Annotated in this window: 42 protein-coding genes and 4 pseudogenes (1 of these 46 cut by a window edge); 29 read left to right on the forward strand and 17 right to left on the reverse strand. The window is 60.5% G+C overall.

What is annotated here, in order from left to right; all coding sequences use genetic code 11:
• Positions 1-132: 132 nt before the first annotated feature.
• The 7 genes and pseudogenes from IWW33_RS25400 to IWW33_RS25425 form a co-directional block, all read right to left on the reverse strand.
• Complete coding sequence (locus tag IWW33_RS25400; RefSeq protein ID WP_174141382.1) at positions 133-729, reverse strand: hypothetical protein; 597 nt, start codon at positions 727-729, stop codon at positions 133-135.
• Between the two features lie 124 nt (positions 730-853).
• On the reverse strand, positions 854-1,018 hold the full coding sequence (locus IWW33_RS25405; RefSeq protein ID WP_231386198.1) for a hypothetical protein: 165 nt from the start codon (positions 1,016-1,018) through the stop codon (positions 854-856).
• A 297-nt stretch (positions 1,019-1,315) separates the two neighbouring features.
• Positions 1,316-1,984, reverse strand: a complete 669-nt coding sequence (locus IWW33_RS25410) for an Imm26 family immunity protein (RefSeq protein ID WP_231386199.1) — start codon at positions 1,982-1,984, stop codon at positions 1,316-1,318.
• Positions 1,985-2,394: 410 nt separating this feature from the next.
• Positions 2,395-4,968, reverse strand: a pseudogene (locus IWW33_RS25415) (RHS repeat-associated core domain-containing protein); the annotation flags it as partial.
• 163 nt (positions 4,969-5,131) lie between these two features.
• Positions 5,132-5,623 (reverse strand): SMI1/KNR4 family protein, encoded by a 492-nt coding sequence (locus tag IWW33_RS25420; RefSeq protein ID WP_174142653.1) that lies wholly within the window; start codon positions 5,621-5,623, stop codon positions 5,132-5,134.
• 14 nt (positions 5,624-5,637) lie between these two features.
• Positions 5,638-5,952, reverse strand: coding sequence for an HNH endonuclease (locus IWW33_RS26815; protein WP_231386547.1), 315 nt, complete (start codon positions 5,950-5,952; stop codon positions 5,638-5,640).
• 84 nt (positions 5,953-6,036) lie between these two features.
• Positions 6,037-8,643: pseudogene (locus tag IWW33_RS25425) on the reverse strand (RHS repeat-associated core domain-containing protein); the annotation flags it as partial.
• 86 nt (positions 8,644-8,729) lie between these two features.
• Between IWW33_RS25425 and tnpB the strand changes: the two are divergent.
• Both tnpB and IWW33_RS25435 read left to right on the forward strand, forming a co-directional pair.
• On the forward strand, positions 8,730-9,089 hold the full coding sequence (gene tnpB / locus IWW33_RS25430) for an IS66 family insertion sequence element accessory protein TnpB (RefSeq protein ID WP_231386200.1): 360 nt from the start codon (positions 8,730-8,732) through the stop codon (positions 9,087-9,089).
• Between the two features lie 18 nt (positions 9,090-9,107).
• Positions 9,108-10,688 (forward strand): IS66 family transposase, encoded by a 1,581-nt coding sequence (locus IWW33_RS25435; RefSeq protein WP_174142641.1) that lies wholly within the window; start codon positions 9,108-9,110, stop codon positions 10,686-10,688.
• A 412-nt stretch (positions 10,689-11,100) separates the two neighbouring features.
• Here the strand turns inward: IWW33_RS25435 and IWW33_RS26820 are convergent.
• The 6 genes and pseudogenes from IWW33_RS26820 to IWW33_RS25465 form a co-directional block, all read right to left on the reverse strand.
• Positions 11,101-11,322: pseudogene (locus tag IWW33_RS26820) on the reverse strand (DUF6531 domain-containing protein); the annotation flags it as partial.
• Positions 11,323-11,546: 224 nt separating this feature from the next.
• Positions 11,547-12,131, reverse strand: coding sequence for a DUF1629 domain-containing protein (locus IWW33_RS25445; RefSeq protein ID WP_174142642.1), 585 nt, complete (start codon positions 12,129-12,131; stop codon positions 11,547-11,549).
• Positions 12,132-12,141: 10 nt separating this feature from the next.
• A complete protein-coding gene (locus tag IWW33_RS25450; protein ID WP_196914425.1) occupies positions 12,142-16,398 on the reverse strand; it encodes an RHS repeat-associated core domain-containing protein in 4,257 nt (1,418 codons plus the stop codon).
• Between the two features lie 6 nt (positions 16,399-16,404).
• Positions 16,405-16,872, reverse strand: a complete 468-nt coding sequence (locus IWW33_RS25455; protein WP_039602378.1) for a DUF1795 domain-containing protein — start codon at positions 16,870-16,872, stop codon at positions 16,405-16,407.
• 36 nt (positions 16,873-16,908) lie between these two features.
• Complete coding sequence (locus tag IWW33_RS25460; RefSeq protein WP_039602379.1) at positions 16,909-17,493, reverse strand: DcrB-related protein; 585 nt, start codon at positions 17,491-17,493, stop codon at positions 16,909-16,911.
• 10 nt (positions 17,494-17,503) lie between these two features.
• Positions 17,504-19,357, reverse strand: coding sequence for a type VI secretion system Vgr family protein (locus IWW33_RS25465; RefSeq protein ID WP_039602380.1), 1,854 nt, complete (start codon positions 19,355-19,357; stop codon positions 17,504-17,506).
• A 211-nt stretch (positions 19,358-19,568) separates the two neighbouring features.
• On the opposite strand from IWW33_RS25465, the gene IWW33_RS25470 reads away from it, so the two are divergent.
• Together IWW33_RS25470 and IWW33_RS25475 are read left to right on the forward strand one after the other, a co-directional pair.
• Positions 19,569-20,585, forward strand: coding sequence for a hypothetical protein (locus IWW33_RS25470; protein WP_012314376.1), 1,017 nt, complete (start codon positions 19,569-19,571; stop codon positions 20,583-20,585).
• 950 nt (positions 20,586-21,535) lie between these two features.
• Positions 21,536-21,907: a hypothetical protein gene (locus IWW33_RS25475; RefSeq protein ID WP_174141533.1), complete on the forward strand. Its 372-nt coding sequence runs from the start codon at positions 21,536-21,538 to the stop codon at positions 21,905-21,907.
• A gap of 63 nt (positions 21,908-21,970) precedes the next feature.
• Here IWW33_RS25475 and IWW33_RS25480 read toward each other — a convergent pair whose 3' ends face one another.
• From IWW33_RS25480 to IWW33_RS25490, 3 genes and pseudogenes are all read right to left on the reverse strand, one after another.
• A complete protein-coding gene (locus IWW33_RS25480; protein WP_231386201.1) occupies positions 21,971-22,279 on the reverse strand; it encodes a contractile injection system protein, VgrG/Pvc8 family in 309 nt (102 codons plus the stop codon).
• Positions 22,280-22,303: 24 nt separating this feature from the next.
• On the reverse strand, positions 22,304-22,999 hold the full coding sequence (locus tag IWW33_RS25485; protein WP_174141532.1) for a hypothetical protein: 696 nt from the start codon (positions 22,997-22,999) through the stop codon (positions 22,304-22,306).
• Between the two features lie 72 nt (positions 23,000-23,071).
• Positions 23,072-23,692, reverse strand: a pseudogene (locus tag IWW33_RS25490) (ADP-ribosylglycohydrolase family protein); the annotation flags it as partial.
• Positions 23,693-23,822: 130 nt separating this feature from the next.
• Between IWW33_RS25490 and IWW33_RS25495 the strand changes: the two are divergent.
• The 20 genes from IWW33_RS25495 (at position 23,823) to IWW33_RS25590 (ending at position 52,373) form a co-directional block, all read left to right on the forward strand.
• Positions 23,823-24,374, forward strand: coding sequence for a hypothetical protein (locus IWW33_RS25495; RefSeq protein ID WP_174141531.1), 552 nt, complete (start codon positions 23,823-23,825; stop codon positions 24,372-24,374).
• Positions 24,375-25,424: 1,050 nt separating this feature from the next.
• Positions 25,425-26,174: a hypothetical protein gene (locus IWW33_RS25500; RefSeq protein WP_012314371.1), complete on the forward strand. Its 750-nt coding sequence runs from the start codon at positions 25,425-25,427 to the stop codon at positions 26,172-26,174.
• A 62-nt stretch (positions 26,175-26,236) separates the two neighbouring features.
• Complete coding sequence (gene tssB / locus IWW33_RS25505) at positions 26,237-26,770, forward strand: type VI secretion system contractile sheath small subunit (RefSeq protein ID WP_012314370.1); 534 nt, start codon at positions 26,237-26,239, stop codon at positions 26,768-26,770.
• Between the two features lie 14 nt (positions 26,771-26,784).
• Entirely contained in the window at positions 26,785-28,287 is a 1,503-nt protein-coding gene (gene tssC, locus IWW33_RS25510; protein WP_012314369.1) for a type VI secretion system contractile sheath large subunit, read from the forward strand.
• A gap of 26 nt (positions 28,288-28,313) precedes the next feature.
• The gene (gene tssE / locus IWW33_RS25515; protein ID WP_174141530.1) at positions 28,314-28,796 is read left to right on the forward strand and encodes a type VI secretion system baseplate subunit TssE; all 483 of its coding nucleotides are present in this window, start codon (positions 28,314-28,316) and stop codon (positions 28,794-28,796) included.
• A complete protein-coding gene (tssF, locus tag IWW33_RS25520; protein WP_046787630.1) occupies positions 28,796-30,616 on the forward strand; it encodes a type VI secretion system baseplate subunit TssF in 1,821 nt (606 codons plus the stop codon). Before tssE ends, tssF begins: the two co-directional genes overlap by 1 nt.
• Positions 30,580-31,650, forward strand: a complete 1,071-nt coding sequence (gene tssG / locus IWW33_RS25525; RefSeq protein ID WP_174141529.1) for a type VI secretion system baseplate subunit TssG — start codon at positions 30,580-30,582, stop codon at positions 31,648-31,650. The genes tssF and tssG overlap by 37 nt, the downstream gene beginning before the upstream one ends.
• Positions 31,647-34,244: a type VI secretion system ATPase TssH gene (gene tssH, locus IWW33_RS25530; protein ID WP_174141528.1), complete on the forward strand. Its 2,598-nt coding sequence runs from the start codon at positions 31,647-31,649 to the stop codon at positions 34,242-34,244. Before tssG ends, tssH begins: the two co-directional genes overlap by 4 nt.
• Before the next feature lie 25 nt (positions 34,245-34,269).
• Complete coding sequence (gene tssJ / locus IWW33_RS25535; protein ID WP_039603565.1) at positions 34,270-34,992, forward strand: type VI secretion system lipoprotein TssJ; 723 nt, start codon at positions 34,270-34,272, stop codon at positions 34,990-34,992.
• A complete protein-coding gene (gene tssK, locus IWW33_RS25540) occupies positions 34,989-36,332 on the forward strand; it encodes a type VI secretion system baseplate subunit TssK (protein ID WP_174141527.1) in 1,344 nt (447 codons plus the stop codon). Before tssJ ends, tssK begins: the two co-directional genes overlap by 4 nt.
• Positions 36,329-37,045 (forward strand): type IVB secretion system protein IcmH/DotU, encoded by a 717-nt coding sequence (gene icmH, locus IWW33_RS25545; protein WP_012314362.1) that lies wholly within the window; start codon positions 36,329-36,331, stop codon positions 37,043-37,045. Before tssK ends, icmH begins: the two co-directional genes overlap by 4 nt.
• 30 nt (positions 37,046-37,075) lie before the next feature.
• Positions 37,076-40,882 (forward strand): type VI secretion protein IcmF/TssM N-terminal domain-containing protein, encoded by a 3,807-nt coding sequence (locus IWW33_RS25550; RefSeq protein ID WP_174141526.1) that lies wholly within the window; start codon positions 37,076-37,078, stop codon positions 40,880-40,882.
• Positions 40,879-41,787 carry a type VI secretion system-associated protein TagF gene (tagF, locus tag IWW33_RS25555; RefSeq protein ID WP_174141525.1) on the forward strand — a complete coding sequence of 303 codons (909 nt, stop codon included), beginning with the start codon at positions 40,879-40,881 and terminating at the stop codon, positions 41,785-41,787. The genes IWW33_RS25550 and tagF overlap by 4 nt, the downstream gene beginning before the upstream one ends.
• Positions 41,784-44,279, forward strand: coding sequence for a type VI secretion system membrane subunit TssM (gene tssM, locus IWW33_RS25560; RefSeq protein ID WP_174141524.1), 2,496 nt, complete (start codon positions 41,784-41,786; stop codon positions 44,277-44,279). Before tagF ends, tssM begins: the two co-directional genes overlap by 4 nt.
• A 143-nt stretch (positions 44,280-44,422) precedes the next feature.
• Complete coding sequence (locus tag IWW33_RS25565) at positions 44,423-44,941, forward strand: type VI secretion system tube protein Hcp (protein ID WP_012314358.1); 519 nt, start codon at positions 44,423-44,425, stop codon at positions 44,939-44,941.
• Between the two features lie 94 nt (positions 44,942-45,035).
• Positions 45,036-46,130 (forward strand): type VI secretion system protein TssA, encoded by a 1,095-nt coding sequence (gene tssA / locus IWW33_RS25570; RefSeq protein ID WP_039602990.1) that lies wholly within the window; start codon positions 45,036-45,038, stop codon positions 46,128-46,130.
• Between the two features lie 62 nt (positions 46,131-46,192).
• Positions 46,193-48,709 (forward strand): excinuclease ABC subunit UvrA, encoded by a 2,517-nt coding sequence (uvrA, locus tag IWW33_RS25575; protein ID WP_196914426.1) that lies wholly within the window; start codon positions 46,193-46,195, stop codon positions 48,707-48,709.
• Between the two features lie 123 nt (positions 48,710-48,832).
• Positions 48,833-50,482: an MFS transporter gene (locus IWW33_RS25580; RefSeq protein WP_046787639.1), complete on the forward strand. Its 1,650-nt coding sequence runs from the start codon at positions 48,833-48,835 to the stop codon at positions 50,480-50,482.
• The gene (locus IWW33_RS25585) at positions 50,479-51,612 is read left to right on the forward strand and encodes an HlyD family secretion protein (RefSeq protein ID WP_174141522.1); all 1,134 of its coding nucleotides are present in this window, start codon (positions 50,479-50,481) and stop codon (positions 51,610-51,612) included. The genes IWW33_RS25580 and IWW33_RS25585 overlap by 4 nt, the downstream gene beginning before the upstream one ends.
• Before the next feature lie 128 nt (positions 51,613-51,740).
• On the forward strand, positions 51,741-52,373 hold the full coding sequence (locus IWW33_RS25590) for a hypothetical protein (RefSeq protein WP_174141521.1): 633 nt from the start codon (positions 51,741-51,743) through the stop codon (positions 52,371-52,373).
• 35 nt (positions 52,374-52,408) lie between these two features.
• On the opposite strand, the gene IWW33_RS25595 is transcribed toward IWW33_RS25590, so the two are convergent.
• Entirely contained in the window at positions 52,409-53,284 is an 876-nt protein-coding gene (locus IWW33_RS25595) for an AEC family transporter (RefSeq protein ID WP_046787642.1), read from the reverse strand.
• A 532-nt stretch (positions 53,285-53,816) separates the two neighbouring features.
• On the opposite strand from IWW33_RS25595, the gene IWW33_RS25600 reads away from it, so the two are divergent.
• From IWW33_RS25600 to IWW33_RS25620, 5 genes are all read left to right on the forward strand, one after another.
• Positions 53,817-55,109 (forward strand): MFS transporter, encoded by a 1,293-nt coding sequence (locus IWW33_RS25600; protein ID WP_174141520.1) that lies wholly within the window; start codon positions 53,817-53,819, stop codon positions 55,107-55,109.
• A gap of 112 nt (positions 55,110-55,221) precedes the next feature.
• Positions 55,222-55,533, forward strand: coding sequence for a hypothetical protein (locus IWW33_RS25605; RefSeq protein ID WP_174141519.1), 312 nt, complete (start codon positions 55,222-55,224; stop codon positions 55,531-55,533).
• Positions 55,534-55,581: 48 nt separating this feature from the next.
• Positions 55,582-56,133: a YbhB/YbcL family Raf kinase inhibitor-like protein gene (locus tag IWW33_RS25610; protein WP_174141518.1), complete on the forward strand. Its 552-nt coding sequence runs from the start codon at positions 55,582-55,584 to the stop codon at positions 56,131-56,133.
• Positions 56,134-56,177: 44 nt separating this feature from the next.
• Positions 56,178-56,849 (forward strand): class I SAM-dependent methyltransferase, encoded by a 672-nt coding sequence (locus IWW33_RS25615; RefSeq protein ID WP_174141517.1) that lies wholly within the window; start codon positions 56,178-56,180, stop codon positions 56,847-56,849.
• A gap of 200 nt (positions 56,850-57,049) precedes the next feature.
• Positions 57,050-57,671, forward strand: the 5' portion of a protein-coding gene (locus IWW33_RS25620) for a bifunctional allantoicase/(S)-ureidoglycine aminohydrolase (protein WP_012314347.1). Its footprint extends 215 nt past the window's final position; only the first 622 of its 837 coding nucleotides appear in the window; its start codon is at positions 57,050-57,052; its stop codon lies off the right edge, out of view.

Below are 57,671 nucleotides of genomic sequence, written 5' to 3' on the forward strand. Positions count from 1 at the left end.
TACGCGCTCACTACATGCTAAAGGTTCCACGCTCGCGATGATTTTCATTTCCAATTAATCTATATAGCTCCTCATGTAACGGTAGTGGGTGCTTCTGCCCGTGCGGTCTTAGAAGTGCTTGACCTTGCGAAATCAACCCCACGGAGCATATACAAATCCCTCATCAATTTTCTCAAAATAGAGCCCTATGAAACTATTTTTTAAGTATGCCTCTCTAAACACAGAAGAACAGACCATTTGTTTCAATTCTTCACAGTAGAATAAATCATACTCTACATCTGATCTCGGGGAAAACCTATCTATTCGAGCATATAATGGCAACATATGTTGGCGCTCGCTTTCTGGGCGCAAAAGTCCGTCACCCACCAATTCAAAAGTAGATCGATCAACATCTAGCAATGAACATCTACTAAGGACGCAGAAAAATCTATAATCCTTTTTAGGCTTCGCAGAGCCGCGAAGCGAAATCATCACAGGAATGCTCAGAAACTTACAATGAAAATTTTCGCACATTCGAATGAATTCCGATGACGCGAGATACTGCTCAAATATCACATCGACGTGAAGATTATTCAAGTCGGCTTTCATTTCATAGGAGCTTGAAAAATCCAATACGTCAGGATTCGCAATTACTTGATTGAACTCCGGCAATTCCGGGATCCACTTCTCATCAAAGAAAAGCGGAACATCGTCGCCTTCCGCAGCACTGAGCAGATAAAATTCTTTCATAAGAACTCACAGCAACCTAAAAGAGATGGATCGGTCTTAAACAGCCCGTTTTGAAGCCCGGAGCTCGCCCAGCTTTGAATATTTTTAACACCCAAAACCAGGGGCCGTCGAGGGTTTACCAGCGTTAATGGCAGGTCAGGCCCAGGGCATTACTGTGGCTTGCCATTACGCCGTCTGCGTAGCTGAAGCTGCGCACGGTGTCGCCGTTGCGGTTGATCACCGTGCTGAGCTGTCCGTGTTCGTCGTAGCGGTATTGAGCCAGGGTTTCCACGGCCTGCTTGTTGACCACCCGTTAGACCGGTCAGACGGCCCTCAAGAAAAATGGAAGCGAATGAAACAAAGTCGGCACCCGCCTCCGGTTCAACAATTTTAAAGATCGTCACTCAAGTATTTAATCAGCAGCTGAGCATCACTCTAAATCGACACCGAGACTCAAAGACTTACAGGAAGTGAAGAAAATAAAAACTTATACCATCGCAACTCATTTACCAGACCATCATCATCAAGCTACAGACAGGGCCAATACTGCATTCGAGTTTAAATTTCGCCCATGAAATAATTCAAAACGCCACGCCAACAATATAATTCAACTCACCTCAAAAAGCTCCTTAACATCTTCGTCGCCCATCTGCTCATAAGGAGGCAGGCCTAAAGAATCATTCTCTGATATTTTTTTCTCATCCTCATTTACATCAATACTTTTCAAGTCGAATGGTGGAGTACCAAACACAAACCTCAACCCATCTACTTTATCATCATTTTCTCCTTTCGCATTGCCGATCACAGACCATTCCCCCTCTCCCATTTCCAACAAGGAGAAAGTATCTAATATAACCGGGAATTTTTTTATTTTTTTTATGACAGATAACCCCTCACTGGGCGACGCAGCAGTCTCACAATAAATTTCAGAGACATAACCCAGCTCTATCTTTCTTATCAGCCTCGCAAACCCATACTCATTCTCATCAATCTTAAAAGCAAGGATATCGCCCGAAGTATATTTGATGGTTTTATTTTTGCGCACTAAAGCATCCTCACATTTATCTGAGCCAGTTTCCATATCATCAAACAAGCCGGGGCCATTAACCTTGAGAGATAACTCAATCATATAACGTACTTCACCAAGCGCAGGACGTCTACCCAAGGATTCGAGATAAAGCTCCTGAAGCTCCTCCATCAGCTTCCCAATTCGGTCTAAAGGAATATCTCCGACAACTAATTCGTTATTTCCGGGCACATTCCACCATCCCATCATTAACCTCCTCAACAGGCAACGGCGCTCGACGTTGACTTCTTACCACCGAGACTAGATGTCTTTTCATTGTAGCTATTTTCGAAATATTGCTGTCGACTCGCTGATCTTGTTTTGCTTTGATGATCATAAGAGTTGATTTTGTTGCCTCTATTGCTATCCGATATTGCCTCACCTACAACACCAGTTTTAGTTCCATGATGCTCAATATAGGCTTGCTCATAGCCACGCGCCTGCCCGTAGGTTACATTACGATCAAGAACCTTCATCTTTCCGCCATTCAATCTGCCGCTGACAGCATGTTCACCACGGCGTCTCGTTACGTTATCAGTAATCCCAATATAGTAGGGATCTTTAACGCCTTTATCATACAAAGCGTAAACAAAATAACCAGGTGCAGTTTCCGCTACCCACCCTAATGGATCGACCCACGCTACAGCGTTGGGAGCATAGAAGTAAAGATTGGATCCACCATCAATTCCAATGGGATCTTGAGTGGTAAATCTACCTACTTCCGGATCGTAATATCGGAAAGTGTTGTAATTTAGACCATTTTCGCTATCAAAGTACTGGCCCTGGAAGCGCAGATTCTGCTCCACCTCATTAATCGTCACCTGCTCGATCGCGCCCCAAGAACGATACGTCGCCTGCCAAACAATCCCGCCCTGACTATCAGTCAGCTCCAGCGGCGTACCAATCTGATCGGTATGGAAGTAATAGATCTTCTGCTCTTCCCCTTCCGCCTGGTCAACCCGCGCTAACGGTGCATAGCTACCTGGCTCATAGAGATACAGAATGCTCTGCCCCGGCGTCTCCTCACGCAACATCCTTAGCCCTTGCCAGAGGAAGTGCTTCTGTTCCGAGGTGTCGCCGATTTCAGCGGTTTTGGCAATCCGCCGCCCCAGGCTGTCATAGCGATAAGTGCCCGTACTTTCCAGCTTGCCGTTGACCAGAGTTTCGGCACGCACCAGTCGGTTCTCGCAGTCATAGCTAAAGCTCTGAAGCTTGCTATGCCCCGAGCGCTTCTCAATCAGGTTGCCCCACGGGTCGTAGCGGTACTCCTGATCCCGCCAGCGCTTGATACGGTTGTCCTTGACCTTCTCCAACTGCCGCGCATTGAAGTCCAGGCGGTTGGCGGCCGGGTCGTAGCGGAACTCTTCGCTGCCGACCAACGACCCGGTATCGCGGCTGTGCAACTGGCCGTTGGCCTCGTATTCGTACTTGATCTCGCCGCGCAGCTTGTCCAGCGTTCGCACCAATTCGCCCGCCGGGTCGTACTGGTAGCGACGGTGAATCGGGTTGTAAGCGTGCTCCACCAGCAGTGAGGTGTTGATGCCGGGGTTCTGCACTTGCGACAGCTTTTCCGCCGGCAGGGTCGAAGCAAACTGCCATGCCTTGCGCCCCATGGCGTCGTAGCCAAAGCAACTGGTGAGCTTGCCCTGCGTGCGATACACCTCGCGGTGCAGGTCATCGCGCTCCATGTCGCTGATGATCTGGCCGTCCAGGTTCAGCTGGTGCAGGTGCCCGCTGCCGTAGTACAGGTGGTTGACCTTGCGCCCGTCTGGCAAGGTCAGCGTGGTCAGGTTGCTCAGTGGGTCGTATTCGTAGCCGAGTACGCCTTGTGGGGTGATTTCCTGGGTCAGTCGCCCCAGCAGGTCATAGGCGTATTCGAGTTTTTCTTCGGTGATGCCGAGTTGTTTGCCGATGCCGCTGGGTTGCCGCTGAATGCTCAACAACCGGTCGACTTCGTCGTATGCATAATCCTGACGGGCATCACGGTTGATAGACGCAAACTGCCAAGCCTTGCGCCCCATGGCGTCGTAGCCAAAGCAACTGGTGAGCTTGCCCTGCGTGCGGTACACCTCGCGGTGCAGGTCATCGCGCTCCATGTCGCTGATGATCTGGCCGTCCAGGTTCAGCTGGTGCAGGTGCCCGCTGCCGTAGTACAGGTGGTTGACCTTGCGCCCGTCTGGCAAGGTCAGCGTGGTCAGGTTGCTCAGTGGGTCGTATTCGTAGCCGAGTACGCCTTGCGGTGTGATTTCCTGAGTCAGTCGCCCCAGCAGGTCATAGCTGTACTCCAGCTTTTCTTCGGCGATGCCCAGCTGCTTACCGATGCTGGTTGGGTGTCGCTCAATGCTCAACAACCGGTCGACTTCGTCGTAGGCATAATCCTGACGGGCATCACGGTTGAGCTTGGCCATCAGCCGGCCAATGGGGTCGCGCTCGAACAGCGTTTCGCGTTGCGGCTGCTCACCGTTCTCGCCGTAGCCAATTTCGTCCAGCCGGGTCAGATGGCCGCCGTCGTTGTAGGTGAAGCGTCGCGTCAGGTTGTCCACCCGCACTTCTTCCACCAGCCGATCCGAGGCATCGTAAGCAAAGCTGTACGTCGCGTTGTTCTCGTTGACCAGCGCGGTAAGGCGTATGGCCTTGTCGTACTCGTAGCGAATCCGCTGCCCTTTGGCATCCTGCCGGCTGCTCGGCAGTCCGCGTGCCGTGCGCAGCAGGCGCGTGGTCTGGCCTTTGCCATCGGTGTGCGTCAGCACCTGGCCGTAAGGGTTGTAGGTGAAGGTTTCCGCCGTGCCGTCCGGATGGTTGACCTTGACCACCTCCCCGTCCGGTTTGCGTTCCAGCGTGGTGGTTTGGTGCAGCGCATCCGTCACGGCCACCAGGTGCTGGCGGTCGTCGTAGCGGTAATAGGTGTTTTTACCCGAACAGTCCTGATACCGCTCGACCTGGGCAAGGGTGTTCCACCACAGGTACTTGGACTTGTACGTCGCATCGATGATGGTATGCGGCAAACCATCTTCGCCGTTGAGGTACTCGGTCATCTGGCCCAGCGGGTCGGTTTCTTCGAGCAGGCGGGCGTATTCGTCGTACTTGAAGTGCAACTGGTTGCCGTCCGGCAGGGTCAGGCCGACCATGTTGCCGTAGTCGTCCAGCGCGATCGAGTAGCGCTCGCCGCCGTAGTCGGGCTGGCGATTACGCAGCGGTGATCGCCCACCCGGGTATAATTGTGGGTACTATGTGGTTACTCAGAAAGGGGCGAAGCACCCCTCCCTAAATTTAACTTTTTTTTAAAGATCAGGAAGCTTGAGAGTCCGTTAGACAGCATTCAAAGTAATTAACCCTTCGGCCGACTGAGATCACTCACTACAAATCAACTTCCGACTCGTCTTTGAGGCCCGATACAAACAACTCGAAAGAGCTTGTTAGCCAGCGATAGGCTCTCACGTGATTCTCGGCGACTGACAAATTAGGATCAAAACCGTCCACGGCAAAAAAACATACACAACCTTCTACTAAATCGAGACAAAAAAAGTTTCCACCATCATCGATGGCGAAGGGCAAAATGGTGACAGGTATAACTTGTCGACCGGTCATCGCCAAATAGCAGCCCCCGATATATTTAGTCTCCAACTCATCTGCAACTCCAGAAGGAGCAATAGCTTTAAACCTCTTGACCCGAACAGGATCATAATCGTCGCCACTGTCCCACCAGTCTCTATCCGATACCCCACCATTATTAGCTAAAAAAAATTGTTTAAAAGAACTTGGCAATCGAGCAGAAAGCTGAGCTTCCAGGCGATCCAAATCATTATGATCAACTTCTCGCTCAGACCTTGAAAGTTTCACTTGCAGCATATTATCCTCTCAAATTAACACGTCGCAGCATTTGCTTTTGGCGCTCTACCTTTTAGCCATCCTTTGTCCTGAGAAATCGCAATGGCCTCTGATTTGCCATATTCTCCCGAACGCAATCCGAAGTGTTTTTCGAATTGAGATACTGACCCGCCGTGAGGGAATGTCGCTTCGTGCGCTGAAGTTTTTACCAGCTGCATCGTCGTCTTTCCGGTATTGGGATCAAAGTCATCTACATGGTGCCATGTATAATCATCGACAGCAGGGTTTGAACTCTTGATTCCTGCCTCTTTGAACGCTTGTGTAAAATCACGCCCCCTTGAACCTTGCATGGTTATGGTCACGATATTTTTCTGATTCCCGCTTACAGGGAACAAGTCAGGAGACCCAGTAAAGTCGACCCCTTTGTATGCCCATCCCCACGGATCAATCCAAACACAGGGATTTGGAGCGTACTGATAAAGGTTAACTCCACCTAACAGTGCGATTGGATCTTGAGTAACGAATCGACCATTCTCAGCATCATAGTATCTGAAGGTATTGTAGTGCAGCCCTGTCTCGTTATCGAAGTACTGCCCTTGAAACCGCAGGTACTGATCAACCTCATGGACGGCAAGCTGCTCAATCGCCCCCCACGACCGATACGTCGCCTGCCAGACAATCTCGCCCTGACTATCAGTCAGCTCCAGCGGCGTACCAATCTGATCGTTATGGAAGTAATAGATCTTCTGTTCTTCCCCTTCCGCCTGATCCACCCGTGCCAACGGCGCATAGCTACCCGGCTCATAGAGATACAGAATGCTCTGCCCCGGCGTCTCCTCACGCAGCATTCTCAGCCCTTGCCAGAGGAAGTGCTTCTGCTCCGTCGCGCCTTCGATTTCAGCGGTTTTGGCAATCCGCCGCCCCAAGCTGTCATAGCGATAAGTGCCCGTACTTTCCGGCTTGCCGTTGACCAGCGTTTCGGCACGCACCAGCCGGTTCTCACAGTCATAGGCAAAACTCTGAAGCTTGCTATGTCCCGAGCGCTTCTCGATCAGGTTGCCCCACGGGTCGTAGCGGTACTCCTGATCACGCCAACGCTTGATACGGTTGTCCTTGACCTTCTCCAACTGCCGCGCATTGAAGTCCAGGCGATTGGCGGCCGGGTCGTAGCGGAACTCTTCGCTGCCAACCAGTGACCCGGTATCGCGGCTGTGCAACTGGCCGTTGGCTTCGTATTCGTACTTGATCTCGCCGCGCAGCTTGTCCAGCGTGCGTACCAATTCGCCCGCCGGGTCGTACTGGTAGCGACGGTGAATCGGGTTGTAAGCGTGCTCCACCAGCAGTGAGGTGTTGATGCCGGGGTTCTGCACTTGCGACAGCTTCTCTGCAGGCAGCGTCGAAGCAAACTGCCACGCCTTGCGCCCCATGGCGTCGTAGCCAAAGCAACTGGTGAGCTTGCCCTGCGTGCGATACACCTCGCGATGCAGATCATCGCGTTCCATGTCGCTGATGACCTGGCCGTCCAGGTTCAGCTGGTGCAGGTGCCCGCTGCCGTAGTACAGGTGGTTGACCTTGCGCCCGTCTGGCAAGGTCAGCGTGGTCAGGTTGCTCAGTGGGTCGTATTCGTAGCCGAGTACGCCTTGTGGGGTGATTTCCTGGGTCAGTCGCCCCAGCAGGTCATAGGCGTATTCGAGTTTTTCTTCGGTGATGCCGAGTTGTTTGCCGATACCGCTGGGTTGCCGCTGAATGCTCAGCAACCGGTCAACATCGTCATAGGCATAGTCTTGTCGCGCATCACGGTTGAGCTTGGCAATCAGCCGGCCAATGGGGTCGCGCTCGAACAGCGTTTCGCGTTGTGGCTGTTCACCGTTCTCACCGTAGCCAATTTCGTCCAGCCTGGTCAGATGGCCGCCGTCGTTGTAGGTGAAGCGCCGCGTCAGGTTGTCCACCCGCACTTCTTCCACCAGCCGGTCCGACGCATCGTAAGCAAAGCTGTACGTCGCGTTGTTCTCGTTAACCAGCGCGGTAAGGCGTATGGCCTTGTCGTACTCGTAGCGAATCCGCTGCCCTTTGGCATCCTGGCGGCTGCTCGGCAGTCCGCGTGCCGTGCGCAGCAGGCGCGTGGTCTGGCCTTTGCCATCGGTGTGGGTCAGCACCTGGCCGTACGGGTTGTAGGTAAAGGTCTCTGAGGTGCCGTCCGGATGGGTGACCTTGATCACCTCTCCGTCCGGTTTGCGCTCCAGCATGGTGGTTTGGTGCAGCGCATCCGTCACGGCCACCAGGTGCTGGCGGTCGTCGTAGCGGTAATAGGTGTTTTTACCCGAACAGTCCTGATACCGCTCGACCTGGGCAAGGGTGTTCCACCACAGGTACTTGGACTTGTACGTCGCATCGATGATGGTATGCGGCAAACCATCTTCGCCATTGAGGTATTCGGTCAGGTGGCCAAGGGCATCGGTTTCGGCGAGCAGGTTGCCCTTGTCGTCGTAGCGCGCCTGCCAGGTGCTGCCGTCCGGGTAAGTGACCTTGGTTACCAGGGTGGTCAGGTGATGGTATTCGTAGGCGATGGTGCGGCCCAGCGGGTCGGTCTCTTCAAGCAGGCGGGCGTATTCGTCGTACTTGAAGTGCAACTGGTTGCCGTCCGGCAGGGTCAGGCCGACCATGTTGCCGTAGTCGTCCAGCGCGATGGCGTAGCGCTCGCCGCCGTAGTCGCGGCTGGCGAACACGCGGTGGTCGGCGTTGTACTGCACCTCCAGCTCGCGGCCGAGTACGTCCGTGGCCCAGCTGATGCGCAGGGCGAAGTCGTAGCGGAAATGGAAGTGTTCGCCGTCGCTGGTCCAGTGCTCGACCACGCGGGGCTGGCCGTCGAGGGTTTCCCAGCGGTAATGGCAGGTCAGGCCCAGGGCATTACTGTGGCTTGCCATTACGCCGTCGGCGTAGCTGAAGCTGCGCACGGTGTCGCCGTTGCGGTTGATCACCGTGCTGAGCTGGCCGTGTTCGTCGTAGCGGTATTGAGCCAGGGTTTCGACCGCTTCGTTGTTCGTATCCGCTCCATGAAGCCCACATTCCAAGCGACTACCTGATGCCCGATGCTGCGCTCCCGATTTCTTTCTGGAGCCCGCCCGCCATGATGCGACCCGACAGCAAAGTCGAAAAGGTTTACCTCTATCCCAAGCCCGTAGACTTCCGAAAGTCCATCGACGGCCTCACCGCGCTGGTCGAGTTGGATATCAAGGTCGCCGTGTTCGACCCCGTACTGTTCGTTTTCCTCAATAAAGCTCGCAATCGCATCAAGGTGTTGTATTGGGAGCGCAACGGCTTCTGTCTTTGGCTCAAACGCCTCGAAGCCGAACGTTTCAAAACCTCCCCCGACGCCAGCGACGAAGCGATTGTCCTGACCGTCCAAGAACTGAACTGGCTACTCGACGGTTTCGACCTCTGGCGCAACCGTCCGCATCAGGTTCTGGCGCCCCGTTTCGTCGCCTGACCCGGTATAATCCGGGCCATGATTTCAGTGCCCGACAACCTCCCGGATGACCCTGTTCTGCTCAAGCAAATGCTGCTTGAGAGTTACGCTGCTCGTGCGTGTGAGCAATCGGCTGCCCGTGTGCGCGAGCAGGAGGTCAAGGAGGCTTATGCGACACACATCAACGACCTGAAAGAGCAGATCAAGTTATGGCGTGACCGTTTCTTTGGCCGGAAGTCCGAGCAAACTGTCGATCCCAACACGCCGCAACTGGCGATGTTCAACGAACCCGAAAGCGACCCGCTACTGGCGGTGGTTGACGATGCCGACGAAGAAGTCGTTGCGCCTGCCAAACGTCGCGGCAAACGCAAACCACTGTCGGCCGATCTGCCTCGGGCCGAAGTCATCCACGACCTGCCCGAGCACGAACTGACCTGCGCCTGTGGTTGCCGCAAGCATGTCATTGGCGAAGAAACCAGCGAGCAGCTCGACATCGTGCCGATGCAGATCCGCGTACTCAAACACGTGCGCAAGGTTTACGGGTGCCGGGGCTGCGAAACCGCGCCGGTTACCGCTGACAAGCCAGCTCAATTGATCGAAAAGAGCATGGCCAGCCCCAGCGTGCTGGCCATGCTGCTGACGACCAAGTACGTCGATGGCTTGCCGCTGCACCGTTTTGAAAGCGTACTGTCCCGACACGGCATCCACATTCCACAACAAACTCTGGCGCGTTGGATGATCCAGTGCAGCGAACACTTCCAGCCACTGTTAAACCTGATGCGTGACCGGCTGCTGGAAAGTCCGGTGATTCACTGCGACGAAACGCGTGTACAGGTCTTGAAAGAGCCAGGCCGCGACCCGAACAGCCAATCCTGGATGTGGGTGCAGGCCAGCGGCCCGCCTGATCGACAAGTTGTGCTGTTTGACTACACCACCAGCCGTGCGCAGGAAGTACCGTTACGCCTGCTGGAAGGGTATCGCGGCTATGTGATGACCGATGATTACGCCGGTTACAACGCGTTGGCGTTGCAGCCCGGTATCGAGCGGCTGGCGTGCATGGTTCATGCTCGACGCAAGTTCGTCGATGCGCAGAAAGTGCAGCCCAAGGGTAAGACGGGCCGCGCCGATGTGGCGCTGGCGATGATCAACAAGCTGTACGGCATCGAGCGCGACCTCAAGGAGGTCAGCGACGAACAGCGGTTCATCGGTCGCCAAGAAAGACGCCTACCGATCCTCGGCCAATTGAAAAGCTGGCTGGACAAGACGTACTCCCAGGTCACACCGCAAAGTGTGCTGGGCAAGGCCGTGCACTATCTGGCTAACAACTGGAGTCGGTTGGAACGCTATGTCGAGGCCGGCCATTTGCCGATCGACAACAACCTTGCGGAGCGTGCGATCAAGCCATTTGTCATCGGGCGCAAGGCTTGGCTGTTCAGCGACACCGTGAACGGCGCCAGTGCCAGCGCAAAGATCTACAGCTTGGTTGAGACCGCCAAGGTCAACGGCCAGGAGCCCTATACGTGGCTGCGCCACGTACTTGAGCACCTGCCGTATGCATCGTCGGTGGCCGACTACGAAGCTCTTCTGCCGTGGAACTGCTCGCCAGAGATGCCACGGTAACCTGCTGCCCCATCATGTGATAGGAGGGGTTCATGGATCGCACTCCGTTGTTCACCACCCGTTTGATGTCGGTCAGCCGGCCCAGCGGGTGGTCGTAGTGCAGGTGCACGCGGGTGCCGCCGGTGGCGCTGATGTCGGTCAGCGTGCCTTCGGCGGTGCGAGTGAAGTGCAGGAAGTGGCCGAGGGCGTTTTCGATGCGTTGCAGCGGCACGTCGGTGTCGGTGTCTGGCACTTCACCGAAGTAGAAGAACAGGTTGTCCAGCGTCTGCAGAATGTAGTGGCCGCCCTCGGTGCACACCAGGTACACCTGCTCGTGCGGGTTGTAGATGCGTTCGCCCGGCTGCAGCGAGACGAACGGGACTTCGCGGCCTTGGTTGTCGGTGAGGTAGATGAAGCTGCCCCTGCGGCGCAGGCTTTGTTCCCACGGCAGTACCCAGCCGCGGCCGAGCACGCTGTCGACTGTCAGGTCGCTGGCGTAAAAGCGCGACCACTCGATGGGCATCAGGCCGGGCAGGCTGAAGTCGATTTCGTCGGGGATGAGTTTGCGGCCCGTGGTCTGGTTTACCGGGCTACTGGTTCGACCACGTAGCGGCTGGCGCCTCCGCCAGCGACAGGGCAGCCCTGTCAAAAACATGCAAAAAAACTAATTAACCTCATGCAACATCACGGCCAGCCATACAAATCTAGCAGCATATATAAAGTTGGAAGCGTAATGAGACAAAGTTGGCATCCACTTCCAAACCAGCTATTTTAAAGATCATTTTGTGGTTGGCGACCTTGAGCATCCCTTACAAATAAACTTGATCGACCCCCATACTTAGCATATCAACGTGTAAAAATACCCGCCAAGCCAATTACTCAACCGAGAGCAACAAACCTTATAGCGAGCTTCTTGCTTTCGACCTTACTGACAAAAACCTCCGACACGATCGGATCAATCCAAATGACGCCACCCAAAAATAAGAAATGAGAACCATCTGCTTTTGATTCATCAACACACAGCTTTGTTACACCTCGGGCCATGTACTCAGCATCCAACTCACCCGACTTAAATTTTTTTAAAATCATAGCTTTACCAGAGTAATCTGAACGTTCATAGTCGAAGCATTTGATCTTATGATTCAAATGTATTAAAAAGTAATCTTTTTCTACAGGCCTGCCGTCAAAATATTTCACCTCAGCCTTTACAAATTCAGCGTTAGAACCTAACTCTTCAAATACAACTCTTAATTCCCTCGACCCAAAAAATGCACCGCATGCAGTTAAGAAAAAATCAGATTTCAGGCTGCGAATCTTTTTATCCAGCACTACAGTAATTGATAGACCTTCTAACGAAATGCATTTTCCTACTTGATAGTAATCATTGAGCTCCGGTGAGAATGAAACCTCGCCATCCGTATACCCCCCTTCAACTACTTCATGCAACATTGTAAAATAATTCATAATTTCCCTCCTAACATGTCGACCTAGTGCCTTTCGGCCTAGGGTCCGTATTTTGTAAGCGCAAGGTGTCTGAACCAAGACTCATCCTCATACTGCGTTCGACAGCGCCGATCTTTTTAAGAAGGGTCTTATCAGATGCAGTTGCCACATTGCCAATCTTCTGCTCCGCTATCAATAAACGGTTCCTTGCTGCGTCATAGTAAGAACCCAAATGACCACCACTATGCAGTGGTTTACCTGAGGCTAGGGATTCCGCAGATGTGGTAGGGAGTGGTGATCCATTGCTAGCGCCATTCGGATTATATATACCTCGCTTCATTGCCTCTTGAATAAGATTGGACTTATTTACAACATTAGTAGGAATTAAATGGTGAGCGGCATATCCCGAGGGAACTGTATTTCCAGCCTTTGCCATGGCTGCAGCAAGAAGCTTGCTAGGTGATAATCCTGCAGGGTCTACCCAAGAAACTGGATTAGGAGCATATGTATACAGATTTTCCCCACCCAAGACCCCTATTGGATCCTGTGTAATAAAGCGACCTATTTCAGGATCGTAATACCTGTAAAGATTATAATGAAGCACTGCTTCCTCATCAAAATACTGACCTTGGAAGCGCAAGTTTTGCTCAACTTTTCTAACAGAAAATTCGTCAACTACCCCCCAAGACCTATAGCGCACCTGCCAGACAACTTCGCCATCGCTATTCGTCAGTTCTAACGGTGTTCCCATTTGGTCGTTATGAAAGTAATAAATCTGCTGCATTTCACCTTCAACGGTATCAATGCGTGCTAAAGGAATGTATCCTGCTGGCTCATACAAGTAGAGCGTAGTACGCCCCGGCGCCACCTCCTGCAGCATCTTGAAAGCCTGCCAGACAAAGCGCTTTTGCTCTATCACACCGTTAAATTCAGATTGCTTGGCAATCCGCCGCCCCAGGCTGTCATAGCGATAAGCACCCGTACTTTCCAGCTTGCCGTTGACCACTGTCTCAGCACGCACCAGCCGGTTCTCGCAGTCATAGGCAAAACTCTGAAGCTTGCTATGCCCCGAGCGCTTCTCAATCAGGTTGCCCCACGGGTCGTAGCGGTACTCCTGATCCCGCCAGCGCTTGATGCGGTTGTCCTTGACCTTCTCCAGCTGCCGCGCATTGAAGTCCAGGCGGTTGGCGGCCGGGTCGTAGCGGAACTCTTCGCTACCTATAAGCGAGCCGGTATCGCGGCTGTGCAACTGGCCGTTGGCTTCGTACTCGTACTTGATCTCGCCGCGCAGCTTGTCCAGCGTGCGTACCAATTCGCCCGCCGGATCGTACTGGTAGCGACGGTGAATCGGGTTGTAGGCGTGCTCCACCAGCAGCGAGGTGTTGATGCCCGAGTTCTGCACTTGCGACAGCTTTTCTGCAGGCAGGGTAGACGCAAACTGCCAAGCCTTGCGCCCCATGGCGTCGTAGCCAAAGCAACTGGTGAGCTTGCCCTGCGTGCGATACACCTCGCGGTGCAGGTCATCGCGCTCCATGTCGCTGATGACCTGGCCGTCCAGGTTCAGCTGGTGCAGGTGCCCGCTGCCGTAGTACAGGTGGTTGACCTTGCGCCCGTCCGGCAAGGTCAGCGTGGTCAGGTTGCTCAGTGGGTCGTATTCGTAGCCGAGTACGCCTTGCGGTGTGATTTCCTGAGTCAGTCGGCCCAGCAGGTCATAGCTGTACTCCAGCTTTTCTTCGCTCACTCCCAGTTGCTTGCCGATGCTGGTTGGGTGTCGCTCAATGCTCAGCAACCGGTCGACTTCGTCGTATACATAATCCTGACGGGCATCACGGTTGAGCTTGGCCATCAGCCGGCCAATGGGGTCGCGCTCGAACAGCGTTTCACGTTGTGGCTGTTCACCGTTCTCACCGTAGCCAATTTCGGCCAGCCGGGTCAGATGGCCGCCGTCGTTGTAGGTGAAGCGCCGCGTCAGGTTGTCCACCCGCACTTCTTCCACCAGCCGGTCCGACGCATCGTAAGCAAAGCTGTACGTCGCGTTGTTCTCGTTAACCAGCGCGGTAAGGCGTATCGCCTTGTCGTACTCGTAGCGAATCCGCTGCCCTTTGGCATCCTGCCGGCTGCTCGGCAGTCCGCGTGCCGTGCGCAGCAGGCGCGTGGTCTGGCCTTTACCGTCGGTGTGGGTCAGCACCTGGCCGTACGGGTTGTAGGTAAAGGTCTCTGAGGTGCCATCCGGATGGCTGACCTTGACCACCTCCCCGTCCGGTTTGCGTTCCAGCGTGGTGGTTTGGTGCAGCGCATCCGTCACGGCCACCAGGTGCTGGCGGTCGTCGTAGCGGTAATAGGTGTTTTTACCCGAACAGTCCTGATACCGCTCGACCTGGGCAAGGGTGTTCCACCACAGGTACTTGGACTTGTACGTCGCATCGATGATGGTATGCGGCAAACCATCTTCGCCATTGAGGTATTCGGTCAGGTGGCCCAGGGCATCGGTTTCGGCGAGCAGGTTACCCTTGTCGTCGTAGCGCGCCTGCCAGGTGCTGCCGTCCGGGTAGGTGACCTTGGTTACCAGGGTGGTCAGGTGGTGGTATTCGTAGGCGATGGTGCGGCCCAGCGGGTCGGTCTCTTCGAGCAGGCGGGCGTATTCGTCGTACTTGAAGTGCAGCTGGTTGCCGTCCGGCAGGGTCAGGCCGACCATGTTGCCGTAGTCGTCCAGCGCGATGGCGTAACGCTCACCGCCGTAGTCGCGGCTGGCGAACACGCGGTGGTCGGCGTTGTACTGCACCTCCAGCTCGCGGCCGAGTACGTCCGTGGCCCAGCTGATGCGCTGGGCGAAGTCGTAGCGGAAATGGAAGTGTTCGCCGTCGCTGGTCCAGTGCTCGACCACGCGGGGCTGGCCGTCGAGGGTTTCCCAACGGTAATGGCAGGTCAGGCCCAGGGCATTGCTGTGGCTTGCCATTACGCCGTCGGCGTAGCTGAAGCTGCGCACGGTGTCGCCGTTGCGGTTGATCACCGTGCTGAGCTGTCCGTGTTCGTCGTAGCGGTATTGAGCCAGGGTTTCGACCGCTTCGTTGTTCACCACCCGCTTGATGTCGGTCAGCCGGCCCAGCGGGTTGTCGTAATGCAGGTGCACGCGGGTGCCACCGGTGGCGCTGATGTCGGTCAGCGTGCCTTCGGCGGTGCGGGTGAAGTGCAGGAAGTGGCCGAGGGCGTTTTCGATGCGCTGCAGCGGCACGTCGGTGTCGGTGTCTGGCACTTCGCCGAAGTAGAAGAACAGGTTGTCCAGTGTCTGCAGAATGTAGTGGCCGCCCTCGGTGCACACCAGGTACACCTGCTCGTGCGGGTTGTAGATGCGTTCGCCCGGCTGCAGCGAGACGAACGGGACTTCGCGGCCCTGGTTGTCGGTGAGGTAGATGAAGCTGCCCTTGCGGCGCAGGCTTTGTTCCCACGGCAGTACCCAGCCGCGGCCGAGCACGCTGTCGACCGTCAGGTCGCTGGCGTAGAAGCGCGACCACTCGATGGGCATCAGGCCGGGCAGGCTGAAGTCGATTTCGTCGGGGATGAGTTTGCGGCCGGTGGTCAGGTCTACCGGGTTACCGGTCAGGGCGCCCATGGCCCGCTGCGCTACCGGTTCAACTACGTAGCGGCTGGCGACTTCGCCGGCTACAAAGCCTGCGGTGAACTTCAGGGCGCAGGGCATGACGGCTTTCATGCCGGCCTGGGTGCCGGCCTTGATCAGCTGGGCGATACCGCCGGCGGCACCGGCAACGGCCATCAGCACGTCTACGGTCGTGCGCAGCCATTTGGGGATTTCGTCGTCCACCGGCAGATAGCGGAATGTACCCCCGCCGATGATGACGTTGTCCGAGCCGCCGGAGATGGTCGCCCCGCAGGTCAACTTGTCGCCCTTGCGGGCCGCCGCCACGCTGTTGATGAAGACGTTGGTCGAGCCTTCGGCGATCTGTACGGGCCCTGGGTGCTTGTCACAGGCACCGATGCTTTTCTCGACCCGCGCGGCCTTGCGGCTGTTGATGAAGACGTTGGGTGAGGCAGTGGTTATCGTCCCTGAGGGGGATGAGAACATACTGCCTATCGCCTCCCCGGCCGCGGTCAGCAAGCTGCCTCCGATACCGGCCGCCATGCCGGCGAGCAAGGCCACGCCGAACCCGCAGGTGAAGGTGGCGATGGCCACCGTGGCCACCAGCGCGATGCCCAGGGCAGCCCCGATCAGGAAGCCCCCCAGAGCGCTAGTGTGCGAAATATCGTCGCCGAACCTGGCCGCTTCGAACATGAGGGGTTACTCCTGCTCGCCGGGCTCGGCGCTGGTCACGACGGGGTTGCGCGGGGTGAAGCTGGCCAGCAGGTTTGCCCAGTCCTCGTTCTGCTGAGGGCTGAAATCTGCCTGTGCGGTGGTCGAGAAGATCAGCGCACGCCCGGGGCTGATCAGGAAGGCTGCCTGGCGCTGATACAGCGGGCGGCCCTGGTTCATGTAGTAAGCGTCGATCTGGATGCCTGGGATAGGTGCGGTGGTCGACAGCGCAACGGCTTTGTTGCCCATGCGCGTGTATCCGCGCAGCTTGGACGTGAGCATCTTGATCTGTCGATCGACGTAAGCCTGCAGTGCTTCGTCGGGCAACAGCGTGTCGCGCGAAATGGTGATGCTCAAGGGCGCTGGCACACTGGCACCGAGAACGAACATGTTTACAGTGCGGTCATCAAACCCGTCCGGCAGCGAGATCCCGCCTTCTTGCAACTCATAGTCCATGCGATAAAAATTCCTGATAGCAAAATTGGGGATGGGTCAGCGCAGTGCCAGGCCATCGAGCATGCGGTCAAAGTCGGCGAGCCACAGGCTCAGGCCAGGCTTGGTCGGGTCGATCACGCAAGAAATGTCCAGCCATTGCAGATTGTCGCTGCCGGTAACAGGTACCAGCGCCCCCACCAGGCGACCGTGCCGGGTTTCGTGCCCAGCGTTGAAATGAAAGTCCACGGCCTTGGCCGGGTTACCCGCGACGCGGCAATCTTGCTGGCGAATCACCCGCAACTGCGGGTTCATTTCGCGCAAGGCCTGGATCGCGGCGTCGAACAGTTGCTCCAAGGTTTGCCTGGCGCGCACATCACGGCGGCGAATGTTGAGCGTGACCGGTTCACCTTCATGCTCGAGGGTGGTCTGGATATCACGGAATCGATAAGCCGTCGGGAACGCCAGATTGAAGCCACCGAAGGTGAAGCTGCTGGTAACGTCCTGCAAGGCGACAGGCACCGGTTCGGGCTCTGGCACTGGCTCAGGGTTGGCCGCAAGCTCGGCCAGCTCGGCGAGGCGCGCGGCCTCTTGCTGCGCTTCACGCTTGGCAGAAATGCGGTCGTAGATGGAGGGTTTGTACATCGGCCTGCCCTCAGTCGTTGATCCGCACTGCCGCGCCGGTGATCTGCGTGGTATCGGTACTGGTCGTGGTAATGACCTTGCCTTTGATTTCTATGCCTTCCGGCGTCAACTTGATGCTGCTTTCCCCTACCTGGAGGATGATGTGCTGCTTGGCGCCCACCTGAATGAACTGGTTATCTACCTGCAGGGTGTATGACCCTTCCTTGACGTTGACCACCGTGTTGTCCTTGATGGTCTCAGTGTGCGCGCCGCCCACCGTGATCGTCCGGTTGTTCCCCACATCATGGGTCTCATCCAGCTCGATCTCGGTGTCCATGTTGCGCTCGGCGTGCATGATGATCTGCTCGGCGCCGGCCTTGTCTTCGAAGCGGAAGAAGTTCGCGGTACCGCCGTCGCCTTTCATCGAGCGGGTCAGGAAGCCACTCTGGGTCTTGTTCGCCGGCAACGACCAGGGCGGGGTGTTGCTGCTGTTGTACAGGCTGCCCATGATCAGCGGGCGGTCGGGGTTGCCGTCGAGGAACACCACCACCACTTCGTCGCCGACGCGGGGGATCAAAATGCTGCCGAAGCCGCCGCTGGCACCGGACTGGGCGACGCGTACCCAGCAGGAACTCTGGTCGTTGAACTCGCCGTTGCGGTCCCAGTGGAACTGCAATTTCACTCGGCCCAGTTCGTCGGTGTAGATCTCTTCGCCCGGCGGGCCGACGACAATGGCTGTTTGGGGCCCGGAGATGCCTGCCCTAGGCGTGCTCAATGAGGGGCGGAACGGAATTTTGCGACGGATACAGGTAAAGCTGTTCCCATACCCTGCTTCACCGTCATTGGCGTAATTGTTACGCCCCCAGTGAGTGACGGACAGCAGAAGAAACTGGCGATCGTCCGGAGTGTCGTTGTCGTGATCGTAATGCTGGCTAAGCTCGAAGTAACGACCCGGCTCCATGGCGCGGCAATTGCTCTTGCCATGGAATGTCTTGCCGTCCACCTCTATTGCCTCCAGCCGACGCCGAGCCTTGCGCAGGCCCTCATCTGAATCGGCGTAACCGTAAAGGCCTTCGTATTCGAAGACTTCGTACTGGCCGACCTCGCCCTGCTGGTTGACGGAATTGAGCTGTACCAAATGCGGGTTGGCAGGCTGCTTGTAGTCGAACGACTTTAGAGCCAAGCGCGTTGGCTGCATCCGCCGCGCCGAAGACCAGGCGGTGATCGAATCTGCAGTTTCGGTAACCGAAGCACTGTGGTAACGGATCAGCGGCTGACGCTCCAGCTGCGGAAGAATGCTGCTGTCATCGCTGATAATCATGCGATGACCTTCCTTAGAATGCTCGAAGGTGAAGAACAGCCCTTCCTGCTCAAGCATACGCAGCACGAAATTCAGGTCAGATTCCTGATACTGCGTACAGTAGCTGATCGGTTTGAGCGGTTGGCTCAGGCGGAATTCGTGGTCGGCCAAGGTCAGGTAGTAATCGAAGACTTCCTTGACGATCTGCTCGGTGGTCTTGTCTTGGAAGATGCGCGAATCACGGCGACGGCTGAGAATCCAGATCCACGGCACGAGCTCTGCGCTGTAGTTAGCAACGCCCCCATCGGCACCGGTATGCACGAAGTCAGAAACATGCGCACTGAGGTATCTGGTGCTCCCATCGGCCAGCGCGATGCCTACAGTTACCTTCTTGCCAATGAGTTTCTTGAGCTCGATCCGAGCATCCTGGGAGATGAGTTCTGCCTGGAAGCTGAACAGTTCCGAAATCGCCTCGCGGCCGCTGAAGCTAAGCAGTTGAAGCTCTTGTTCGGGAGGCAAAGGTGAGTCGAAAGTGAACAGGCGTTTATTCTGCGTGAGCATCGACTCGAGGGCGTCCGTAATCATTTCAATGCATCCTGCATCAAGCTGGAAATCTACCAATGAAAACGTGGTTCGCTGGTGCTGTCAAATGATGCCATTAAGCCATCTCCCTTTCGCCAAAGCTGAAACCACATGAGATCATGACCATCAGTTTGCTCTCGCTCACGTCTGGGGTGTAGGCTCCCTGCGCTTAGCCATGAGGCAGCACACAGCGAATTTTTCAGGGAGAACCGCGATGAGCGTGAGTGAAAGCCAACTCAGCCAACTTGACCGGGAGATGGATTCTAACCACATGGAAGTGGTGATGATGCCGATAGAAGCTTTCCAGGCTCAGGCCCGCTCCACACAACAAGCACACGCCGTGACACAGCCTCCGCAGGTATGCACTCGCACACAGGGCGACCTGCTGAGCGGCATCGGGCAAAGCGTCAAGTCAGCCTACAACGGGCTGCCTCACACGTTTGTCAATACCACATGGGGCGTTCCCGCAGCCATGGCCGCCTGGGATGCACGCAATGCGGCTTCTTTCGTTAGAGATATGGGTGGCTTACTCACCAAGGTGCGCCACACCGTGTACAAGGGTAAGCAGTACGTGATCATCACGGGTTACCCTGGATTGCGCAAAACGCTTAATGCGCCGCGCTATGGTATTCAGAACGCCAAACTGATCAGCATGGGCATCGGCAAATACGGTGTTCGCGGTTCCTCCCTCAAGGCGCTCAGGCTCTCCTGCTATGTTGCCGTCGGTATCGAAGTGGCGGAGTGGGTGTTTGGCGACGAGCACGTGATGAGTGACTTGTTTGGTGGTATCGGGGTGGAGTTGGTCAAAGCAGGGATCGCAACAGCAGTGGGATATGCCGTTGGACTGGCCCTTGGCACAATGGCCACTTTCGCCGCCGCACCGGTGATCGCGGGTGCGGCTGTGGTGTTCGCAGTGGGCTGGGGGCTTAACGTACTCGACACCGAATACGGGATAAAAAATTCTGTTAAAGCCGGCCTCCGCTACGCCGTGGATAATATTCAATATTTACAGCAGCAGGCCAGCCGCATCAGCGTTGAGGATATGCAAAAATACGCAGAGGAAACCGTCACCAACATTGTTGGTGAGATTGCGGAGAACCTCTATAGCGAGGCCAAGCGCTGGGCACTTCGAAAATTGCAGCCTGGAGACCTCAATTTACCGGGGTGGCCGTCTTTGCCTGAGCTACCGTCCATGCCCTCCCTCCCGACTTTCAATCTACCAAAGTTCTAACAATGACCACACATCGCCCCTATGAATTTCACGAGCGCTCACCCTATATTTTCCGCCTCGTGGCTTTTATTACCTGCCTATTGACTGCCGCTTTAGGCTTCCTTTCGGCCCGCTGGCTTGCAAGCGACATACTGCCGTTATTTGGCAGTCTGTTTACAGATACACCCATTGTAGTCACGCCTTATTTGGGCTTTATGCTCATTGCCATGTGCACTGTTAGCCCCATACTTATCATAACCACCGCTTACGCATGCTGGCACGCCAAAAAATTTGACCCACCCATCAACTCTCGCCTTTACCGATTCCAGTATCAATCTTATAAATTGACACTATGGTCAATGATTTGTATAGCCCCGGCATTGGCGATACTTGTAACGCTAGGCTTATGGGCGAAGGGATACACGCCATGTCAAAAATTGCTGATCTCCGGGTCGGCGTGGAAAGTGTATTGGGTGAACGATGCGCGGTACTGCTTCAAACCTGACTCCTACACTGACGACAACCAACCATGCAAGCGTATCGGGGATAAAAATGTATGCGTACAATTTGAGGGTCGGTAACTAATTCTGGAGATGGGCTACGAAGCTCCGGAGGGCTAATGCTCTGCGCAAGAACAGTTCGCGCACCGCATAATCGGGCCGGTACTCGTCATCGCAGGTCGCTGCCAAGCAAAGCGCCGTACTCGTATAGTCGACCCACTCGCCTAGCTTCAGGCGCAATGGCCAAGCGCTGACTCTCTCTGATCTGACCATGATCCCCCCAAGCTCTGAGCATTGGAAATGAATTCTAACAACCCGACGTTTGCCTCTATTAAGTTCAGACTACTCGCTGCCTTGACACTTTTGATCTGTGCGACAGTAGGGGTATTCGCTACGTACTGGTTGATTACACATGTCCTGCCAATATATGGACAAATGCGGCGTCGCGCCTCGGCCATCGAGGTCCCATACATGGCTTTCGGCCTCATCATGGCACCACCTGTTATGCTTGCCTGTACAGTAGCCAGCGCATTCGCCATACGGACAGGCAAACGATTTGCTCCACCGGTAAAATCCGCGCTTGCGAAACTTCAGACAGGCCTGATGAAGGCCTCAGTCTATTCACTCATAGGCCTTGCACCACTCACTGCTATCAGCACGACAATTGCACTCAACGCATTAGACTATACAACCTGCCCGCAACTCAGAAAATCGGGATCGGCATGGCAGACCTACTGGATAAACCATCCCGGCTTTTGTTTTAAACCGGACAGCTATACCGAAAATCGATGGCCCTGCAAAAATATAGACGGCAAAAAACTTTGCGTAAACATGGACGAGTAGCGACGGTCTGAGGCCTCGGGCACGATTGCCTGGATGCAGGGCCCGCACTTGCTCTTGGCTTGGCTACCACCGCGCTGGCGTTGGTGGCGTACGGATTGGCATATTACCGGCCCGGCAAAAGTAGCGTGCTGCAATGAATGACCCATCCGCCAGTTCGATCTCAACGGTGGCCGGGACGCCAATGAGGGACTTGAGCTTCACATCGCTCTGATGGCTAAGCAGTGCGAGATCGAACTCATAGAGCTTGGACAAGGCTTCATTACCAGAGAAGTGCTCTAGCAAAAACTCGTCGCTGGCACTATGCGACAATAAGTGGAGTTTGAACAGACGCCTGTTCTGAGGAGCCAGCATGGAAAGGACGTCGGTTAACATTGATTACTCCCTGTAAAAAAATCATCAACGAGTCCTCACTGCAAATAGCCGACCTAGCCAGGACGCGGCGCGCATGCTTTGAAGACCCTCTATATCCATGAAAGTATAACGACGATTCTCCCGCACCTCCCGCGCCTTCAGCTCTTTGAGCGCCGAAATCTTGTCACGATTATAAAAAATCATAAATAGGGAAATAAAAACAAATGCATAGACCAATCCGGTCATAGGTACATCATTAATTTTCATCAAGGGGTAAGCCAGTCCACTCAACGCAGCCGATACTCCCGCCTGCCACCATTGAACACTTTGCGGCGGTTCGTTGGACTCGACGCGATTACCCTTGAATTGCAACACGCTACTCTTGCTACGCCAGTAATATGCCAATCCGTACGCCACCAGCGCCAGCACGACGGGAGCCAAACCAAGAACAAGCGAAGTCGCTGCATCCAACTTCATTTTTTTGTAGGCAATGGCAACCATCGTCACCGTTGCGAAAAACGGAGCAATTGCCAAATTATAGAACAGGCGAAGGTTAGCGTAATTAACGAAGCGCTCGGTACGATAAGCACACTCAACACACCATAAAGTCATCAATACGACTGCGATAGCCGCTGGAATAGTAAGTAGTTTTGGTCCTACGCCAGCGAGAAATACGGAGAGCATAACCATCAAAAACCAAGCAGCCCAAATCTTGGTAAAAAAACGTTCAGTAGTAAACATAATTCTATTCTTTGCCCGTCAGGAAATTGCCGAGGTCGGTCCCACAACCCGCTGCATCGTCACTCATAAACAAGTCGCCGAGAGCGAGTGGCGCCGAAAAATGGCAGTGGGCGCAAGCCTGATCAACGAACCGTTGCCAGCAGCCGAGGGCTCGGCATTCCCTTGCCAAGCAAGCCCCTCAGTTTCCCACCCTTCGAGCGCGCGCCGAGTGACATTGCCGATGTCGAAACAGCGCCCATTGACGCTGTTCTCGCCCTGGCGATACCAACGCACCAGTGCGTCTGCAAAAGTCGCGAAATCGAACCTGCCCTTGGCCTCGTAAGTATCCGCCAGGCACAGCGCCATGCTGGTATCGTCGGTCCACTGGCCGGGCGCCAGACGGAATGGGCCACCACCGACCATGTCTGTAACCTGGCCCTGACCGCGGCGCTGAAACTCCAGTGTGGTCCCCACCGCATCACCGATTGCCAGGCCCAGCAGTGCGCCCTGTGCGCGGTCGAGTGCTTGTTCGCGTGAAAGCGTGCAAGGCCTGTCGCTAAGCCAGGCTGGCTTGATGCGTGGCAATATGGGCGCGTCTGGATCGTATATGTACTCCATGCGCTGCTGTAACTGGGGGGATACGTCGGGGACCAGGTCGATGTAGCGCTGGGCGTATTCGCTCAGGACTGCGTCCGGACTTCTCAGGTCGATCATGCTGGCTCCTTGCAATGGCTTGCTCTCATCCATCGGCCCATTTTGCTGACCTGGCCAGCCCCTGACAACAGCTCCAGACAGGATCGGGAATAATCTACGATCAAGCACAGCAAGGAACGCTGACGTCATCATGAAATCTCATCCCGAACTCCATGTCAGATCCCCGCTGCTCTTTCGCTGCGTGGCCATCGGCTTTGCGCTGTGCATGCTAGCGGTGTGCGCACTTGCGTTCTACGTACTGTGGGCCGAACTGCTGCCGCTGTATGGCCGCCTCTACAGAAATGCACCCGTTGTGGAAACGCCGCTCATAAGTTTTTTCGTACTCGCGGCGATTCCGGGGACGCCCTACTCGCTCGTTGTCTGCGCCTTCGCGGCATGGACCGGTCAGAAATTCGACCCGCCCAAAAAGTCCAGGCTTCACACGTTCGAAATCCGGTCGTTGCAGTTGATGTTCGCGATAATGTGCTGCGCTGCCCCGGCCATGATCATTGCGACCACGGCCACACTCTCTGCGAAGGGCTACTGGTCTTGCCCAAAGCTCCGTATTTCAGGCTCCGCATGGCAGATGTTCTGGGTGAACGATGAGCGCATATGCTTTACGCCCGATTCCTACATCAACGACCATTGGCCATGCAAAGTTGTCGGGAACAAGACTATTTGCGTCCAGGTGGACGGTAGGTAGCAACGCCCCAACCTGCCGCCGAACGACACGATCGAGGGGGATGGCACCGGCTTTGCCGGTGATCGCAGCGGACCCGCTCTCACAGGAATTGGGTTAACTTTTAGAAATTGGGTAAGACAGTTGCTCCCATATGGATTGCGCCGGCTTTTAGAAACTGGGCAAGACGGTTGCTTACACAGGTAAAGCGCAGGGCTGAAGAACTGCGCGGCCGCGGTGGGAGCCGGCTTGCCGGCGATGGGCTGCGCAGCAGCCCCATAGCGGAGCTGTAATAGCCCGAGCGCGCTCGACGGGACCAGCGAGCATCTGGGGCCGCTATGCGGCCCATCGCCGGCAAGCCGGCTCCCACAGGGATCGCGCCAGCTTTTAGAGGTTGAGCAAGACAGTTGCTCCCACAGGGGTGTGGACTGCCCTTGGATAAATCTCATCAATACTGGAAAAGCGCCAGGCAAGCGGTGCCACAATCGTCGGCGCTGATGACGCACAAGCGGTTGCGACCAGCGTGCCAATAGCGGCCTGAGTCAAATATCCAAAGCCTACACCCCCTCCCCGTGGCCGGCTTGCCGGCGATCACGGGCGCAGCCCGTGCCAGTCATCCTGTCGAACACGCAGCTCAAAGATGCCGGCTCTTGGATCATAAAAACCTCGCCACCGCCTGCTACATGCGGCGTATTCCGTCGCATTGCCATCATTGAAAGGCCCGCCGTAAAGCCCTTGCTTCACCGCCCGACCCAACCAGAAATGCGACCTGCTTCACCTTTTGAAAAATATTTTCCAATCTCTTTTTCAGCTGTTTTCCCTCACCCAAAACCCCTTCCCCACGGGCCCAAGCCCAGATTTTACGCCCCCAAAACCCCTGGCCAATATCAATACGACATCATTGCGCCGCGTCACAAACAGGGAAAAAATCGCTGCCCCGGCGGGAACTTCTCCTACAGCAGGGTGCCCTACACGGCATTACTGGCAACACGATATTCATGTGCCAGTACCGAGTTTCCAGTCCACGCCAGCGGCGTATCAGGACGATTAAAAAGGCTCATGGACGATGTACCGATGACACAGACGTTTGATGTCGAAGCACTGATCAAGCTGCGTAGCCAAACGCGGGCAATCTCCGATGCGCTCAAGGCGCAGGCGGCCGATTACCTCGCCACCGCGGCGCCGCTGATCCGTCCGCAAACGCTGTTCGGTGAATACCTGCAGGGGGCGCAACGCAGCAGCGGGCGCGAAACCCAGGGCCACTTCCAGTCGCTTATCGAACTCTACGAGCGCATCGGCTCGGCCGCGCCCTTCCAGCTGGTCAGCGAGCTGGAAGTGCCGCTCAACCTCATCAGCACCACCCCCGAACTGTTCCCCCTGGAATACGACAAGGCCCTGGTCCCCAGCGGCCAGGTCATCCGCATCACCAGCCCCGTGCGCTGGGTCGTGGGTTTTCAGGGCTTTGAGCTGGCGCGCTTTCGCAATGTCATCCACGACCCCAACCGCAGCAGCGCCGAGCTGTACCGCTTCGTGGTGCACTACCTGGTGCTGTTCTACTGCCTGAGCAAGTCGCCTGGCCTTGGCCGCCTGTTCGAAGGCCTGCGCTTTGGCTTGAGCTTCGAACGCCTCAAGGGCATGGGTGACCTGCCCTTCTGCGTCATCAGCTCGCCGGTGCGTTCGGAACTTCCCGACGATTCGGTCATCCGTAGCAGCACGCAAATTGCCGGCAACACCAGTTTCGAAGAGCTGGTGGGCCGCGACAACATTCTGGAAATGAACGACGAAATCCGTCAGCGCCTGCTGCTGACGATCGAAGGACTGTAACGCGCAGGCCCCCGCCGGGCCGCGCCATGATTCGCAGCGAATTGCTCGCACTGGAGAACACGATGGCGAAGAAGGAAAGTACCCAGCACAAACTCGACCGCGTTCGCGCGCCGCGGGTTCACATCACTTACGACGTGGACATCGGTGATGCGATCGAGAAAAAGGAGCTGCCCTTTGTCGTTGGCGTGCTGGGCGATTTTTCCGGCAACCCGCTGGAGCCCTTGCCCAAGCTCAAGGACCGCAAGTTCGTCTTCATCGACCGCGACAATTTCAACGGCGTGCTCAAAGGCATCAAGCCGCGCCTGACCTACCGCGTCGACAACACCCTGGCCAAAAACGGCACCCAGCTGGGCGTGGAGCTGAACTTCAACAGCATGGAAGACTTCGAGCCACAGAACGTGGTGAAGCAAGTCGAGCCGCTGCGCAAGCTCTTGGAAGTGCGCAACAAGCTGGCCGACCTGCGTAACAAGATGGGCGGCAACGACAAGCTCGAAGAGCTGCTGATGGACGTGCTGCAGAACACCGAGAAGCTGAAAACCCTGGGCAAGGAATTCGGTCGCGAAGCCGCCGTACCCGCCGCCGATGGCAAAGAGTAAGCAGGAGCCAGACGATGACCGACAAGCAAACACTGCCACAACAGGACACCGACCTGGTCGAGGTGGAAACCTTCGCCCCGCAGGCCTCGCTGCTCGACAGCATCATTTCGCAAAGCCGTGTGGCCCGCTCCGACACCGAGCGCAACCGCACCCGTGACCTGATCGGAGAGCTGGTCAACCAGGTGCTCGAGGGCGAGATGACCCCGAGCAAGGACCTGATCGCCGTGCTCGACGCGCGCATCGCCGAGATCGACTCGATGCTCTCCGAGCAGATGAACGAGATCATGCACGCCCGCGAATTCCAGCAGCTGGAAGCCTCGTGGCGCGGCCTGAAGTACCAGGTCGACCAGACCGAAACCAGCACCACGCTGAAGATCCACCTGCTCAACGCCTCGAAGAAGGACTTGGTGCGCGACCTCAAGGCCGCCAGCGAATTCGACCAGAGCGCGCTGTTCAAGAAGGTATACGAAGAAGAGTACGGCACCTTCGGTGGCGCCCCGTTCGGCATGCTGATCGGTGACTACGAATTCAACCGCAACCCCGAAGACATGTACCTGCTCGAAGAGATCTCGCACGTGGCCGCCGCGGCCCATGCGCCATTCATTTCGGCCGCATCGCCCGAGCTGTTTGGCTGGGACTCGTTCACCGACATGTCCGGCCCGCGTGACCTGGCGAAAATCTTCGACACGGTCGAATACGCCAAGTGGAAGTCGTTCCGCGCCTCGGAGGACTCGCGCTATGTCGGCCTGACCCTGCCGCACGTGCTCGGCCGCCTGCCATATGGCCCTGATACCACCCCGGTGGAAGAATTCAACTTCGTCGAAAGCGTCGACGGCCGTGACCACAACAAGTACCTGTGGATGAACGCCGCCTACGCCCTGGGCACCCGCGTCACCGATGCCTTCTCGCGTTACGGCTGGTGCGTGGCCATCCGCGGTGTCGAAGGTGGCGGCCTGGTAGAAGGCCTGCCAACCCACACCTTCAAGACCGATGACGGCGAAATTGCCCTCAAATGCCCAACTGAGATCGCCATCACCGACCGCCGTGAAAAAGAGCTGTCGGACCTTGGCTTCATCCCGCTGGTGCACTGCAAAGGCACCGACTACGCCGCGTTCTTCGGCACCCAGTCGGCGCAGAAGCAGAAGCAGTACAACACCGACATCGCCAATGCCAACGCACGCCTGTCGGCGCAGCTGCAGTACATCTTCGCCACCTCGCGCATTGCCCACTACATGAAGGCGATCATGCGCGACAAGATTGGCAGCTTCGCCTCGCGCATGGACGTCGAGCGTTTCCTAAACCAGTGGCTGGCCAGCTATGTGCTGCTTGACGACACTGCCAGCCAGGAAGCCAAGGCCAAGTTCCCGCTGCGCGAAGCCCGTGCCGAAGTGTTCGAGGTGCCAGGCAAGCCAGGTGTGTACAAGGCCGTGACCTACCTGCGCCCGCACTACCAGCTCGACGAACTGACCGCTTCGCTGCGCCTGGTCGCAGAGCTGCCGCAAGGCGCTCGCGGCTGACCGGCCTGCGTGTTCAAGGATGACACATGAGTAATCAGGCCCGCCTGCTGCCCTCGCTGCTCGACCGGCTGCTGGACGACCGTCCGTTTCAGTCGGCCGAGCCGGCTGTGCAGCGCAGCTGCTCGCTGGCCGAATACAAGGCCAGCATCGTGCGCGACCTCGAGGTGCTGGTGAATACCCGCCAGTCCCTGGTCGCCGAGCAGATCGAAGGTTTCAGCCAGCTCGGTGGCTCCATCCTTGAATACGGCATGCCCGACTTCATCAGCCGCAGCGTGCTCGACCCGCACGACCGGCGGCTGATCCAGCAACAGCTGGAGCGCGCGATCAGTACCGGCGACCGGCGTTTTCGCCGGGTGCGCGTACAGCTGCTGGCCCAGCAGAACGGCCATCGCATGTTGACCTTCCGCGTGGACGCCGTGTTGCGTCTGCAGGACATCAGCCGCCAGGTGTCGTTTGACGCCGTGCTGCAGGTCAACACCCAGGAATACAAAGTGCAGAACCTCAACTGATGCTCGACGAACTGCTGCCCTACTACGAAAAGGAACTGTCGCACCTGCGCTTCCTCGGCCAGGAGTTTGCTGCGCAGTACCCGAAAATTGCCTCGCGGCTACTGATCGAGGGCGACAACTGTGAGGACCCGCATACCGAGCGCCTGATCGAGGCGTTCTCGTTCCTCTCGGCGCGGGTGCACAAAAAGCTCGATGACGAGTTCCCGGAGATTGTCGAGTCGTTCCTTGAGGTGCTGTACCCGCACTACCTGCGCCCTACCCCGTCGATGTCGATCGCCGAGCTCAGCCTTGGCAAGCAGGAGAAGGTCACCGAAGCCTACCGCGTGGCGCGGCACACCGAGATGCACGCCAATGCCGTTGAAGGCGTGGTGTGCAAGTTCCGCACCTGCTACCCGGTGGAGCTGTGGCCGGTTGCCGTGCAGCAGGCCTCGTTCACCGAGATGGAACGCTCGGCCTTCAACGGCCACAGCGCCGATCTGGTGGCGCGCTTGCGCATCCGCCTGCAAGCCACCGGCGACGCCTTGTTCGGCCAGATGGAGCTTGACCGCCTGCGCTTCTTCCTCGACGGCGAAGCAACGCTGATGCACCAGCTCTACGAGCTGCTGTTCAACAACCTCGCCAAGGCCACACTCAGCTTCCAGGACGAAGGCCGCAGCCGTGAAGTCGCACTGCCCGCCGACGCCCTGAAAGCGGTGGGTTATGCCCGCGACGAAGGCCTGGTGGATTACTCCGAGCGCTCGTTCCTCGGTTACCGCCTGCTGCACGAGTACTTCACGTTCCCTGACAAATTCATGTTCTTCGACCTCTCAGGTTTTGCCCGCATCCTGCAGGGCAAGGCCATCGAGCAGGTCGAGATCAACTTCTACTTCAACGATTACGACCTCAGCGAGCGCCTGGCGCGGCTGGCCCAGAACATCGGGCGCAACAATTTCAAGCTCAACTGCACGCCGATCATCAACCTGTTCCGCCAGCAGGCCGAGCCGATCAAGCTCACCCACACCCAGCACGAATACCCGGTCACCCCGGACATTCGCCTGCACAACGCGGCGGAAGTGGTGTCGATCGACCGGGTGCGGCGCGTGCGCAAGCTCGGTGGCATCGACCACGTCGGCACCTGCCAGCCGTTCTTCGAGCCGCGTGGCGAGCAAGACCCGCACAACAGCTTCTGGATTGCCCGCCGGCGCAACCAGGGCGATGCCACGGCGATGAGCATCCGCGTGGTCGACCGCGACCTGGAGTTGATCGACGGCACCAGCGACACCCTGAGCATCAGCCTGACCTGCAGCAACCGTGATGTACCCCTGCTGCTGCCGTTCGGTGGCGAGCGCGGTGATTTCAACATCCCGGCCAACTCGGTGATCAAAGACATCCGCTGCCTGCGCAAGCCCACCGCCACGGTGCGCGTCCCGCTGGGCAAAGGCCTGATCTGGCGGCTGATCGCGCACCTGTCGCTCAACCACCTGTCGCTGGTGAGCCAGGGCCGCGAAGTGCTGCTCGAGCTGCTGTCGCTTTACAACTACCGCAACGTCTCGGCCATCCGCAAACAGATCAACGGCATCAAGGCAATCAGCAGCGAGCCGGTGGTAGCGCGCATCGGCCATCCGCGGCCGAATTTCGTGCGCGGCGTGGGCATCACCCTGACCTTCGACGAAAGTCAGTTCACCGGTAGCGGCGTGTTCCTGTTCGCCATGGTGCTGGACCACTTCTTTGGCCAGTACTGCTCGATGAACAGCTTCACCCAACTGACCCTGCGTACCCAACAACGAGAAAAGAGAGTCGTCCAATGGCCAGCACGTACTGGCGATCAGCCCCTGGTCTGATCGATCAAGCCAGAGCCGAGCCGCACCGATTCGAATTCTTTCAATTGGTGCGCCTGCTTCGCCTGCACTACAGCCGCACCGGGCGCATGGACCTGGCAACCCGGCCGCACGAAGACCCGCTGCGTTTCCGCACTCAGCTGTCGCTGGCGTTTCCGGCCAGCGAGGTCAGCGACCTGCAGTTCGAGCGTGAGGGCAAGGTGTCGACGGCAGGCCTGCCGCTGTCGGAAGTCCAGGTCACTTTCATGGGCCTGGTGGGCCCGTCGGGCGTATTGCCTCGCCCGTACACCGAGCTGCTGCTCGAGCGCCACGTGCAGTACCGCGACGATGCCGCCCATGCGTTTCTCGACATCTTCTCGCACCGCATGACCACGCTGTTCTACGAAGCCTGGCAGAAGTACAAATTCCATATCGAGCACGAGCGCAACGGTACCTCGGGCTTCGATGGCTACCTGCTCAACCTGGTCGGCCTGGGCCCGCGCGCCCAGCAGCTGAAGTTCGAACGCCAGCAACCGGTGCTGCGCCGCGAGCTGTTCAGCTACTTTGCCGGGCTGCTCAGCCAGAAGCCACGCAACGCGCTGAACCTGGAGCGGATGCTCGGCTTCTATTTCTCCCTGCCGATCAAGGTCAGGCAGTTCGCCGGCCGTTGGTTGAACCTGCAGCCCGAACAGTGCACCCAGCTGGGCCGCAAGAACGCCCAGCTCGGCATCAGCGCCGTGGCCGGCAACCGCGTGTGGGACTACCAGTCGTGCATCCGTATCGAGCTCGGCCCCTTGGCGTTGGCCGATTACCGGCGGTTCCAGCCTGGCACCGACGACTACCGCAAGCTGGTCGAGCTGGTGCGCTTCTATGTAGGCGCCGAGCTCGATTTCGAAATCGCCCCGCTGCTCAAACGCGAGGCCGTGCCCCGTGCCCAACTGGGCCGCAGCGGCAATGTCGCGCTGGGCTGGCTGGGCTGGCTCAAACGCCCTGGCCGTGACGCGGAGCCTTCGCGTTGCGCCGTCTTCCACATTCCTTACGATGGGGTCGCCTTGTGAACCTGAAGTCTCTGTTCGCCAAGCTTAACGAAACCAGCCGCACGGCCACTGAAAGCGCGGCGGCCCTGTGCCTGTCGGAGCACCACTACGACGTCGAGGTGGAACACCTGCTGCTGCAGTTGCTGGACAACAGCGACAGTGACCTGCCGCTGATCCTGCGCCACTACGACGTGGTCGCCGAGCGCCTGCAGGCGCAACTGGTGACCGCCCTGGGTACCTTCAAGAAGGGCAACACCCGCACCCCGGCGCTGTCCCCGCACATCACCCGCATGATCGAGCAGGCCTGGGTACTGGCCTCGATCGAGTATGGTGTGGGCCAGGTGCGCAGTGCGCACCTGTTGCAAGCATTGCTCGATGACGCCGAACTGCGCCGGGTGGTCATCGCCTCCGCACCGGAGCTTGAGAAGATCAACGCCGACGACCTGCGCCTGAACCTCAGCGCACTGGTCGAAGGCAGTGCCGAATCCCGGCTCGCCAGCCCTTTGGCCAGCCCCTCGGCGCCAGTGGCAGGCACCGGCAAGGTTGGCGGCAAGACCCCGGCCCTGGACCAGTACACCGTCAACCTCACCCAAAGCGCCCGGGACGGCCGGATCGACCCGGTGCTTGGCCGCGAGTTCGAAGTGCGGCAGATGGTCGACATCCTCACCCGTCGCCGCCAGAACAACCCGATCCTCACCGGCGAAGCCGGCGTCGGCAAGACCGCAGTGGTCGAAGGCCTGGCCTTGCGCATCGCCCAGGGCGATGTGCCGGCCCCACTCAAGGACGTCGCCGTGCACACCCTCGACCTGGGCCTGCTGCAGGCCGGTGCCGGGGTCAAGGGCGAGTTCGAAAACCGCCTCAAAGCGGTGATCGAAGAGGTCAAGCGCAGCCTGCACCCGATCATCCTGTTCATCGACGAAGCCCACACCCTGATCGGCTCTGGTGGTCAGGCCGGGCAGAACGATGCCGCCAACCTGCTCAAGCCAGCCCTGGCCCGTGGCGAGCTGCGCACCATCGCTGCCACCACCTGGGCCGAATACAAGAAGTACTTCGAAAAAGACGCCGCCCTCGCCCGTCGCTTCCAGGTAGTCAAGGTCGAAGAGCCTGACGAAGACAAGGCCATCCACATGCTGCGCGGCCTGCTCGGCAAGATGCGCGAGCACCACAAGGTGGCGGTGATGGACGAAGCACTGGTACAGGCCGTGCGCCTGTCCAACCGCTACATCACCGGCCGCCAGCTGCCCGACAAGGCGGTCAGCGTGCTCGATACCGCCTGCGCACGCATCGCCCTGGCGCAGTCGTCACAACCCGGCGCGCTGGAAGACTGCCGCCGCCATATCGACAACCTGCAGGCCGAAATCGCCGTGCTCGACCACGAAGCCGGCAAGGGCCACGACCATGCCCGGCGCCTGGCCGAGCTGCAGGCCGCCCTGCAGGCCGAGCAGGAGCACGAACAGCGCCTGAGCGCCCAGTGGCAGCAGGAGCTGGGCCTGGTCGAGCAACTCAAAGCCCTGGACAGCGCCAAGGACACCGACGCCGCCCAGCTCAACGCCCTGCGCGCCGAGCTGAGCAATGTGCAGGGCGACCAGCCCTTGGTCCACGCCTTGGTCGATGCCGGCGCCATCGCCCAGGTGATCAGCGGCTGGACCGGTATCCCGCTGGGCAAGATGCTGCGTGACGAGATCGACACCGTGCAGCGCCTGCCTGCGCTGCTCGGTGAACGCGTGCTGGGCCAGGACCACGCACTGCACGAAATCGGCAAGCGCATCAAGATTTCCCGCGCCCGCATGGAAGACCCGAACAAACCGATCGGCGTGTTCCTGCTGCTGGGCCCCAGCGGCGTCGGCAAGACCGAAACCGCGCTGGCGTTGGCCGACACCCTGTACGGCGGTGAGCGCAACCTGATCACCATCAACATGTCCGAGTACCAAGAGGCCCACACCGTGTCGAGCCTCAAAGGCTCGCCACCCGGCTACGTCGGTTACGGCGAAGGCGGCGTGCTGACCGAGGCCGTGCGCCGCAAGCCCTACAGCGTGGTGCTGCTCGACGAGGTGGAGAAGGCCCACCCCGACGTGCTCGAGCTGTTCTTCCAGGTGTTCGACAAAGGCGTGCTGGACGATGGCGAAGGCCGCGAGATCAACTTCCGCAACACGGTGATCATCCTCACGTCCAACACCGGCACCGAGCGCATCATGCAGACCTGCCTGAATGCCCAGACGCTGCCCACCCCCGAGGCCATCGTCGAAGGCCTGCGCGACGAGCTGAACCACGTCTTCAAACCGGCCTTCCTCGGCCGCCTGAACATCGTGCCGTTCTACCCGGTGCAGGACCAGATCCTCGAGCGCATCGTTGCCCTCAAGCTCGCGCGTATCGCCAAACGTTTCGCCCGCAACCACCAGGCTGAGCTGAGCTACGACGACGCCCTGGTCAAGGCCATCGCGGCACGTTGCACCGAGGTCGACAGCGGCGCACGCAACATCGACAACATCCTGTCACGCACCCTGATGCCCGAGCTTGCCCAGCACGTTCTCGAGCGCATGGCCCAGGACGCGCCGATCGAGCGCTTGACGATCGAGCTGGGCAGCGATGGCGATTTCGCCTATCGCCTGGCCTGAACGAGTACCCGGAGGTTTGCCAGTCATGTACCACACACACACTGCCCTGAAGCGCCTGACCGTCGCAGCCCTGCTGCTGGCACTGGCCGGTTGCGGCGTCACCGACCGTATCGGCAAGCGCATGGAAGACAGCTGGGCGGCCGACATGCTGGCCGACAGCGAGAAGGTCATCCTGACCTCCGACGGCGGTAACCAGCTCAACCCCGACGCCGAGGGCAAGCCGTTGTCGGTGGTGATGCGCGTGTACCAGCTGACCGACCTCGAGCGCTTTGCAGCCACCGACGCCGAGACGCTTTGGGACACACCGGAAAAAGCCCTGGGCAACACGCTGGTCGAAGCCCGCGAGCTCACCCTGCTGCCGGGTATCGGCCAGACCGACCAGTGGCCGCTGGCCAAGACCGCCCGCTATGTCGGCGTGGCAGCGTTCTTCCGCAATGAGCAGGATGCCCGCTGGAAGGTCGCATTCGATGCCGAGTCGCTGCGCAAGGACGGTATCTGGTTCTCGTCCGATGGCCTGCGGGTACTGGTGGACAACACCGAAATCAGCGCCCTGCGTGGCGTCGATGTGCTGAACAAGCCGCCCACCGCCGACCAGTTGGCTGCTGCGCAAAAGGCCGACGATACGCCGTCTGCCCTCACCGACAAAGTGCAGGACGCCGTGATCGAAAAGGCCACCGACGCTGCCGGTAAATCGGCCAGCAACGCCATGGATTCAACCTTCAACTCTTTAGTGGATAGCGTCAAATGAGCAAGCAGAGCCGGGTGATGTGGTCGGAAGGCATGTTCCTGCTGCCCCAGCACTTCCAATACCAGGATGAGTTCCACCAGCACCAGCTGGCCGAGGCCACCCTGCGCGGCACCCCGTTCCATTGGGGCGTGCAGGCGCTGCAGGTGGACGAAGATGCCCTGGCCAACGGTTCGCTGCAGCTCAAGCGCCTGAAACTGGTGTTTCCGGACGGCAGCCTGTACGACGCGCCGCAGCACGACCCGCTGCCGGCCGCGCGCGACCTCAAGGACCTGCTCAAGGCCAACGACCTGAAGGTTTACGCCGCACTCAAGCTGCCCGAGCCCTTCGGCCTGAACTATGTCGAAGATGGCCAGGAGCACAAGGCGGCGCGGCGCTTTCGCAAGCAGTTCGACACCCTGCCGGACCTTAACGAAGGTGAACTGGAAAACGAAATCACCAGCCTGCGCCTGAATGTGGTGCTGCTGGTCGATGGCGACAGCCTCGATGGCTACAGCCATTGCCCGTTGGCCAAACTCACCCGCAACAGCATGGGCGGCTTCAACCTGGACCCGCACTTCGTCCACCCCACCCTGCACCTGGGCAGCCACGAGACCCTGGCCGGCATCGGCAAGCGCCTGCTCGGTGCCCTGCAGGCCAAGAGCAAGGCGTTGTCGGGCCGGCGCCGTGAGCGCGCCGACCAGATCGCCGAATTCGGCTCCAGCGACGTCACACTGTTCTGGTTGCTGAACACGGTCAACCGTGCGCACCCGCAACTGGCCCACCTGCTGGCCCACCCGCGGCTGCACCCCGAGCGCCTGTACCTGTTCCTGGCCGACCTTGCCGGCGGGCTGTTGACGTTCACCCTCGACACCCAGCTTAGTGATGTCCCCGAATACGATCACCACGACCCGGCGGCATCACTGGTCAAACTGGACGAGATGATCCGGGTGATGCTCGACAATGTCGTGCCCAACCAGTGCATCGTCATCAACCTCACCCAGACCAAGCCGTCGTACTGGCAGGGGCAACTGCGCGACCCGCGCCTGGTCGAGGCCGACTTCTATATCTCGGTACACGCCGACATGCCCGGTGCCAGCCTGCTGGAGCTGGTGCCACGGGCGTTCAAGGTGGGCTCGCCGGAAGACATCGAAGTGGTGGTCAACAGCGCCATGCCCGGCGTCACCCTCAACCATGCTGCGCGGTTGCCCAACGCCATTCCGGTACGCCTGGACAACCAGTACTTCGCCATCGAGCCGCATGGCCATGTCTACGAGCGAATGATGAACGCCCAGACCATCTGCTTCTATGCGCCCAGCGCCTTTACCAACCTCAAGCTTGAACTGATGGCGGTGCTCAAATGACCGAAGCCGTATTGCAACAGGGCGCCGTTGCGCCCGCCAGCGACAAACCGACCCTCAAGGGCCTGGTACAGGACTTCATCAGCATGGCGCTGATTGTCCGCCGTGGCCGCCAGGTCACGTCAGTACAAGCCTTCGAAGCCAGCGTCGACCGCTTCTTCGCCAACCTGGAGCGCGATGCCCGCGCCGCCAACTACAGCGTCGAGCAGGTCAAGGACACCCAATACGCCCTATGCGCGTTCCTCGACGAAAGCGTGCTGCGCTCCGGCGACAACGAACTGCGCGGGCACTTCGAGCTGCAACCGCTGCAGTTCCGCTACTTTGGCGTGCACCTGGCCGGTGAAGGCTTCTTCGAGAAGGTCGAAGCGTTGCGCGCCGACGTCAAACAGAACCTCGATGTGCTGGAGGTCTACCACCTGTGCCTGGCGCTGGGTTTCGAGGGCAAGTTCAGCCTCGGCCAGAAAGACCAGCTGCGCTACCTGGCCAACGCCCTGGGCCAGGACATCGCGCGCTACCGCAAACCACCCAAAACCCTCTCGCCGGACTGGGCCCTGCCCGACCAGGTGTCGCAGATGCTGCGCCACGAAGTACCGCTGTGGGTGTACCTGGTGTTGATTGCGCTGGTCTGTGTCGCGGTGTACCTGACGCTCGACTGGTTGCTGGACAAGGATGTCGCCGCCCTTTCCGAACAAATCCGCCAGCTGTTCAGTGCCTGAGCACACCTCAGGTAGCCGAGTCAGGAAGACATGAAAACATTACTGCGTCTGTTGAAGAGTTTCTGGATTCTCCTGCCACTGCTGTGGTTGGTGACCCTGTTGATCTGCTGGCTGGTGGCACCGATGGTGCCCTGGCTGCGCCACCATGTGCCCGAAGCGCTGGCCATCATCAGCGCCTGCTTCCTGCTGGTGATCGTGCTGCGCCAGTACCAGCGCATCCGCGCCGAGCATAACCTGGAGAACCTGCTGCAGATCGAGGTCGATCGCTCGTGGAACGCCACCGGTGAATTCCGCGACCAGCAAGTGCTGCGCGAGCGCCTCAAGCATGCCATCGCCATGCTACGCACCGACCGCTCCGCCGGTGGCGGTGGCAAGGCGGCCCTGTCCGACCTGCCCTGGTACCTGGTGATCGGCATGTCGGCTGCAGGCAAAACCTCGCTGTTGACCCACTCGGGCCTCTCGGCCAGCATCGCCACCGCCAATGACAGCGAAAGTGGCACCCAGCACTGTGACTGGTATTTCAGCCCCGACGCAGTGATGATCGACACCGCAGGCCGTTACCTGCGCGACGATCAGTCTGCCAGCGAGTTTTCAGCCTTCCTGCGCATGCTGCGCAAGCAACGCGGCAAGGCAGCGATCAACGGCCTGGTGCTGGTGGTCAGCCTGCCTGAACTGTTGGCGGCCAACAGCGACGGGCGTAACGCGCTTGCCGCGCAGTTGGTGGCGCGCGTGGAGGAATACGCCGAGTGCCTGGGCACCAACCCGCCTGTGTACCTGATGCTGAGCAAGACCGACCAGTTGCCCGGCTTCAACCAGGCCTTCGAAGGCCTGGACCTGCACCAGCGCCAGCAGCCGCTGGGCATGACCTTTGGCCTGTCGGAAATCCGCAACAACGGTTTGCAGGCAGTGCTCAACACTCGCCTGAAAAACCTGCAAAGCCACATCCGCCGCCACGTCGATGCGCAGATGATCAGCCTCGGCGCAGATGCCGACAGCACACTGCTCAACTTCCCCCAGTACTTCGCAGAACTCAATGGCGTGCTGGAGCAGTTCCTTGAGCACTTCACCCGCGGCCAGGGTGGCGCTGCCCCGCTGCTGTTGCGCGGCTTGTACTTCACCAGTGCGCTGCAGACCGAGCAGCAACTGGGCCAGGTGTACGAAGACGTCATCGCCGACGACTTTGCCCTGCAAGCGGCCCACGACGAAGGCGCCCAGCCGGCCAGCAACACGCAGGGCAACCGCAGTTACTTCATCACCGACACATTCCGCCAGGTGATTTTCCCCGACCGCGACCTGACCCTGTACCAGTCGCGCCTGGGCCGCAAGGCAGGCTTCAGCCCCCTGTTGCTGGGCCTGGCCGCTGCCGCCGGGGTGGCCTTTATCGGCTGGCAGGCGCTATCGTTCGCCAACAACCGCCAGTGGCTGGACAGCCTGCGTGGCCAACTGGCCGAGATCGAACGCGCCGATGACCGCGCACAGCTGTTGGCTGCCGGTAAAGGCCTGGAAGTGCTGCGCGGGCAGATGGCGACGGTCGAGGCCCATCGCCAGCAGGGTGTACCGCTGCAATTGAGCGCCGGCCTGTACCACGGCGAGGCGATTCACCAAGTGGCCCGCAACGCCTACCTGGCGCAACTGCGCAGCCAGGCACTGGAGCCGATTGCCCGCAGCCTGCAGATGCAGATGCGTGCGTTCAACACCTTTGCCAGCGGCATCAACCAGGAGCTGGAGTTCACCCCGGCGCCGAAAAGCCGCAATGGCAAACCGTTGGCGCCTCGCCTGGCGGCCAAGGCCCAGGCGGCCCTGACCAAAACCCGTGCCGGCGCCTACGCGTCCAAGGTCAACCTGGCCACGGCCAGCGACGCGGCCGAGTTGTCCGCCACCACCGGCGGCCTGTCACTGTCCGAAGAGATGCTCGGCCGCCTGGACGAACAGCAAGTGGCGTCGATCATCGAGGCCTACAACACCCTCAAGCTGTACCTGCTGTTGACCGAGCCACAAGCCCACCCCGACCCAGCCTTCGTCGCCGCCAGCCTGCCGCAGGCCTGGGCAGGCGCCGCAACCCAAGGTTCCCCCACCGACGCTGCGGTCATCAGCGAAAACGCCCCTCTGTACGTTCAATTGCTGGAGCAAGGCCAGGCGCCGTCGCTGCCGCGTAACCAACAGCTGATCGACGAAACCCGGCAGAACCTCAAGGCATTCATGATTTCCAGCTCGCTGGTGGATCGCGAATACCTGCGCCTGCAACTGGAGTCCAGCCGCCAGTTCCCGGCGCTGAGCCTCAACGACCTGGTGCCAACGCCTGGCCGTAACCTGTTGTACAGCTCTGCCGGCGTGCCGGCGATCTATACCCGCCAGGGCTGGGACACCTTCGTCAAGCCCGAGCTGATCAAGCTGGTGTCGGGCAACCTGCGCAACGAGTCGGACTGGGTGCTCGACGGCGAAGGCGGCGATGCCATCGTGCAGAAAGCCAACTTCGTGCGCGAGTTCATGGCCCGCTACAAACGCGATTACACCCAGGCCTGGTACAAGATGGTCAGCAGCGTGGGCGTGCGCCACTTCGCCGACCTGGCCTCGGCCACAGAACACCTCGGGCTGCTCAGCGATGTGCAGAACTCGCCGGTGAAGAACCTGCTGGCAGCGGTCAATGACAACACCCAGTGGGACTTGCCGGTCAAGCGCGACGCCACGCCCACGGGCAATGCCCGCGCGGACGGCTTCTGGAGCAAGGTCACCGGCCTGATCGACGAAGCCAAGGACGCAGCGCCTGACGCCATGGCCCCTAGCCTGCCGGCCGTGGACGACGGCAGCCTGGCCAAGCGTTTCGAGCCGGTCGCCCGGGTGTTCGCGGCCAACAACGCCGAAGGCGCCGACAGCACCATCATGGACCGCTACCTGGCCGCGCTGCGCAAGCTCAAGGTGCGCATGAACAACATCCAGCGCTCGCAGGATGTCGGTAAAAGCAGCAAGCAGCTGATCAGCGAAACCCTGGAAGGCCAGCCGAGCGAGGTGACCACCGTGCGCAACTACGTGGAAACCAGCGTCGACACCAGCCAGGACGGCCTGTCGCGTTCGCTGCAGGGCCTGTTCAGCCTGCCGATCCAGTACGCCTGGGAAACCCTGCGCGACCCGGCCGGCCAACAGATCGCCAAAGCCTGGAAGCAGCAGATCGCCAAGCCCTGGGAGCAGGTCATGGCGCACCGTTACCCGATCGCCACCGGCAGCCGCAACGAAGCTTCGGTCAAGGACCTGCAGCGTTTCGTCGACCCCGAAAGCGGCCTGCTGCCGACCTTCAAGCGAAACGAGATCGGCAACCTTTCCGGCGGTGAAGGCCTGGGCCTGAGCAACGGCAAGGCGCCGGCGCTGGTCAACCCGGGGATGCTCAACAGCATCGACAAGGCCAGCAACGTGGGTCAGGTGATCGCCAGCCTGTCGGACCGCGACAACGGCTTCGAGATCATGCTTGAGCCGTCGGCCAACTTTACCGACATCGTGTTCACCCTTGATGGCCAGGAGCAGCACTACCGCAACGGCCGCAGCAGCTGGAGCCGCTTTGCCTGGCCAGGCACCAACAGCGCACCGGGCGCACGCCTGGACGTGGTCACCCTCAGCGGTGCACGCATCACTGTGTTCGACTTCCCGGGGCGCTGGGGCCTGCTGCGCATGAACGAAAGCGCCCGGGTCGAAGACCTGGACGGCATCCAGCAGCGCTTCAGCTGGAACACGGCCAATGGCCGGGTCAGCCTGGTGGTGCGCAACTTCGGCGGGGTCAAACTCACCGACCTGGGCGACGTCAAGGCGCTGAGTGCCCTCAACGACGCTGGCAGGGGCGCACGATGATCGGCTGCTTCGGCAAGCTGCCGTCGAGCGCGGACTTCGTCAGCCTGCATGGCGCGGCGGAAGAAGTCTGCGAGTTCGACGCCTGGCTGCAGGCCTCGTTGGCGGCAATGCGCCACCGCGAGGACTGGCAGGCGTTGTTCGATGCACTGCCGATGTGCTTCTTCTGCTACCGCGCGCGCAATGGCAACTGGCTGCTGGGCGGCCTGCTCAGCTCCCGCGATGCCAGTGCCCGACGCTACCCGTTCTTCATCTTCCAGCTGCTCAAGGGCCAGGAAGGTGAAACGCTGCTCAACCCGTTCACCCTCGGCGAGCTGTTCAGTGCGCAGATCAAGCCTTTGCTGCATCAGGCCGTGCAAGGCGCCGAGCGCGCCAGCCTGTTCGAACGCATCAAGGCCCTGCGCCCGCTGCAGGCCCAGGACCTGGACCTGTTCCGGCGTGTGCACGGCAAGTTCCTGCATGATTTCAGCTTCAGCGACATCGCCCGTGCGCTGCAGGGCTCCTGGCCGGCCTTCGACAGTGCTACCGCGCTGGCACGCTTGCGGGCTACGCAATTGGCGCTGCACGGCGACTTCGACGGCGGTATCGAGCTGCCGTTGCCGGCCGAGCGTGGCCTGAAAAACCCCACCGCCGACCTGTGGCTGACCTGGCTGACACGCATCGGCAGGCGCCATGACGTACCGGCGGTAACCTTGCTGGCCGACGATTTCATGCACCCGCGGCTGTACTGCTTCCCTTCGCGCCATACCGGCACAGCGTATCGCCTGCTCAGCGGCACGGCCGCAGCCGGCCAACGCCTGGACCTGCTCAGCCCGCTGCCGCCACAAACGCCCGTGCACGACTACGACCGACCTCTAGAACACGTCATCGACCGCTTTGTCGATGCGTTGGATGCGACGCCTGTATGAACAAGATCAAGTACTACTGCCTGCGCTATCAACCCTACCTGTTGGGGCTGGCCTTCTTCCTGGCGATCTTCGTGGTGTGGGCCCTGGGCCGTGCCCTGGGTTTTGCCTCGCTGCACAGCCTGCTGGCGGGCATTGGCGTGTTCCTGCTGCTGTCGGCGGGCTATGTACTGCTGCTTTACCGTGGCGCAGGCCAGCACCACAACCTTGAGGCGCTGCTGCGTGATGACGCAGACCAGGCGGTACTCAACGCCAGCCCGGCCGACCGCGAAGAAATCAGCCTGCTGCGCGAGCGCCTGCTGCAGAGCATCGAGCGCCTGCACAGCAACAAACCACGCGCCACCCCTGCAAAGGACGCTTTGTACGCCCTGCCCTGGTACCTGGTGATCGGCCAACCAGCCGCCGGCAAAAGCACCATGATCCTGCAGTCCGGGCTCAATTTCCCTTACGCCGAGCGCGAAGGTGCGCGGGTTGCAGGCCTGGGCGGCACGCGCAACTGCGACTGGTTCTTCAGCTCCGAAGCGGTGCTGCTGGACACCGCCGGCCGCTACATGAACAGCCCCGAGGAAGCCGGCAAGTGGCGTGGTTTTCTGCAGCTGCTACGCCAGCACCGCCAGCGCCGGCCACTCAACGGGCTGATCGTCAGCGTCAGCATCGCCGATATCCTGCATGGCTCGGCCGAAGACCAGGAGCGTGTGGCCAAGCGCCTGCGCGAGCGTATCCAGGAAAGCTGCGCCCTGCTGGAAGTACGCCTGCCCATCTACCTGGTGTTCACCAAATGCGACCTGATCCCAGGCTTCACACCCTTCTACCGCCAGCTGGATGACGCAGCGCGCGGCGAGGTGATGGGCAAGACGTTCTCGCACAAAGGCTATGAACAAGCCGACTGGGGCCAGCGCTTCGGCAAGGCCATGGACGAGCTGACCGGCTATTGGCAGCAGGTGGCGAGCCAGCAACTGATGCAGCAGGATATTCAGGTAACCCGCCAGAACAATGCCGCCTACCGCTTCCCGCTCGAACTGGCCGCGCTCAAGCCACGCTTGCAGCAATTCGTCGACAGCCTGCTGCGGGCCAACCCGTACCAGAACGCCGAACTGCTGCGTGGTTTTTATTTCACCGCCGCGCTGGAAGCCGACGACGCCCTGTGGGGCAGCCATGGCCAGCACGTCGCCGAGCGTTTCGCCCTGGCGCACGGCCAGAACCTTAGCGGGGGTAACAGCCAGCCGGCACCGCTGTTCATCAACAGCCTGTTCCGCAAAGTGATCATCCCCGACCAGCACCTGGTGGCGGTGTACACCAGCAACCGCCGTGAACGCCAGCGCAAGGCCGCCTGGGTGGGTGCCGCCAGCCTGGCGGGATTGCTGCTGTGCAGCCTGTGGGGCTGGTCGTACATGAACAACCGCAACACCCTCGACACCATGGCCGCCGAACTGGCCCAGGCCAAGCGCGAAGACCAGGCCAACCCTGGCCAGTACGCCCCTTGGCACAGCCTCGACCGCCTGCGTTTCTGGGCCGCACACTACTACCAGCAGCACCACGAGCACGCCGTGCCGCTGGGCATGCGCCTGGGCTTGTACCAGGGCCATGCGGTCGAGCCGGTAGTGCGTGCGCGCTACTTCGCCACCCTGCAGAACGTGATGCTCAAGCCCACGGCAGACAACCTGACACGCACCCTGTACCTGCTGACTACACTGAAGGTCTACCAGCGCAATACCCGTGAGTTGCAGCCGGTGACCGGTGTCGACAGTGTCGAGCCAGAAGCCCTGCCCCATGACAACCGTGCCCAGTCGATCGCCGACTTCGGCAAGGCAGCGCTGGACACCTACGTGATGCTGTCACCTGCCCAGCGGGAAAAGGCCGACCCGGCATTGCTCAAGGCCAGGTTACCGGACTACTGGTACCCGGCCATCGCCCGCCACACTGGCAAGCGCATGGACGCCGCCGGCAGCGAAAGCCCTGCCAACCAGGACTACCTGTACGCCAGCCGCCAGATCGTGTTCTACAGCGACCAGATCCGCGAACCCGATGTGCCGCGCATTCTCGACAACGCGTTCCTGATGTCCAGTTCGCGCAACTACATCAACAGCCTGCTGACCCAGTCGTTGCGCTCGATCGAAACCATCACGCTGGAGTCCGACACCCTGTTCGCCTTTGCCCGCGCCGACTTCCAGAGCCTCAAGAGCGAAGGCCAGAACCAGCTGAGCGCTATCGCCAGCAAACTGCTGAACACCCCGAACATCGGCAAGATCATCATCTCGGGCCACGCCGACCAGCTCGGCGATGCCCAAGGCAACCTGCAGGTTTCCCGGCAACGGGCGCAAACCATCCGCACCTACCTGGTCGGCAAGGGCGTACCCGCCGAGCTGGTAAGTGCACAGGGCGAAGGCAGCCGCAAACCGCTGGTCAACTGCGACATGCAACAACCGCGGGCGCAGCTGATCAAGTGCCTGGAGCCCAACCGGCGGGTGGAAATCGAAGTGCGCGGGCTCAACTGAGGCCGCGCTGCAAGAACCGGCCACCCGGGCCTCACAGGAGGAGGCCCGGGTGGCGGCAAGCTACCTCTGCTGACAGGTTCGGCGAGGTCAACACGAAGGGGCGCATGAGCGGCCTTTAATTGATGTTAATGGAGAGTTTTACAATGGCATTTGACGCGTATATCCAAATCGACGGCATCCCGGGCGAAGTTCTGGATGAAAAACACAAGGACTGGATCGAAGTGCTGGGCTACGAGTACGGCGCCACCCAGGCCACTTCGGCCACTGCCAGCTCCTCGGGCGGTGCATCCTCCGAGCGCGTGTCGCTGACCGACTTCAAGATCCGCAAGGCAGTCGACAAGGCCTCGGCCAAACTGTTCGAGCACTGCTGCACCGGCAAGCACATCGCCAAGCTGAAGCTGAACGTCAACCGTGCCGGTGGTGACAAGGTCACCTACCTGACCATCGACATGGAAGAAGTGGTGGTGTCCTCGGTCAAGTTCGTCGCCGGTGGCAACCAGGGCGGTGAAGACAAAGCGGTAAGCGACCTGCCGATTGAAGAAATCAGCTTCAACTTCGCCCGCATCAAAACCACCTACACCCAGCAGAACCGTACCGACGGCCAGGCTGGCGGCAACATCGTCGGTGGCTGGGACCGCACCGCGAACAAAGTGTTTGCCTAAGCACTTGTTTGGCCTGGGCCGCGCAAGCGGCCCATACCCTGCGGCGTGCCGGGCCTCCCGGCACGTTGCTCTTCACCCCTGATCAGAGTGTTTTATGCCTGAATTCCTCAACGGCCTTTCGCTGGCCGAGCTGGCCGCGCCGATCGACGGTGGCAGCGGCGAAGACTTGAGCTTCTCTGCCTTGTTCGACCAGATCAAGGAGGCGCGCCGGGCAGACCCTGACTACCTGACCCAGGGCGACTGGCAGACCGACCTGAAAACCGCCGACTGGGAAAAGGTCATCAACCTGTCGGCCCAAGGGCTTGAGCAGCAGAGCAAGGACCTGATGCTGGTCGCCTGGCTCAACGAAGGCCTGGCCCAGCGCGATCACTTCCAAGGCATCACCTTCGGCCTGACCCTGTGCGAACGTATCCTGGAAACATTCTGGGAGAGTGCCTACCCGTCACTCGAAGACGGCCTGGACGAGCGCGCTGCGCGGCTGTCCTGGCTCAAGACCACCCTCACCGACATTGTCGGTGGCTTGCCCATTACCCAAGGGCAGAATTTCGGCGTGCTGCGTTACGACGAATCACGCCATGTAGAAAACCTTGCCTTGCAGAACCCCAAGGCGATGCAAACCGCGCTCAACGAGGGCAAGATCAACGCCGAGATCTTCCAGCGCTCGGTGGTGCTCAGCGACACCGAGCACCTGCAGGCCAAAGCGGTGCAGATCGCTGCCAGCCTGCAGGCCTGCCAACGCCTGCAAGCGACCACCGACCGCCTGTTCGGTACCGAAGCGCCAAGTTTTGCCAGCCTCGCCGACATGCTGTCGCGGGCCAGCCAACTGGCAGAGAAACTGCTCAAGGACCGCGGCGTCGAACTGCACCCTGTCGCCGCAGAGCCAGAGCCTGCCGTCACCCTCAGCGCAGCCAGCGAGCCAGGTGAACCTATGAATACGCCCGTTCAGGCCGCAGCGCCTGCGCCCATGCGCACCACGCCACTGACCCGCGACGAAGCCTTCACGATGCTCGCCGGCATTGCCCAGTTCTTCAAACAGACCGAGCCGCAAAGCCCGGTACCGTATCTGATAGAGCGCGCCATCAAGTGGGGCAACATGCCGCTCGAGGGCTGGCTGAGCGATGTGATCAAGGACAGTAATGTGGTGGACAACATCCGCGACGTGCTGGGGACACGTGAGCAGCGCTCCTGAGGCCTGCACTACCCGCACAAATGGTGCAAACTTGAGGCTTGCCCCCCGCGAAGGAAAGCCCCATGCCACCACGCCACCCCACCCCGCCAGGCTTCATCCGCGTACGTGGCGCCCGTGAGCATAACCTCAAGAACATCGACGTCGACATCCCCCGCGACGCCTTGGTGGTATTCACCGGCGTCTCTGGCTCAGGCAAGTCCTCGCTGGCCTTCTCCACCCTCTACGCCGAAGCCCAGCGCCGCTACTTCGAATCGGTCGCGCCCTATGCCCGGCGCCTGATCGACCAGGTCGGCGTGCCGGATGTCGACGCCATCGAGGGCCTGCCGCCAGCCGTGGCCCTGCAGCAGCAACGCGGCACCCCTAGTGCACGCTCGTCGGTGGGTAGCGTCACCACCCTTGCCAGTTCGATCCGCATGCTCTACTCCCGCGCCGGCAGCTACCCGGCGGGCCAGCCGATGCTGTATGCAGAGGACTTTTCGCCCAACACGCCCCAGGGCGCCTGCCCCGAATGCCATGGCCTGGGCCGGGTCTATGAGGTGACCGAGGCGACCATGGTCCCCGACCCGTCGCTAACCATACGTGAAAGGGCGGTGGCAGCCTGGCCAATGGCCTGGCAGGGGCAGAACCTGCGCGACATTCTCGTGACCCTGGGCTACGACGTCGACATTCCCTGGCGTGAATTGCCTCAAGAGCAACGCGACTGGATCCTCTACACCGACGAGACACCCACCGTACCGGTGTACGCCGGCCTCACCCCGGCGCAGACCCGCACCGCGCTCAAGCGCAAGCTCGAACCCAGCTACCAGGGCACCTTCAGCGGTGCCCGGCGCTATGTGATGCACACGTTCATGCATTCGCAGAGTGCGCAGATGCGCAAACGGGTCTCCCAGTTCATGCGCCCCAGCCCTTGCCCGCTGTGCCAGGGCAAACGCCTGAAGCGTGAAGCGCTGGCAGTCACCTTCGCCGGCCGCGACATCGGCGAGCTGTCGCGCCTGCCGCTGCAGGCACTGGCCGAGGTGTTGCGCACAGTGGCGGCACCCGGTTACCTGGAGCAGCATGAAGACACCCTGACGCTGGAAAAACGCCTGGCCGCACAGCGCATCGCCCACGAGTTGCTGGAGCGCATCGCGCCGCTGATCGACCTGGGGCTCGGCTACCTGGCCCTGGAGCGCAGCACACCGACGCTTTCTTCCGGCGAACTGCAGCGCCTGCGCCTGGCCACCCAGCTCAACTCGCAGCTGTTTGGCGTCATCTATGTGCTCGACGAGCCGTCAGCCGGGCTGCATCCGGCCGACAGCGAGGCGCTTTTCGAGGCGCTGCAGCGGCTAAAACAGGCGGGCAACTCGGTGTATGTGGTGGAGCACGACCTGGACACCATGCGCAGGGCCGACTGGCTGATAGATGTCGGCCCTGCGGCGGGTGAACACGGCGGCCAGGTGCTTTACAGCGGCCCGCCACCGGGCCTTGCACAGGTTGCGGCGTCGCGCACCGGCGCCTACCTGTTCGCCGGGCAACAGCCGGCCAGCCGCACACCACGCCCGGCGCAGGCCTGGTTGCGGCTTGAAGGCATTACCCGCAACAACCTGCGTGAGCTCAGTGCGCAGTTTCCGCTGGGCTGCTTCACCGCGGTCACTGGCGTTTCCGGCTCGGGCAAGTCGAGCCTGGTCAGCCAGGCCTTGCTGGAGCTGGTGAGTGCACACCTGGGCCATGCAGTACAGCCGGCCGAGGCCGAGGAACAGAGCCTTGAAGACGCGCCCGAGCAGCCCAGCAGCGGGCGCGTGAGCGCGGGGCTGGAGCGCATCAAGCGGCTGGTGCAGGTCGACCAGAAACCCATCGGCCGCACGCCACGCTCCAACCTGGCCACCTACACCGGGCTGTTCGACCATGTGCGCAAGCTGTTCGCCGCTACCGAGCAGGCCAAGGCCCTTGGCTTCGATGCCGGGCGCTTCTCGTTCAACGTCGCCAAGGGCCGCTGCGCGACCTGCGAGGGCGAAGGCTTCGTCAGTGTCGAGCTGCTGTTCATGCCCAGCGTCTATGCGCCCTGCCCGACCTGCCACGGCGCACGCTACAACCCACAGACTCTGACCGTGACATGGCAAGGCATGACCATCGCCCAGGTGCTGCAATTGACCGTCGACCAGGCGCTTGAAGTGTTTGCCGAACAGCTCCCGGCCCGGCGCTGCCTGCAGGTGCTGCAGGACATCGGCCTGGGCTACCTGCGCCTGGGCCAGCCGGCCACCGAGCTGTCCGGCGGCGAGGCGCAGCGCATCAAGCTGGCCACCGAACTGCAGCGCACCGCCCGCGGCGCCACGCTGTATGTGCTGGATGAGCCCACCAACGGCCTGCACCCGCAGGACATCGACCGCTTGCTGGTGCAGCTCAACCGCCTGGTCGACGGCGGGCACAGTGTGGTGGTGGTCGAACATGACATGCGCGTGGTAGCGCAGAGCGACTGGGTGATCGACATTGGGCCGGGGGCTGGGGATACGGGGGGCACGGTGGTGGTGAGTGGTACGCCTCGGGATGTGGCGGGGTGTGCTGAAAGCCGCACAGCCGAGTTTCTGGCCAGAGCCCTATAGCGCCTGTACTGGCCCTATCGCCGGCAAGCCGGCTCCCACAAGTACCCCGCTGCTCTAAAGCTCAGCGCAAACCCAGTGAGAGCCGGCTTGCTGGCCGTAGGGCCTGTGGGTACAGTCTGCGCCATGGATAAATACACCCCTCACCAGTGGCTCCCGCACGAAAAGCCGAGCCTGCCCGGTTCCCCTTCCACGCCCTTGCATACCCCGGCCAAACGCCTGGCCTTCGGTGTGGTCGGCCTGCTGGTGGCGATCACCGGCGGCCTGGGCAATGCGCTGGTCACCGCCAACCTGGTGTTTCTGCAGGGTGCCTTGGGCGCAACCACCGCAGAAATGGCCTGGCTGCCTGCCGCCTACGTGATGACCAACGTGTCGATCAACCTGCTGCTGGTCAAGTTTCGCCAGCAGTTCGGCCTGCGCGCCTTCACTGAAGTGTTTCTGGTGCTCTATGCACTGGTCACCTTCGCCCACCTGTTCGTCAACGACCTCAACTCGGCTATCGCCGTGCGGGCCGCCCACGGCATGGTGGGTGCCGCGCTGAGTTCGCTGGGCCTGTACTACATGATCCAGGCGTTCCCGGCGCAGTGGCGCCTCAAGGCCATGGTGCTGGGCCTGGGTGCCTCGCAGCTGGCCCTGCCGCTGGCGCGGATTTTCTCCGAAGACCTGCTGCAAATCGCTGAATGGCGCGGCCTGTACCTGTTCGAACTGGGCCTGGCGCTGGCCGCGCTGGGTTGCGTTCTGCTGCTCAAGCTGCCCCCGGGCGACCGCTTCAAAACCTTCGAGCCGCTGGACTTTCTGACCTTCACCCTGATGGCCGGCGGCACCGCCCTGCTGTGCGCCGCCCTGTCGCTGGGGCGCATCGAGTGGTGGCTGGAGGCGCCATGGATCGGGGTCGCCCTGGCAGCGTCGATCGCCCTGGTGTTCAGCGGCCTGGCCATCGAGCACAACCGCCAGAACCCGCTGCTGATGACGCGCTGGCTGGGCAGCGGCGCGATCATCCGCCTGGGCTTGTGCGTGATCCTGATCCGCATGGTCACCTCCGAGCAGTCCACCGGCGCCGTGGGTTTTCTGCAAGTGCTGAACATGGGCAGCGAGCAGATGCGCACGCTGTACTGGGTGATGCTGCTCGGCGCGGTGGCGGGCCTGGCCAGCAGCGCGCTGACCATCAGCCCCAACCACCTGGTGCTCCCGCTGTTGATCTCGTTGCTGGCCATGGCCACCGGGGCGTTCATGGACAGCAGTTCGAGCAACCTAACGCGGCCGGCGCAGATGTACCTGAGCCAGTTCCTGCTGGCCTTTGGCAGTACCTTCTTCCTCGGCCCGTCCATGGCCCTGGGCATCAGCCACGTGCGCGCCAACCCGCGCAACCTGGTGAGCTTCTCGGTGCTGTTCGGCATCTGCAACAACCTCGGTGGCCTGATCGGCGCCGCGCTGCTGGGTACCTTCCAGACCTGGCGCGAAAAATTCCATTCCAGCCACCTGGTCGACCGCCTCAGCTACCTCGAACCGCTGGTCAGCGCCCGCGTGCAAAGCGGCGGCAGTGGTTATGCCGGCATCCTCGCCGACCCGGCCCTGCGCAGCGAGGCCGGGCTGCGCGTATTGGCCAACGCGGCCACGCGTGAGGCCAACGTCATGGCCTACAACGATGTGTTCATGCTGATCGGCAGCATCGCTATCCTCACCATGATCTGGATTTGTATCCGCGGTTCCTGGCTGTGGTACACAGCCCGCCAGGCCGCTTCACCCGACTCCACCAGCGGTACTGCCAACCGATGACCGACCAAACCCGCACAACCACCACCACTGCCCTTGCCGAAACCCCGGAAGGCGCCACACCGCCCAGCGAACCGACCAGCCCGGTACGCACGCGACGGGTGCGCATCCTGTCTTCGGTCATGTTCGCCTGCGTGGCCCTGGCCGGCATCCTGCTGGTGCTCTATGCCTGGCGCCTGCCGCCGTTCGGCAGTGCCATCGAAAGTACCGAAAACGCCATGGTTCGCGGCCAGGTCACCATCATCGGGCCGCAATTGAGCGGCTACGTGGTCGATGTGCCTGTGCATGACTTCCAGTTCGTCAAGGCCGGCGACTTGCTGGTGCAACTGGACGACCGCATCTACAAACAGCGCCTGGCCCAGGCCATCGCCCAACTGCAACAGGAGCAGGCGGCGCTGGCCAACAACCTGCAGCAGCGCAATAGCGCCGAAGCCACCATCGCCCAGCGCCAGGCCGCCATTGGCGATGCCAAGGCCCAGGCGGACAAGGCCCGCGCCGATCTTGGCCGCAACCAGGCGCTGGTCAGCGATGGCTCGGTGTCGCGCCGCGACCTGGACGTCACCCGCGCCAGCCAGGCTGCTGCCGTCGCCACCCTGGCCCAGGCCAAGGCCGCGCTGGCCATCGCCCGCCAGGACCGCGAGACGGTCATCGTCAACCGCGCCGCGCTAGAGGCCTCGGTTGAAAACGCCAAGGCGGCCGTGGAGCTGGCCCGCATCGACCTCGACAACACCCGGGTCACTGCGCCGCGTGATGGCCAGCTTGGGCAGATCGGCACCCGCCTGGGCGCCTACGTCAACTCCGGCGCACAACTGATGGCGCTGGTGCCCGATACCGTGTGGGTGATTGCCAACATGAAGGAAACCCAAATGGCCAATGTGCGCATCGGCCAGCCGGTGACCTTCACCGTGGACGCCCTCAACCACCTGAAGCTGCGGGGCCATGTGCAGCAGATTTCACCGGCCACAGGCTCCGAGTTCGCCTTGCTGCAGGCCGACAACGCCACCGGCAACTTCGTCAAGATCGCCCAGCGGATACCCGTGCGGATCACTGTCGATGCCGACCAGCCAGCGGCGAGGCGCCTGAGCCCGGGGATGTCGGTGGTGGTGAGTATCGATACCCGTGATGAAAAATGACTGGCCCCGCGCTGGGTGAATCTGAGAACCGCGTCGAGATGCCGTCCTGCCACGATTGCGCCGCTCTAGCCCGTGGGTTCTAATTCTGACCCACCGGTTTTATCTTCGCCATCCAAGGACGCTTGATCATGTACAGGAAGCTCGTACCGCTGGCGCTGCTGGCCACTCTGGCCGGCTGCTCGGACACCACGGACACCAGCGAAACCCATTTCCAGAAAGCAGCGCAGGCCTACCTCGACACCCAGTACCCCCATTGCTTCTTGGTCACATCTTTCCCCGCCAAGACCCAGGACTTCGATACCAACGGCACCAACAAGGCGCTGCATGCGCTGGCGCAAGTCGGCGTGGTCAGCGAGAAGGAAATCTCCCGCACCGAAGTGCCGGAACGCCTGTGGCAGCCGGCACGCACCGACATCTATTACGCCTACGACCTTACCGCTGAAGGCCGCAAGTACTACAAGGCCGATGCGCAGAAGATGCTCAACGGCAGCACCCGCGGCGGGCTTTGTTTCGGCAAGGCGCAGGTCACTGCGATCGAGCGTTTCACCGAGCCGGGTGAAGTGATGGGCCAGACGATTTCCAACGTCACCTATGCCTACACGATCACCGGCCTGCCAGCCTGGGCGGCTAACAACGAAGTGCAAGCGAACATCCCCCCGCTGCGTGAGGCCGTGGCCACCAACCAGACCCCGGCCACGGAGACACGGGCGATGGTGCTGACCAACAAGGGCTGGGTGCACGAGCGCCTGTTTGATAAATGAGGGTGCCTACCGGCCCTTTCGCGGGGCCGGTCCCGTCATAGCCACCAGGCCAGCACCAGCGGTAACCAGGCAAACGACAGCACTGTCGAGCACATCACCAGGTTGGCCACCTGCTCCGGCTCACGGTTGGCGCGCACTGCCATCAGGTAGTTGAACACCGCCACCGGCATGGCCGACTGCAGCATCAGCACCGCGCGCTCCATCTGCTCCAGCCCCAGTGCCATGCCCACTGCCCAACCCACCGCCGCCCCCAGCACGATGCGCAGGCCGCCCAGCACCAGGCCGCTGCCAATGTGCTGCGCGCGGATGCTCGCCAGCGATACACCCAGGGTCAGCAACATCAGCGGGATCGACATGCCACCGAGCAGGTCTGCCGTGTTGGCCAGCCAGCGCGGCAGCTCGAAGTCCAGGAAGATGATCGGCATGGCCCCAGCCAGGCTGATGACGATGGGGTTGCGCAACAGCGCCTTGAACGAGGCCGCCGTACCGGCGATGGCCATGCCGAGGGTGAACTGCACGATCGACAGGGTAAGGAAGAACGCTACCGCCAACGCCAGCCCATGCTCGCCGAAGGCGTACAGGCTGATGGGCAGGCCCATGTTGCCGGTATTGGGGAACATGAACGCTGGCATCAGCACGCGCCAGTGCTGGCCCGAGGCGCGACACACCAGCCAGCCGCCCAACGCCATCGCCAGCGTGCACAGCAGGCAGGCCATTGCCATGCTGGTGAAGGCTGCCGGGTCCAGCTCGGTGCGGCTGAGGGTCGACAGCACCAGCGAAGGGGTGCCCACCGTCATGACCATGCGGGCGACGAACGCGGTGGGGTAGTCCAGGCCCTTGCGGGCCCAGGCGTAGCCGATGCCGGCGACGATGAAGACAGGGGCCAGAACGGCGAACAGTGAAGCGAGCATGGGGTGGGCCTTCCTTGGAGCGTTTGGGCGACAGTATGCCGCAGCCTTCAACATCGCGGGGTTGCTTTGCAGCCCTATCGCCGGCAAGCCGGCACAGGGACAGCAGTATGCTTGGGATCACGCTGTCGGGGTGGGAGCTGGCTTGCCAGCGATTGGGCTGCAAAGCAGCCCCACACAATGTCGGCTCCAGACACGAAGCCGAAGTATTCCGACCTGCGGCGTCCTGTCGCACTCTACACCCCCTTGGGCAAACCCCTCGCAGGCCGTAGAATCGCGCCTCCTTTTCGCCCGTCGCCTTGAACGGTGGCAACCGGCAGCAACGACAGAGTCCGTGCCTGAGCACATGCCCGTCCATGTGAAATAGGCTCAACCGACCCCGCCCGGCCCAGCTCTTTGTGCGGCCAGCGGTTGAGTCTTGCCCAGGTCGCATCCAGCCCAGGCACACCCGTGCAGCCTTGCGGCCCTCATTGGGCCTGTTTGGCGTGCGCGTTCGAAAAGGCGCTCCCAACCGCCACTCCAACTTGAGGTTTGTATGTCTGCGCGTTTGCTGGCCATGGCGCTGGCGCCCCTGCTCGGGCTTTTCATCATTGCCCTGGGCAACGGTTTCATGTCTTCCCTGACTACCCTGCGCCTTGGCGCTGCCGGTGAATCGGCAACGATGATCGGTATCGTCTCGTCGAGCTACTTCCTGGGCCTGACCCTGGGCGCGATCTTCAACGACCGGCTGATCCTGCGCATCGGCCATATCCGCGCCTACTCAAGCTTCGCCGCGCTGATCGCCGCGACCATCCTGCTGCAGGGCCTTTTCTACGACACCACCTGGTGGTCGATCCTGCGCCTGATCAACGGCTGGGCGGCGGTCGGTGTGTTCCTGGTGATCGAGAGCTGGCTGCTGCTGGCGGGCGACGCGAAAATCCGCGGCCGGCTGCTGGCCCTGTACATGATTGCCTTCTACGGCGCCGGGGTGATTGCCCAGGCCGGTTTGGGCGAAATCACTCACCTGGGTGACAGCGCTCCGTTCATGCTGGCCGGCATGCTCGCCGCGTTGTCGGTGCTGCCGATCGTGATCCTGCCGCGGGTATCGCCGCTGCTGGACCAGGTCGAACCGTTGAAGCCGCGCCAGTTGCTGGGTGTGGCGCCTTCCGGGCTGGTCGGCTGCTTCGGCTCAGGCGTGGCCATCGCCGGGATCTACGCCTTGCTGCCGCTGTACCTGCAGCGCATCGGCCTGGACGTGGGCGAAGTCGGCAACATGATGGCCTGGGTGATCCTCGGCGCCATGCTGCTGCAGTATCCGGTGGGGCGCTGGTCCGACCGCAAGGACCGCCAGGATGTGCTGATCGCCCTGGCAGCGCTTTGCGTGGTGCTGTCGCTGATCACCGTGTTCCTGCCGTCGCAGTCATCGTTGCTGCCGGTGATGCTGTTCCTGCTCGGTGGTGGGGTGTTCACGCTGTACCCGGTGGCGGTCAGCCATGCGGCCGACCGGGCCCCGTCCGATGCGCTGGTGCCGATGATCCAGGGCCTGCTGCTGATCAACTCGCTGGGTTCGGCCATGGCCCCGCTGGCGATTTCGCCGGCCATGACCGAGTTTGGCGAGGCGGGGCTGTTCTGGGCCTTTGCAGTGGTCAACCTGGGCATGGTGTGCTTTTTCCTGTGGCGCCGGGGCAAACGCCCGGCGGCGGAGCACCCGGCACCGTTCACCGCCTCGACCACGTTCTCGCCGACTGGCGCCGAATTACGGGTGACCGAAGACCTGAAGCAGGCGGCGCAGGAGCACCCGCCGCTGGAGCCGGCAGAGGCGCAGGCGCCAAGCGTCAACGCACACTGAACCCAGGGGGCTGCCGGGCAGCCCTCTATGGTGACCGCCCGTCGCCCCAAGGGCACCCCGCAATCACCGGCCAGCCAAACGAATGACAGATCATCCGCACAGGAGATTCGCCATGATCCGCATTCGTCCCCTCCCCCTGCTCCTCACGCTCGCCCTGGGCCTGGGCTCGGCAACCAGTTTCGCTGCTTCCGATACCTCGAACACCAATACCGACACCTACCCGAAAACCGACCAGCAAGGCGGCAAGACTGCCGGTGAGGGCAGCAGCGTCAACAGCCCCGGCAGCAGCCAGGACAACGACAGCGCCGACACCGGCGGCGATGCGGCCGATGGCGCCGCAGGCGGCTCCAACAGCACTGGCGAAGCAACGGGGTCTGGCGCCGGGCATACCGGTGGCACTGCCGAGGACCAGGACAGCCGCTGAAGGCAGCCTGGGCTACACTGCGGCGAATCGCCCTGCCAAGGAATCGCCATGAACCTCAAACCCTGGCTGTTCGCCGCGCTGCTGCCTTGCACTGTACTGGCCGCGGGCAGCGGCTCCGGTGCACTGTCGATCAGCTCGTCATCCTTCACCGATGGTGGTGTCATCGCCCTGCAGCAGGTCGGGCCCGACCCGGCCTGCGGTGCTGGCGAGCAGCGTTCCCCGCAGTTGAGCTGGACGAACTTGCCTGCCGGCACGCGCTCGCTGGCCTTGGTGATGTTCGACCCGGACGGCGGCAAGGGTATCGGGGTGGTGCATTGGGTCGCTTATAACATCGACCCTGAACTGGGTAGCCTGGAAGAAGGCAAGTACGCCTTGACCACCAAGGGTGTGACCGTGGGCCGCAATTCGCGCGGCACCCTCACCTACCGTGGGCCGTGCCCGCCAGCCGGGGATAACCCGCACCACTACGCGTTGACACTGATAGCCACTGACATACCCATCGGCGTATTGCCCGATGGGCTGGACCGCAATGGTCTGATGGAGTTGCTGCAAGGGCATGCGTTAGGTGCGCAGAGCCTTGTTGGCAAGTATGGACATTGAGGTGGTAAGCACCGGTCTTTTCGCAGGCAAACCCGGAGGCCACCATGCCCTCACCTGAAACAGCCCTGCGCCTCAGCTGGCAGCAAAACGCCAAAAGCTGGATCGAAGCCGTGCGCAGCGGCGCCATCGAAAGCCGCCGGCAAGTCACCGATCAAGCCATCCTTGTGGCCATACTCGGCCGCCAGCCCGAACATGTTCTCGACCTGGGCTGTGGTGAAGGGTGGCTGCTGCGCGCCTTGGCCGAGCGTGGCATCGACGCCACCGGGGTGGATGGCGATGCTTCGCTGGTCGAGGCGGCACGGGTAGCCGGCTCGCCACAGGTGCACCTGGCAAGCTATGAGCAGCTGTGCAATCGCGCGGTGGAGATTGGCAGCGGTTACGACCTGATCTGCAGCAACTTCGCCTTGTTGCAACAAGACATCATCCCCCTGCTGGCGGCGCTTGGCGCACTGCTGGCACCCGGCGGTGCGCTGGTGATCCAGACACTGCACCCCTGGAGTGAGGCGCACGGTGATTACCAGGATGGCTGGCGCGAGGAATCGTTTGCCGGTGTTGCCGGCAAGTGGCAGCCGATGCCCTGGTACTTCCGCACCCTGGCCAGCTGGTTGAACGCGCTGGAAATGGCAGGTTTCAGGTTGGCGAGCCTGCAGGAGCCGCAACACCCACAGAGTACAGGGCCGCAGTCATTGCTACTGGTGGCTGAGCGGGTTGATTGACTGTGCCGACAGCCCGGGGGAAACCCTGGGCAAGGGCAAGCACAGCGTAGCGGCCTGGCATTCAGCAACCAAATACCGAGCATTCCAACATTTAATTTGTGGATGTGTGGGGCTGGCCCCTATGCTGTCAGTGCATCCCCTGCACGCACCGGCCGGTGTGGTCCAAGGCATGGGGAGAGAACAACAAGTCGAGATCGTTCATGTCGAATCACTCCTACTTCGCCCCCCACGGTGGGCACCCGGCTCAAACCGAGCTGCTGACTGACCGTGCCATGTTCACCGAAGCCTATGCCGTCATTCCCAAAGGCGTGATGCGTGACATCGTCACCAGCCACCTGCCGTTCTGGGACAAGATGCGCATGTGGGTCATCGCCCGCCCACTCACCGGCTTTGCCGAAACCTTCGCCCAGTACATCGTCGAAGTGGCCCCGGAAGGCGGCAGCGAGCGTCCTGAACTGGACCCCAATGCCGAAGCCGTCGTATTCGTCGTCGAAGGCGAAATCGACATCACCGTCGAAGGCAAGCACCACACCCTGGGCCAGGGCGGTTACGCATTCCTTGCCCCGGGCGCCGAGTGGAGCCTGCGCAACAACAGCAAGTCCAACGTCACCTTCCACTGGCTGCGCAAGCACTACCAGAAGGTTGAAGGCCTGGATATCCCTGAGTCGTTCGTTACCCACCGCGACAACGCCACCGTCATCGAAATGCCGGGTACCGAAGGCCGCTGGGTCACCACCCGCTTCGTCGACATGGCCGACATGCGCCACGACATGCACGTCAACATCGTGACCTTCCAGCCGGGCGGTGTGATTCCGTTCGCTG

This window comes from Pseudomonas sp. M2 (assembly GCF_015751845.1).
In the GTDB taxonomy this organism is placed as follows: Bacteria; Pseudomonadota; Gammaproteobacteria; order Pseudomonadales; family Pseudomonadaceae; genus Aquipseudomonas; species Aquipseudomonas putida_E.

Excerpts from the sequence above, each read along its gene's own strand:
- IWW33_RS25400 (WP_174141382.1), bottom strand. The coding sequence starts at position 729 with ATGAAAGAATTTTATCTGCTCAGTGCTGCGGAAGGCGACGATGTTCCG.
- IWW33_RS25410 (WP_231386199.1), bottom strand. The coding sequence starts at position 1,984 with ATGATGGGATGGTGGAATGTGCCCGGAAATAACGAATTAGTTGTCGGA.
- IWW33_RS25420 (WP_174142653.1), bottom strand. The coding sequence starts at position 5,623 with ATGCTGCAAGTGAAACTTTCAAGGTCTGAGCGAGAAGTTGATCATAAT.
- IWW33_RS26815 (WP_231386547.1), bottom strand. The coding sequence starts at position 5,952 with ATGCAAGGTTCAAGGGGGCGTGATTTTACACAAGCGTTCAAAGAGGCA.
- tnpB (WP_231386200.1), top strand. The coding sequence starts at position 8,730 with ATGATGCGACCCGACAGCAAAGTCGAAAAGGTTTACCTCTATCCCAAG.
- IWW33_RS25435 (WP_174142641.1), top strand. The coding sequence starts at position 9,108 with ATGATTTCAGTGCCCGACAACCTCCCGGATGACCCTGTTCTGCTCAAG.
- IWW33_RS25445 (WP_174142642.1), bottom strand. The coding sequence starts at position 12,131 with ATGAATTATTTTACAATGTTGCATGAAGTAGTTGAAGGGGGGTATACG.
- IWW33_RS25450 (WP_196914425.1), bottom strand. The coding sequence starts at position 16,398 with ATGTTCGAAGCGGCCAGGTTCGGCGACGATATTTCGCACACTAGCGCT.
- IWW33_RS25455 (WP_039602378.1), bottom strand. The coding sequence starts at position 16,872 with ATGGACTATGAGTTGCAAGAAGGCGGGATCTCGCTGCCGGACGGGTTT.
- IWW33_RS25460 (WP_039602379.1), bottom strand. The coding sequence starts at position 17,493 with ATGTACAAACCCTCCATCTACGACCGCATTTCTGCCAAGCGTGAAGCG.
- IWW33_RS25465 (WP_039602380.1), bottom strand. The coding sequence starts at position 19,357 with ATGATTACGGACGCCCTCGAGTCGATGCTCACGCAGAATAAACGCCTG.
- IWW33_RS25470 (WP_012314376.1), top strand. The coding sequence starts at position 19,569 with ATGAGCGTGAGTGAAAGCCAACTCAGCCAACTTGACCGGGAGATGGAT.
- IWW33_RS25475 (WP_174141533.1), top strand. The coding sequence starts at position 21,536 with ATGGCTTTCGGCCTCATCATGGCACCACCTGTTATGCTTGCCTGTACA.
- IWW33_RS25480 (WP_231386201.1), bottom strand. The coding sequence starts at position 22,279 with ATGTTAACCGACGTCCTTTCCATGCTGGCTCCTCAGAACAGGCGTCTG.
- IWW33_RS25485 (WP_174141532.1), bottom strand. The coding sequence starts at position 22,999 with ATGTTTACTACTGAACGTTTTTTTACCAAGATTTGGGCTGCTTGGTTT.
- IWW33_RS25495 (WP_174141531.1), top strand. The coding sequence starts at position 23,823 with ATGAAATCTCATCCCGAACTCCATGTCAGATCCCCGCTGCTCTTTCGC.
- IWW33_RS25500 (WP_012314371.1), top strand. The coding sequence starts at position 25,425 with ATGACACAGACGTTTGATGTCGAAGCACTGATCAAGCTGCGTAGCCAA.
- tssB (WP_012314370.1), top strand. The coding sequence starts at position 26,237 with ATGGCGAAGAAGGAAAGTACCCAGCACAAACTCGACCGCGTTCGCGCG.
- tssC (WP_012314369.1), top strand. The coding sequence starts at position 26,785 with ATGACCGACAAGCAAACACTGCCACAACAGGACACCGACCTGGTCGAG.
- tssE (WP_174141530.1), top strand. The coding sequence starts at position 28,314 with ATGAGTAATCAGGCCCGCCTGCTGCCCTCGCTGCTCGACCGGCTGCTG.
- tssF (WP_046787630.1), top strand. The coding sequence starts at position 28,796 with ATGCTCGACGAACTGCTGCCCTACTACGAAAAGGAACTGTCGCACCTG.
- tssG (WP_174141529.1), top strand. The coding sequence starts at position 30,580 with ATGGCCAGCACGTACTGGCGATCAGCCCCTGGTCTGATCGATCAAGCC.
- tssJ (WP_039603565.1), top strand. The coding sequence starts at position 34,270 with ATGTACCACACACACACTGCCCTGAAGCGCCTGACCGTCGCAGCCCTG.
- tssK (WP_174141527.1), top strand. The coding sequence starts at position 34,989 with ATGAGCAAGCAGAGCCGGGTGATGTGGTCGGAAGGCATGTTCCTGCTG.
- icmH (WP_012314362.1), top strand. The coding sequence starts at position 36,329 with ATGACCGAAGCCGTATTGCAACAGGGCGCCGTTGCGCCCGCCAGCGAC.
- IWW33_RS25550 (WP_174141526.1), top strand. The coding sequence starts at position 37,076 with ATGAAAACATTACTGCGTCTGTTGAAGAGTTTCTGGATTCTCCTGCCA.
- tagF (WP_174141525.1), top strand. The coding sequence starts at position 40,879 with ATGATCGGCTGCTTCGGCAAGCTGCCGTCGAGCGCGGACTTCGTCAGC.
- tssM (WP_174141524.1), top strand. The coding sequence starts at position 41,784 with ATGAACAAGATCAAGTACTACTGCCTGCGCTATCAACCCTACCTGTTG.
- IWW33_RS25565 (WP_012314358.1), top strand. The coding sequence starts at position 44,423 with ATGGCATTTGACGCGTATATCCAAATCGACGGCATCCCGGGCGAAGTT.
- tssA (WP_039602990.1), top strand. The coding sequence starts at position 45,036 with ATGCCTGAATTCCTCAACGGCCTTTCGCTGGCCGAGCTGGCCGCGCCG.
- uvrA (WP_196914426.1), top strand. The coding sequence starts at position 46,193 with ATGCCACCACGCCACCCCACCCCGCCAGGCTTCATCCGCGTACGTGGC.
- IWW33_RS25580 (WP_046787639.1), top strand. The coding sequence starts at position 48,833 with ATGGATAAATACACCCCTCACCAGTGGCTCCCGCACGAAAAGCCGAGC.
- IWW33_RS25585 (WP_174141522.1), top strand. The coding sequence starts at position 50,479 with ATGACCGACCAAACCCGCACAACCACCACCACTGCCCTTGCCGAAACC.
- IWW33_RS25590 (WP_174141521.1), top strand. The coding sequence starts at position 51,741 with ATGTACAGGAAGCTCGTACCGCTGGCGCTGCTGGCCACTCTGGCCGGC.
- IWW33_RS25595 (WP_046787642.1), bottom strand. The coding sequence starts at position 53,284 with ATGCTCGCTTCACTGTTCGCCGTTCTGGCCCCTGTCTTCATCGTCGCC.
- IWW33_RS25600 (WP_174141520.1), top strand. The coding sequence starts at position 53,817 with ATGTCTGCGCGTTTGCTGGCCATGGCGCTGGCGCCCCTGCTCGGGCTT.
- IWW33_RS25605 (WP_174141519.1), top strand. The coding sequence starts at position 55,222 with ATGATCCGCATTCGTCCCCTCCCCCTGCTCCTCACGCTCGCCCTGGGC.
- IWW33_RS25610 (WP_174141518.1), top strand. The coding sequence starts at position 55,582 with ATGAACCTCAAACCCTGGCTGTTCGCCGCGCTGCTGCCTTGCACTGTA.
- IWW33_RS25615 (WP_174141517.1), top strand. The coding sequence starts at position 56,178 with ATGCCCTCACCTGAAACAGCCCTGCGCCTCAGCTGGCAGCAAAACGCC.